At 54.0% G+C, this 41,144-nt stretch carries 33 protein-coding genes, 1 pseudogene, 1 CRISPR repeat array and 2 riboswitches; of the genes and pseudogenes, 18 read left to right on the top strand and 16 right to left on the bottom strand.

The genetic code is table 11. The annotated features are described in order from the left end of the window. Nucleotides 1–20: 20 nt before the first annotated feature. Nucleotides 21–350: direct repeats of the CRISPR family, unit length 37 nt; unit sequence CCGATGGAGGCACATCCAGAACAACAAGGATTGAAAC. 735 nt (nt 351–1,085) lie between these two features. From K1V27_RS21815 to K1V27_RS21780, 8 genes are all read left to right on the top strand, one after another. After that, nucleotides 1,086–1,466, top strand: a complete 381-nt coding sequence (locus tag K1V27_RS21815) for a hypothetical protein (RefSeq protein WP_258932390.1) — start codon at nt 1,086–1,088, stop codon at nt 1,464–1,466. Nucleotides 1,467–1,663: 197 nt separating this feature from the next. Beyond that, on the top strand, nt 1,664–3,055 hold the full coding sequence (locus tag K1V27_RS21810; RefSeq protein WP_258932388.1) for a right-handed parallel beta-helix repeat-containing protein: 1,392 nt from the start codon (nt 1,664–1,666) through the stop codon (nt 3,053–3,055). Between the two features lie 469 nt (nt 3,056–3,524). After that, a riboswitch (cobalamin riboswitch) is annotated at nt 3,525–3,773 on the top strand. Between the two features lie 116 nt (nt 3,774–3,889). Next, nucleotides 3,890–4,051, top strand: a riboswitch (cobalamin riboswitch). Nucleotides 4,052–4,085: 34 nt separating this feature from the next. After that, nucleotides 4,086–6,194: a TonB-dependent receptor plug domain-containing protein gene (locus K1V27_RS21805; protein WP_258932387.1), complete on the top strand. Its 2,109-nt coding sequence runs from the start codon at nt 4,086–4,088 to the stop codon at nt 6,192–6,194. A gap of 12 nt (nt 6,195–6,206) precedes the next feature. Beyond that, nucleotides 6,207–6,947: a DUF2162 domain-containing protein gene (locus K1V27_RS21800; RefSeq protein ID WP_258932386.1), complete on the top strand. Its 741-nt coding sequence runs from the start codon at nt 6,207–6,209 to the stop codon at nt 6,945–6,947. A gap of 4 nt (nt 6,948–6,951) precedes the next feature. Continuing rightward, on the top strand, nt 6,952–7,614 hold the full coding sequence (locus K1V27_RS21795) for a MotA/TolQ/ExbB proton channel family protein (protein ID WP_258932385.1): 663 nt from the start codon (nt 6,952–6,954) through the stop codon (nt 7,612–7,614). Next, nucleotides 7,565–7,909 (top strand): DUF2149 domain-containing protein, encoded by a 345-nt coding sequence (locus K1V27_RS21790; protein ID WP_258932384.1) that lies wholly within the window; start codon nt 7,565–7,567, stop codon nt 7,907–7,909. The genes K1V27_RS21795 and K1V27_RS21790 overlap by 50 nt, the downstream gene beginning before the upstream one ends. A 302-nt stretch (nt 7,910–8,211) precedes the next feature. Beyond that, nucleotides 8,212–10,242 carry an adenosylcobinamide amidohydrolase gene (locus tag K1V27_RS21785; protein WP_258932382.1) on the top strand — a complete coding sequence of 677 codons (2,031 nt, stop codon included), beginning with the start codon at nt 8,212–8,214 and terminating at the stop codon, nt 10,240–10,242. 38 nt (nt 10,243–10,280) lie between these two features. After that, nucleotides 10,281–10,745, top strand: a complete 465-nt coding sequence (locus tag K1V27_RS21780) for a hypothetical protein (protein WP_258932380.1) — start codon at nt 10,281–10,283, stop codon at nt 10,743–10,745. Here K1V27_RS21780 and K1V27_RS21775 read toward each other — a convergent pair. Then, nucleotides 10,734–11,936, bottom strand: coding sequence for an ISL3 family transposase (locus K1V27_RS21775; protein WP_309574017.1), 1,203 nt, complete (start codon nt 11,934–11,936; stop codon nt 10,734–10,736). The two genes, K1V27_RS21780 and K1V27_RS21775, sit on opposite strands and share 12 nt — an antisense overlap. Nucleotides 11,937–11,991: 55 nt before the next feature. Here K1V27_RS21775 and K1V27_RS21770 point away from each other — a divergent pair, with 55 nt between their 5' ends. After that, on the top strand, nt 11,992–15,537 hold the full coding sequence (locus K1V27_RS21770; protein ID WP_258932378.1) for a cobaltochelatase subunit CobN: 3,546 nt from the start codon (nt 11,992–11,994) through the stop codon (nt 15,535–15,537). Nucleotides 15,538–16,190: 653 nt separating this feature from the next. Here the strand turns inward: K1V27_RS21770 and K1V27_RS21765 are convergent. Then, on the bottom strand, nt 16,191–16,355 hold the full coding sequence (locus tag K1V27_RS21765; RefSeq protein ID WP_258932377.1) for a hypothetical protein: 165 nt from the start codon (nt 16,353–16,355) through the stop codon (nt 16,191–16,193). A 205-nt stretch (nt 16,356–16,560) separates the two neighbouring features. Between K1V27_RS21765 and K1V27_RS21760 the strand changes: the two genes are divergently transcribed. The 4 genes from K1V27_RS21760 (at nt 16,561) to K1V27_RS21745 (ending at nt 23,146) form a co-directional block, all read left to right on the top strand. Then, on the top strand, nt 16,561–17,127 hold the full coding sequence (locus K1V27_RS21760; RefSeq protein WP_258932376.1) for a LutC/YkgG family protein: 567 nt from the start codon (nt 16,561–16,563) through the stop codon (nt 17,125–17,127). 65 nt (nt 17,128–17,192) lie between these two features. Then, entirely contained in the window at nt 17,193–19,358 is a 2,166-nt protein-coding gene (gene ldhH, locus K1V27_RS21755; RefSeq protein WP_258932375.1) for an L-lactate dehydrogenase (quinone) large subunit LdhH, read from the top strand. Nucleotides 19,359–20,597: 1,239 nt separating this feature from the next. Next, a complete protein-coding gene (locus K1V27_RS21750) occupies nt 20,598–22,220 on the top strand; it encodes a LamG domain-containing protein (RefSeq protein ID WP_258932374.1) in 1,623 nt (540 codons plus the stop codon). Between the two features lie 179 nt (nt 22,221–22,399). Further along, entirely contained in the window at nt 22,400–23,146 is a 747-nt protein-coding gene (locus K1V27_RS21745) for an SAM-dependent methyltransferase (RefSeq protein WP_258932373.1), read from the top strand. 529 nt (nt 23,147–23,675) lie between these two features. Here the strand turns inward: K1V27_RS21745 and K1V27_RS23215 are convergent. Then, nucleotides 23,676–25,127 (bottom strand): CAP family protein, encoded by a 1,452-nt coding sequence (locus K1V27_RS23215; protein WP_258932371.1) that lies wholly within the window; start codon nt 25,125–25,127, stop codon nt 23,676–23,678. Nucleotides 25,128–25,755: 628 nt separating this feature from the next. Between K1V27_RS23215 and K1V27_RS23075 the strand changes: the two are divergent. Then, nucleotides 25,756–26,256 (top strand): annotated as a pseudogene (locus tag K1V27_RS23075) (ISAs1 family transposase); the annotation flags it as partial. Between the two features lie 92 nt (nt 26,257–26,348). Continuing rightward, a complete protein-coding gene (locus K1V27_RS21735; protein ID WP_258932369.1) occupies nt 26,349–27,908 on the top strand; it encodes a glycerol-3-phosphate dehydrogenase/oxidase in 1,560 nt (519 codons plus the stop codon). Between the two features lie 265 nt (nt 27,909–28,173). Here the strand turns inward: K1V27_RS21735 and K1V27_RS21730 are convergent, their stop codons facing one another. From K1V27_RS21730 to K1V27_RS21715, 4 genes are all read right to left on the bottom strand, one after another. Continuing rightward, entirely contained in the window at nt 28,174–29,097 is a 924-nt protein-coding gene (locus K1V27_RS21730; RefSeq protein ID WP_258932368.1) for an ABC transporter substrate-binding protein, read from the bottom strand. 71 nt (nt 29,098–29,168) lie between these two features. Continuing rightward, on the bottom strand, nt 29,169–29,912 hold the full coding sequence (locus K1V27_RS21725) for an ABC transporter permease (RefSeq protein ID WP_258932367.1): 744 nt from the start codon (nt 29,910–29,912) through the stop codon (nt 29,169–29,171). Beyond that, nucleotides 29,909–30,577, bottom strand: a complete 669-nt coding sequence (locus tag K1V27_RS21720; RefSeq protein ID WP_258932366.1) for an ABC transporter permease — start codon at nt 30,575–30,577, stop codon at nt 29,909–29,911. Before K1V27_RS21720 ends, K1V27_RS21725 begins: the two co-directional genes overlap by 4 nt. Nucleotides 30,578–30,599: 22 nt before the next feature. After that, nucleotides 30,600–31,727 (bottom strand): ATP-binding cassette domain-containing protein, encoded by a 1,128-nt coding sequence (locus K1V27_RS21715; protein ID WP_258932365.1) that lies wholly within the window; start codon nt 31,725–31,727, stop codon nt 30,600–30,602. 276 nt (nt 31,728–32,003) lie between these two features. On the opposite strand from K1V27_RS21715, the gene K1V27_RS21710 reads away from it, so the two are divergent. Next, nucleotides 32,004–32,447, top strand: coding sequence for an NfeD family protein (locus K1V27_RS21710; protein WP_258932364.1), 444 nt, complete (start codon nt 32,004–32,006; stop codon nt 32,445–32,447). Nucleotides 32,448–32,504: 57 nt separating this feature from the next. Here K1V27_RS21710 and K1V27_RS21705 read toward each other — a convergent pair whose 3' ends face one another. Beyond that, the gene (locus K1V27_RS21705) at nt 32,505–33,050 is read right to left on the bottom strand and encodes a hypothetical protein (protein WP_258932363.1); all 546 of its coding nucleotides are present in this window, start codon (nt 33,048–33,050) and stop codon (nt 32,505–32,507) included. Between the two features lie 202 nt (nt 33,051–33,252). Here K1V27_RS21705 and K1V27_RS21700 point away from each other — a divergent pair, with 202 nt between their 5' ends. Beyond that, nucleotides 33,253–33,681, top strand: coding sequence for an iron-sulfur cluster assembly scaffold protein (locus K1V27_RS21700; protein WP_258932362.1), 429 nt, complete (start codon nt 33,253–33,255; stop codon nt 33,679–33,681). Here K1V27_RS21700 and K1V27_RS21695 read toward each other — a convergent pair. From K1V27_RS21695 to K1V27_RS21660, 8 genes are all read right to left on the bottom strand, one after another. After that, complete coding sequence (locus tag K1V27_RS21695; RefSeq protein ID WP_337833355.1) at nt 33,672–34,196, bottom strand: cobalamin-dependent protein; 525 nt, start codon at nt 34,194–34,196, stop codon at nt 33,672–33,674. The genes K1V27_RS21700 and K1V27_RS21695 overlap by 10 nt on opposite strands. Before the next feature lie 53 nt (nt 34,197–34,249). Further along, a complete protein-coding gene (locus tag K1V27_RS21690) occupies nt 34,250–34,903 on the bottom strand; it encodes an XTP/dITP diphosphatase (protein WP_258932360.1) in 654 nt (217 codons plus the stop codon). Between the two features lie 53 nt (nt 34,904–34,956). Beyond that, nucleotides 34,957–35,727, bottom strand: a complete 771-nt coding sequence (tatC, locus tag K1V27_RS21685) for a twin-arginine translocase subunit TatC (RefSeq protein ID WP_258932358.1) — start codon at nt 35,725–35,727, stop codon at nt 34,957–34,959. A 142-nt stretch (nt 35,728–35,869) separates the two neighbouring features. Beyond that, nucleotides 35,870–36,247, bottom strand: a complete 378-nt coding sequence (gene tatB / locus K1V27_RS21680; RefSeq protein ID WP_258932357.1) for a Sec-independent protein translocase protein TatB — start codon at nt 36,245–36,247, stop codon at nt 35,870–35,872. A 225-nt stretch (nt 36,248–36,472) separates the two neighbouring features. Beyond that, nucleotides 36,473–36,667 (bottom strand): Sec-independent protein translocase subunit TatA/TatB, encoded by a 195-nt coding sequence (locus K1V27_RS21675; protein ID WP_258932355.1) that lies wholly within the window; start codon nt 36,665–36,667, stop codon nt 36,473–36,475. Nucleotides 36,668–36,684: 17 nt separating this feature from the next. After that, nucleotides 36,685–37,533, bottom strand: a complete 849-nt coding sequence (gene ccsB, locus K1V27_RS21670; RefSeq protein WP_258932353.1) for a c-type cytochrome biogenesis protein CcsB — start codon at nt 37,531–37,533, stop codon at nt 36,685–36,687. Nucleotides 37,534–37,575: 42 nt separating this feature from the next. Further along, the gene (gene resB, locus K1V27_RS21665; RefSeq protein ID WP_258932352.1) at nt 37,576–38,946 is read right to left on the bottom strand and encodes a cytochrome c biogenesis protein ResB; all 1,371 of its coding nucleotides are present in this window, start codon (nt 38,944–38,946) and stop codon (nt 37,576–37,578) included. Between the two features lie 140 nt (nt 38,947–39,086). Next, complete coding sequence (locus K1V27_RS21660; RefSeq protein WP_258932350.1) at nt 39,087–39,584, bottom strand: (deoxy)nucleoside triphosphate pyrophosphohydrolase; 498 nt, start codon at nt 39,582–39,584, stop codon at nt 39,087–39,089. 286 nt (nt 39,585–39,870) lie between these two features. On the opposite strand from K1V27_RS21660, the gene K1V27_RS21655 reads away from it, so the two are divergent. Beyond that, complete coding sequence (locus K1V27_RS21655) at nt 39,871–40,782, top strand: NAD(P)/FAD-dependent oxidoreductase (protein ID WP_258932349.1); 912 nt, start codon at nt 39,871–39,873, stop codon at nt 40,780–40,782. Nucleotides 40,783–41,144 lie beyond the last annotated feature (362 nt).

Below are 41,144 nucleotides of genomic sequence, written 5' to 3'. Positions count from 1 at the left end.
TCCCTGATGGGAATGATCCGCCGATGGAGGCACATCCAGAACAACAAGGATTGAAACTCATAGAGGGACACATCAAGGGAACTCTCAGAAAGACCGATGGAGGCACATCCAGAACAACAAGGATTGAAACAGTCCATTCAACTGCTCCTTCAATTCTTGTATCGCCCGATGGAGGCACATCCAGAACAACAAGGATTGAAACTGCTTCGGTAAATACGCCTTCGCCTTTTTCCAAAATACCGATGGAGGCACATCCAGAACAACAAGGATTGAAACACCATTCGTGATACTCAACATTGATTCCATATTCCTTCCGATGGAGGCACATCCAGAACAACAAGGATTGAAACGGGAGAGTGATCGATTACCAACACCAGACCCAAGACGGAGCCTACTCCAGCCCGCACGGCACTGGCGGTTGGAATGGTCAGTCCCCTGGATGTCCCACACCCCGCTTCGGTAGTCACGCCAGACCACCAGATGCATAGAGTTTCCGAAAGCAACCGCCGGATGATATTGATGATGCGCTTGGACGCAAATGACCAAATGGGTGCCAAGCGGATTGCCGTTCTTATCTACCGGTTGCCCGCAAATGTCGTAATTGCCGTTGTGGCAGTTTTCCCACAGCAGCAGGGAATTGGTCGAAAAAGAGCTCACGGCAAGGGCATACTGGTGGGCCCTCCGACTGCAAACGGCGGAACTGCTGCTAAAAGTGTTCGATCGACCGCCTCTCTCACCAAGCGATAAGATGCGTCATCCTCTTAACATCACAAGCAACTCGTTCAAATTAAAAACCTTTCTTGACATTGCAGCAGAAATGTTCCATTGATCATGCAGCTCCTTGCTCCATTTCACGTGACCCATGCGACGCTGAAATCCTATTTTTTAAACTCAATTGGTGAAAATTTCAGGGGAGCTCTTATTTCCCAACACACCGAATACTGCTTTCCCTGCCTGGTCTTTTCCTGGCTGTTCGCTTTAAAGTCAGTTGTCTTGGTTGGGTGGCCATCAATTGGTGAACACCCCCAATGGGGATAGTGATCAAGGTGAGTCCAGCGGAAAAACAAAACCATAGGAGGCAGCAAATGAAGGGGAAGAAACACACGATTGTCTTGAACCTGGCATGGACCATCGGGTTGACTTTCGTCATGCTGTGCGCACCTGTGCAAGCAGACATGACGGTGACCTTTGAAGACGGCTCGGCGATCTATCCCGCAGGTACTAATCAAAGCGGTTTCATCTCACAAAGCAACAACCCCTTAGCCCCTTTTTCGGGACAGTCCGTGCATTTTTACGGCACAGATTACGCTCCCGCAGGCAGCACCCTCGCTTATCGTTACAAAATTCATTTTGATACCTCCACTACCATCAGGGCGATTCAATCGAACTTATTCGAACGCGGTGCCCCTCAGCCAGTTGAAGAAACCGGGCGGAGCCGTGGTCATTCCTCTCAATTGATGGCGTAGCTTCGCATTCACACGATCTCGCCGCAACTGCAGATCAGGGGGTGCAAAGCACTCCCTGGCAGTACTGTTATGCTGGCGAACCGCCTGCGGTTGCATTTTGACCCGAGGTTGACCGACGGCACGAAAAATGCCCTTTGAACCTGTACCAGATAGCTCCGTGCCTCGATAATTTGCCGTCATCAGCAGGAGGCCAAGTAATGAGGATCATCTATCACAAGTGGGCTTCGGGTGTTTTGTTGCTGCTGGCGGTGTTGCCGGCCAGCGGACAGTACGCCTCATTTTGCTTGTGTGCAGCCAGCCAAACTTCGGCCCCTTTGGCCCATGCCGCGAGTCTCCCCGCAGCCCGCGCCTGCCCTCCGCTTGCGCCTGCCGCCGGCGACACGGTGCAGGTGGCAACCGTGCAGCAGCTGTTGAATGCGGTGAACGATGCTGCGCCGGGTGCCACAATCCTTATTGCAGACGGAATTTACAATCTCAATGGCGCCTGCCTCAGTATCATCACGCCCGGCGTTACCCTCCGCTCCAGCAGCGGCGATCGCGAGGCGGTGGTGCTCGACGGCAACTACATCACCACGGAAATTGTGCAGATTCTCGCCTCCAATGTCACCCTTGGGGACTTGACGCTGCGGGAAGCAGCGGCCCACCCCATCCACGTGATGTCATCGGACGGCGCCCACACCCTGAACACCGCCATTTACAACGTCCACATCGTCGATCCGGGAGAACAGGCCATCAAGATCAATCCTGCCGCTGCCGGCTCCTATACCGACGACGGTCTGATCGCCTGCTCCCACATCGAGCTCACCGCCGCCGGGCGGCTGCATGTGAACGACTGTTACACGGGCGGTGTGGATGCTCATCAGGCGCGCAACTGGATCGTACGGGACAATCTGATCGAAGGCTTTTGGTGTGCAAGCGGTCTGTCGGAACATGCCATCCATTTCTGGCGAAGCAGCCGGGACACCGTGGTGGAGCGCAACGTGCTGCGCAATAATGCCCGGGGCATTGGCTTTGGTTTGGTGACGAGCGGCGACGGCAGCATCCGAACCTACCCGGACAATCCATGCCCGGCTGCAGGTGGTGCGTATGTGGATCACTACGGAGGCATTATTCGCAATAACTTCGTGTTTGCCGGTGACAGCGCCCTGTTTGCATCGGAAGACGGCTTCGATTCGGGCATCAGCCTGTGGCAGGCCTGCGGTGTGCGGGTGATGCACAATACCGTGGCATCCACCCGGGCTCCTTCGGCATCCTCCATCGAATGGCGCTTTCCCTTGACCGACGTGGACCTCATCAACAATCTCGTCACTCACGATCTTTGGGAGCGAGACAACGCCACGGCCTCCCTGGCGGGAAATCTCCAACACCAGCCCCTGGCGCTGTTTGTAAACGGCGCCGGCGGCGACCTGCACCTGGCGGCTTCGGCGGCCGCCGCCATCGACCAGGTTGCGGCGCCTGCAGATGCATCCGGCGACATCGACTGCCACCTTCGCCCCCTGGGAGAAGCCTCTGACATTGGCGCCGACGAATACCGTGCCGACGCCGACAAAGTTTGGTCGCCATCCCTGTTGATACTGCTGATCGACTGACGGATGATTATACGCCATTTCCCTTAAGCGCTCCATTTGATGGGTTAGGCGCAAATTGACGCGCCTAACCCATCGTGTTGTTATACTTCACCTATTTCACCTTAGCCTTTTTCGGTTCAACGGACTCAACAGGAAAATCCGACGGCATTGGTCGGTTTTCACCGCATACCAGCTTTTTTCCCTATCCAGCTCCTCCGGTGTGGGTCTATAGCTTCCAAGCTGATGTTTGTGGTGTGGGTTGGGTTGAATCATGCGGTACGCGTGACGAAACCCAACGCCTATTTTGCTTGGTTTCGTACCTCAACCCAGCAGCCTACTGGAAGCTAAAGCCATTTTCTTTAACGTTATAGTAAAGGTAGATCCGATGATTGTCCGGGTTCTTCCCAAAATAGCCTCTCGTTGATCCGGTGTGTGATTGATCCTGTGTTGACAAGTCTGCTGGCAGCGAGTATGGTAGTTGCACTTTGAATTTGCTTTTACAAGATCAGGTACTGTGAGTTTAAAAGGGAATCCCGTGTGATTCGGGAACGGTCCCGCCGCTGTGAACGGGGACGAAATCCGGCAAAGCCACTGTGTTGACGGCAGGCGGATTTCGGAAATCAGATGTCGGTAACTCTGCGCTTATTCTGATTTCTGACATCCGACGACCGTATTCGGGAAGGCTCGGAGAGTAGAAAGATCCGTGAGTCAGAAGACCTGCCTGATGCTTGCTGGGGAATCGCTGCGAGGAGCCAGCCGATGAACCGCTGAAGGACCAAGTGACCCGGGATGCAATCCTTAGAGCTTAAAGCTCTAAGGATTTTTTTTTGGCCTTTTGCCAAGTATGCACCCGGTTTTTGAACAAGCTGCATCGATCAAGGGAAGGAAGTGCAAAGCTTCCGCCGCCCCGCGACTGTAATCGGGACGAAAGCCGCAAGGATGCCACTGTTTAAACGGGAAGGCGCGGCGAGTAGGATGAACGTGAGCCAGGAGACCTATCGATGCATCAAACCGATTCTCATTCCTCGAGGGAGGAAAGGAGGTCTTTAATTTGAAGCCCGTACAACTACTCCTACTGGTAATCTTGTTTGTGTTCGCAAATGTGGCGCACGTTTTCCGCGTCACTGCCGAAGGCGGCGGCGAGGCAGCGCTAAGCGGTTTCAGCGAAGCGAGGCGGGGCACGGATGAAAAGGACAAGGAGCAACAGAGCAAAGCCGATCTGCAAATGGACGAAGTCGTTGTCACCGCGACTCTGCTTCCAACTCCTGTCCAAAAGCTGCCGGTTCGGGTTCAGGTCATTGCGAGAGAGGAAATCGAAAAATCTCGGTCCAATAATCTCTCCGAGCTTCTCATTGAAAAATTGCCGTCGCAGTTCCAGAAGTATCCGGGAGCCCTTTCGGCGGTGGAAATTCGAGGTTTTCGCACGGATACCATGGGCAGCGATATTAAAGGCAGGGTGTTGATCCTGATTGACGGGCACCGGGCCGGTACGGGAAATATCGCCGTCATTCCCACGGACAACGTCGAGCGGGTGGAGGTTGTGCGGGGGCCCGGCTCTGTCATTTACGGGTCGGCAGCCATGGGCGGGGTGATCAACATCATCACTCGCAAAGGCAGAGGCAAGCCCACGGTTCAGGGGACGGCGGAATATGGCAGCTTCAATCAGTACAGGGTAGCCGGCGAGGTCCTTGGGGGACTGTTTGATGAGCGGCTCGGCTTTTCCGGAACGGCCAGCCACCTTGAAAACCAGGACTATACCGACGGCAGCGGACAACGGGTCAAGAACACCAAATACCGGGATGAGGCCTATGCTTTAAGCCTTCATGCGGCCCCTGTGAAAAACCATACGCTGTTTGCGACCGGAAGTTATTTTCATATCCCCGTTGCCGGGACTCCGGGCCCCATCTATGCTCCCGATTTTGACGACCATAAAGAAGTCTTGCGCCGCTATGGCTCCATCGCTTACGACGGCAGCCTGCGAGATTCCGACGTAAATTGGCATGTCAGCGGCTACGGCGTATTCGATCGCAGTACCGCCAACGATCCGGCTGTCGAATGGGGCTACTCGTCTTCCACCACGGAAACGACCACGAACGGGGTAAGGAGCCATCTGAGTATTCCCACCTTTTCTCTGGGACGGCTGCTGCTGGGGTTCGACTGGGACGAGATCGGCGTGACGTCTGAAACCAACCCGCGCGGCTTCAATTACAGCCCCGACACGACTTACGACAACTTCGCCGGCTTTGCAGAACAGCAAATCGATTGGGACCGGTTATCCCTTCTTTTGGGCGTTCGCTATGACTACTTCGATGAGGCCATAAAGGAGACCGAGGGATTGGATGTCGTGCCGCGCGGTGAAAGCTTTGACCACGTTAGTTGGCGCGCCGGGGCAAAGTATTTTCCGCTCGACTGGCTGGGTGCGAGGGCGGCGGTTGGAACGGGCTTTCGTGTTCCGGCCGCCGACGAGCTGGCGGGACGATACGACTATCAATCCTACATGAAGATCATAGGTAACCCCAATCTCAATGCGGAAAAAAGCACCACCTGGGAAGTGGGATTGGACGCCGAATATCTACGCTTGAGCGGCGGGCTGGGTTTCTTCTACACCGATTACACCGACAAAATCACCGGCGGTTTCAACACATGCGTGGATGGCGACTGTACCTGGACCACCTATGAAAATGTGAAGGGAGCGATTTTTTCCGGCCTGGAAGGCTACATAGACTACCAGATTCCGTTTCCCTATGCCGACTGGATACGGCTGAGCAGCTATGCGGATTTCATCTATTACACGCAGCGCGAGATTGAAGACGACAGCTATGCCCAGACGCTCGGTTCAAGCACCGTACCCTATGTTCCTGAAGCAAGTATGACAGGCGGGATACGATGCGATTTCAACGGCAAGTCGGTGCTGCAGTTCAACGTTTCCTATTTTGGCCCGCAGGTTGTCCAGGATTGGGACTATACCTCTTCGACCTATGGCAAGGGTGTAGACAAAAGCGGGTTTCCCTTGTTCTCCCTGCGCTTCGATTTCCACCCCGTGAAAGCATTCAACACTTACCTGGCCATCGATAACCTGCTCGATCGGGAATATTCCTTTGTCAACGGCTATCCTATGCCGGGAAGGACCATTCGAGCCGGGCTTCAAGCGCGATTCTAAGGAGCGGAAGAGATGGAGGTGAAAAGTCTTTTACTCGGATTCCTGTTTACCGTCGGCATTTTTGCCGTGAAAAACGGCGTTGGACTTTTTTATTCCTGCACCGCCAATCGGACGGTGCCATCAAAGCTCGCCGTTCTTAGCGTTTATTCCTTTCTCTATTTCGCCGTCTTCGTCGGTGCCGCCTATGCACTGCGGCACATGGGCCTTATCGAAGATGTTGCCGTGCTGGAGAAGCTCCTGCGCTCCGGTATGCTCATCCACGTATTGGTCTCTTCAGGGTTGGTAGGCTGGGGTATCTGGCTTCTAAAAAAGAAACAAGCAAGTGAGGGTGAAAGTCGGGGTTGGCTGGCCCTGGTTGTTCCATGCCCGATCTGTTTGACAGCGGTTTTCCTGAGCGTCGCATTTGCTTCCTCCTTGTTCCCGGATGCTTCATTTGGAGTCGCGGTGGGTGCTTATCTGATTTTTATCGGCATCAGCTTTGCCAGCATGCTCAGCCTGTCATTCTGGAACCGCTGCGCCCGGGTGCGCCCCGATCCTCTGCTGGGCACCGCCATGGTGATGATCGGGGCCTATTTTTTCCTTTCTGCCGCTTTTATGCCCCTCTTTAATGAATTGGAAACGGTCTATCGGATTGCCGCCTACAAGCAAGATAAGCAGCAAATCGACTGGCGCCGGTGGCTTATGATCGGCACGGTGGCGGTAGTCTGCTTTGCGGACGGCTTCCGCCGGAAATGGAAAACGATAAGGAGGTGAACCCTTGCAGGTTAGCGCTTTTCTCAGTTCGCTCATTTACCTGATATCCAGTGCTTTGCTCTATCCAGTGCTCATCCTGCTCTCGCTTCTGACATTCTGGGTGCTGTTGCGGGCGGGAGCCTTTTTTGCGGAATGGCTGGAGCGCTCGCGCCTGCAGGAGGCACCCATCGAAAGGGCTGTATCATTGATTACCGGGGGCGCCATTGACGCCCTCTATCCCCACCCTGTCCGGGATTTCTACAAGGCTCTCCGTTCACTTGTTTCTGCCGGACGAATCATGGTCGGCCTGGAAGTGGAGCATTTGCTGCAGAATAGAACACTGGCTTTATGGAAGTCGCTGGACGGTCTGCAAATGGTCGTTCGAGTCGGCCCGGGGCTTGGCTTGATCGGAACCCTGATCCCCATGGGCACGGGTCTGGCTGCTCTCGGGCAGGGCGATATCGGCAGGCTTTCATCCGATCTGGTAATCGCCTTCACCACGACGGTTGTCGGTATGGCTCAAGGAATGCTGGCGTATTTCTTTTATACGGTCAAGAAGAGATGGGTGGAGCAAGATATTCGCAACCTCGAGTTTGTGACCGAAGTCTTGATGAATTCCAAAAAGGAGCCTGAGGCCGATGACATACATGAAACGGAGAAGAGTCACCGATACTGGTTTGGAAGATAACGATCCGCTGAGCGGGGTCGCCAATCTTTTCGATTTGGGACTGGTCTTCATCGTTGGACTGCTGATCACCCTTTTCAGCGCCTACCAGCTCACCGATCTTTTCAGCCGGCAATCGGAAATGACGCTTATGAAAAAGGGCGCGCAGGGGCAGTGGGAGATTCTCATTAAGAAGGGGAAGAAAATCAAGGCCATGAAAGTCAGCCAGTCCACTTCGGAAGGCAGGGGTGAAAAGCTGGGCACCGCCTATCGGTTGGAAAATGGCACGGTGGTTTACGTGCCTGAGATGGAGGAATGATTCGTTTCAAGGGGCAAGGACCCACGATTTGACTGAAGCTCGTTTTGTTCAACTTAATCCCTGGAATCGTGTCCGAGAACTGCCATCTAGAGCAGGCGCTCTCTCAAAGTCATTCCGGCAATCTTTAAGCCGGAATCCGGACCCGCGCCAAGATGAGGCTATCATGTGGCCGGATTCCGGCCAAAAACCTGCCGGAATGACGCAACAAGGTGACCGCCATATTCTCGGACAAGCTCCTTGACACGCAAAGACCATTGTTTCTCTTGCCGATCACACGTCACCAAGTCAGGAGGAGGGTTCAAATGAGGAGCACGAAGTGCCCGGTGCAAATTTTGCTTTTGTTGATAGCTCTGTTGCTGATCGTTTTTGGCAGTATCAAGCTGCTTTGCGCCTATCCCATTCATTTTATCGATGCCGGCGGCTCACAAATCAGCGTTGCAACTCCGCCGCAAAGAGTGGTCTCGCTGGTACCGGCAGTGACCGAAATCCTCTTCCGGCTGGGGGCAGGGGACGCCGTGACGGGAGTCACCTACCATGACAGCTGTTTGCTCCATACGACCGGCATAAATATCGTCGGCGGGGTTCTGACTCCGTCGACAGCGTCGATAGAGGCGCTTGCGCCTGATACCATTTTTGTTTCTTCCTTGCAGCGGAAAACACCAGATTACGCCAAGGGGCGATCATGCCGAATCATTCACCTGGCATCCAATTCACTGGATGATCTTTACAAGAACATCCGACTGTTGGGGCAAATTTTTGCAAGAGAAGAGAAGGCGGAAGAAATCGTTGACCGAATTCGGAACGAGATCCGGCTGATCGAGGCAAAAGTCGACAGGATTCCTCTGGATCAAAGAAAGCGGGTCATGAGGTTCATGGGTAGAGACCGGGTCATGGCCCCGGGGGACGATTCGTTCCAGAATGAATTCATCCGTGCCGCTGGCGGCATTCCGCCGCAGTTCGGCAAGGATGGAGCGGTCGTTGATGTCACCCTTGAGGAATGGCGCCGGTTCGATCCTCAAATGATTTACGGCTGTGGAGGCGATCGAGAATCCGCCGAAAAACTTTTCTCGCAGCCCGGCTGGAAAGATGTGGAGGCGGTCCGCAACGGAAGAATCTATTATTTTCCGTGCGAGCTAACCTGCCGCAATTCGGTTAATTCGGGTCAGTTCATAGCCTGGCTGGCATCGGTGGTCTATGAAGAGCAGTTCAGCAACCGGCAGAATCTGGTTCTTAAGGAAAAAATCAATCGTACCGTTCCCATAGATATTCGGCTCGATTATGTATGCTCGGCCGGTGTGTCTGAGAGCAGCATTTTCGACTTTACCAATAAAACGCTGGTCATTGAATTCAATCGGCCCATGCAGGTAACGTCCACACTGGAAGGGGAAAGAAGCGGCATCCTTGCGGTGGGTAACCATTACCTGCCTCCCCCCTGCTGGAACATAGGGCACCGTTTGGGGCTCGAAAAAAGCCGGCAGCACATCTATGAAGTGATTGGCAAAGCACAGCAGGAGAGCTCTTTTCTTTTTACCGGAGCGGACATGGGAAATTTGTCCGTGCAAAAAAGAACCCATGAGGACATGACGATCTACGCCCTGGTGACCGCCGGCGTGGAAACCAATGCGGTGCGCATGTCGATGGACCCTGGAGGCTTCTATGAACCGGGAACGATAAATTTGCTCATTATGGCCAATATGATGCTTACGCCCAGAGCGAGGACGCGTGCGATCATCAGCGCCACGGAAGCCAAAACGGCAGCCATGGAGGATCTCGACATACGCAGCTGCTCGTCTCCGCAGCTTTGGCAGGCGACGGGAACGGGCACCGACGAGGTGCTGGTGGTGGAGGGCAGTGGAACCGTGCTCGACAATGCCGGCGGGCACTGCAAGCTGGGTGAACTGATTGGCTCGGCCGTTTACGCCGGCGTGAAAGAGGCCGTTTATCGACAAAACGGTATCACTTCTGAACGCAACCTGCTTCGTCGATTGCAGGAACGACGCATCAATTTGTACGACCTGCTGCTCCAATGCGCCTGTCTCGAGAGTCAGGCGAACTTGAATGAATTCCTGGCAGAGCTGGAAGCTGTGCTTTTGCAGCCGCGCTATGGCTCCTTCATGGAAGGGGCCTTTGCGATCAGTGATGCTTATGAAAGGGGCCTGCTCATCAGCCTGGATAGCTACGAGAAATGGTGCCGCGGTATGGCGGAAGAAATTGCAGGAACCGACATCGCAAGCTGGAAGGAGTTGTTCCCGAGAAATGACGTCCCTCTTGTAGTGCGCATGGCGTTCGATGCGGTGTTGAACGGGGTGAACGCCCGGATCGCACAGCAATAGTCTTGGTTAAGCTGCTGTTCTCAAAAAGGAGCCGGGCGATGAAACAAACGTTTATCTCTTTGCTGATTCTCGTGGGGACGGCTTTTATTGCAGTGCCTGCGTGTGCCGACCAAATAGCTTTCCTCATCTGTGAATCGGATACGTATCTGGTCAATCATGCTGTCAAGGGCCTTAAAATGCCTGAAGATATACGAGTTGAGGTGTATTCCAAGGCCGATCTCGCGCCCGGCAGCGGCGCCGCTGCATTCATTGCAAGTTCCAAGGTCATCATTGTGGATGTGATGATCACGGAGCTGACCGAATACCTGCTGCAACAGGTGCCGTTCGCCGGAAAGCGCGTCTATGCCCTGAGGGGCTCAAGGGACGATGACGAGCTGAAAAAACAAGGATTTCTGTTCGATCCGGAGATACAGCTTTACTTCAACCATCTCAGTGCGGCAAATGTGCAAAACCTCGTCTACCGGGTGGCAAACCGGGAGCTCAATTCTGGTTCATCCGGTTAATGAGTACCTCTGGGTGTGGAGATGATAGAGTCGCAATTTAAAGTAGACCATATCTCGGAACCCATACGCCTGCCTTTTAAGGGTTTTGATTTTGTTGTTGGTTCCTTCGACAACGGCACTGGTGATAGAATATTTAAAATAGTTGAGAAGCCCTGTTTTGTAGCCAGCCAGAGTTTTGGCCACCTTGGCAAGGGGGCCGATTCCAGATTGCATGGCATCCTTAATCCACACTTCAAGGAAGCTCTTTGCACTGTCAAAGTCCTCGTCCCAAAAGAGTCGCAACTGTTCTTTCATGGAATGAGCAATGAAAAGGGGGTGATTGGCCTTAAGGAGGGCATCAAGTCGGGCCTTGCGATCAGGCTCAAGGGAATCATAGTTTCTCAAGAGTAGGAAGCGATTCCCTTTGAGAGCTTTTTGTCCGAGGTTGTCCAATTCTCTTTGCTGGCCTCTTCGGATTTCATCAATGGCCTGGTTCATGAGAGCCGATACGTGGTAACGGTCAAAGACAATATCAACATGAGGCAGCCACCCACGTACAGCAGAATAATAACTTCCGCTCATGTCCATGGCGATCGCAGTGAGTTTCTTTGCCTTTTTGGAGAGCTTTTCGATGAAGGGTTGGATCTTTTCTTTACTTCTGCCTTCAACGGCATGCAGAATTCTTCCATCCTCGATATTGACGAAAATGGTCATGTATTCATGGCCCTTTCTTATGCTGAACTCATCAATTCCAAGGTATTTGACTTTATGCAAGGGAACCGACCTGTAGAGCAAAGAGAGGCGCTCCTTGTGGATCTGTTTGACAAGATCCCAGCCCACTGCCAGGTACTCCGCGACCGAACGGATGGTGCCGAACTTCAAAAGATCCAAAGCTGTCAGTGCGAAGGACCTGACATAACGGTGTTTGCCATCCATAAAGGGCAGAGTGGGCCACCAAAGATGTCCGCACCTGAGGCATTTGAGTCGGTGGAGCAAAAGGTCCAAGAAGCACCTCTTCCTTCCAATGGGACTCATACGCAGAAGTCTTCTTTTCTGGCCTTTGAAGCTGGCTTTTCGATTTCTGCATTCTGGACATCTCACATATTGATCTGTCATTCGGGCATTGATGTAAATACAATCTCCCAAAAAGTGAGTGGATTCATAGTGAATACCCTTCAGACCGAAAGCATGGTAAAGTATGGATGTGGACATGGCTTGATTTCCCCTCCCGTTGTTCGATCACAGTCAAACAACTGGGGTTATTGCCATGTCCATTTTCTTTTTTCAACTCCGGGTACTCATTAACCGGATGAACCTCAATTCTTCCATCGCCTATGCGGAGATGGTCAAATTGCCCGCGCCCGGAATCTATCACCCCGACTCGAAAGTCCCTTTTGAAACCTACCAGGATTATCTGAACTGGTATCGGCAGCGCGACTGCTACCAAGAAAACAAATCATGGATTGGACTCATGTCTTTTCCTTCGTCTCTCATTGAAGGTCAGTCGGAACCGGTCGATCTGATCATTCGAAAGCTGGAGGTGGATGGCTGGAATGTGCTGGCCGGTTACGGGAAAGATATTGATATCCTGCAGCGGTTCTTCGTTGACGGAAATCATCGATCGCGCGTGGAATTGGTGCTTGCTTTCAGCCTCAAGTTCCATTCGGCGCTGAACGAAGCGCTGCAGGCAGCTCTGGTTGAGCTCGATGTACCGTTCATAAGCGCGATTCACCTGTACGCCGAAACCATTGAGGAATGGCGAGAATCCCCAACAGGTCTTGCACCTGTGGAAGTAACCTGGGCCATGACCAATCCGGAAGTCTCAGGTCTTGTCGAGCCGTCGGTTCTGACCGGAAAGGTTCGGAAGCAGGATCCTGAAACCGGGAAGACTCTTTTTATTCACGAACCCATCTCGGAGAACATCGACTTTCTGCTGCCGCGCCTCAAGAAATGGCTGCAGCTGAAAAGAAAGCCGAATAAAGACAAGAAAATTGCAATTCTCTATTACAATCACAGCCAGGGCAAACAAAACATCGGAGCGAGCTATCTCAATGTATTTGCCAGCCTGCAAGTCATACTCGACAAGATGAGGAGCGAAGGCTATCAGACTGCCCCCCGCGGGGACCTTGACCGAACGGCCATCCAGGATCTCGTGCTGAAGTACGGTCGAAATATCGGCAATTGGGCGCCGGGGGAACTGGAAGAGCTGACTGGCACGGGAAAGATTGTACGAATCCCGATCAACACCTACCGGCAGTGGTTCGAGAAGCTTCCCGCAGAGTTTCAGAGAGGCGTCACGGGCCAGTGGGGGAGAGTTGAAGATTCCGACATCATGATTCACACAGGTGAATTGATCATTCCGGCGGTCATGCTGGGCAATGTGGTCATCATGCCGGAGCCGGCCCGCGGCTGGGGAGACGACCCCATGAAGCTTTATCATTCTCCGGTGCTCTATCCCCATCATCAATACGTAGCCGCCTATCTGTGGCTGCAGCGCGAGTTTGCAGCCGACGCCGTCATCCATCTGGGAACTCACGCCACACACGAATGGCTCCCCGGCAAACAGGCAGGGCTTTCCATCAGCTGTCCGCCGGAGGTGCTGATCACCGATCTTCCCAATATTTACCCGTATATCGTCGACGACGTCGGGGAAGGAATTCAGGCCAAACGCCGCGGACGAGCCGTTGTCATCGACCATCTGACTCCGGGATTGCGGGAAGGGGGCCTCTATCAGGAATACAGTCGCCTGTACGAATTGATCAACTCCTACAGCCTGGCCCAATCGCAAGGGAGCCGGACCGGTTCCTTGCAACTAAATGAAATCAAAAAGATGGTTCAACAACTCGGACTCGACAAAGACCTTGGCCTGAACCTCAAGGATGCCGATACCGATGATCTTCTAACTCGTGTGGAGCACTATCTGGTCGAGCTCAAGGCCAATTTCATGCCCTACGGAATGCACACTTTCGGGAGATCTCCGGAAGCCGATGCACTCGAAGACACAATCAAGTGCATTATCAAAAGAAATCGAAATGTGGACCAAAGCAGAGTTAAAAAAGCTCTTACTGATTCGGGTCCTCTGGAAATCGGGCGTTTGCTGCGAGCACTGGAAGGCGGTTACATAGCCCCGGGGGAAGGGAACGATCCGGTGCGAAACACCGAAGCCATTCCTACCGGCAAGAATTTCCATGGGTTCGATCCCGCCAGGATTCCGTCTCCTGCCGCTTTTGAATCAGGTCGCAAGGCCGCACAGGGTATCATCGACAATAGTCTAAAAGAAAAGAGCCGCTATCCCGAAAAGGTGGCGGTGGTGCTTTGGGCTACCGAAACAATCCGTAACGAGGGCGTCAATGAGAGCACCATCCTCTACCTGATGGGAGTCAAACCAACCTGGGACGGCAACGGCCGAGTTTCCGGGCTCGAGGTGATTCCCGGCCGTATTTTGCAGAGACCAAGAATCGATGTGCTCATCAACCCGTCGGGACTCTATCGCGATCTTTTTCCACAATTCATGCTCTTTCTCGACCAGGCAGTCCATCAGGCGGCACAGCAGGAGGATATTGAGAACCTGATCGCCAGGCACAACAATGCCTTGAAGACAAAGCTCATCCAGCAGGGAGTGCCGGAAGACAGGGCGCAGCGGCTCTCCATGGTGAGGATCTTTTCTGAGCCAACCGGAGCGTATGGTACCGGAGTCTCTGAAATGGCCGGTGCTTCGGGGACCTGGCAAGCCCCTGAAGAGATTGTCAAAGTCTATGAAAACCGGGTGGGCTACGCGTTCAGCCAGGGACAGTGGGGAGAGGAGGCCAAAGATCTCCTGCGCCACAACCTCGGCGGCGTGGACGTCACCGTCCACTCCATATCGTCCAATGTCTACGGAACCATGGACAATGACGACACGTTCCAATACCTCGGAGGACTTTCGCTGGCCGTTGAAAAAGAAAGTGGCAAAGCTGCGGACACGCTGGTTTCCATGCAGCGCATGCCCGGTCAGGTCGATGTGGAAAATATCGCTAAAACCATCGGCCGCGAGCTTCGCACCCGTTACCTCAATCCCAGGTGGATCGAAGGAATGAAAAAGGAGGAATATGCCGGAGCCCGGGAAATGGATCAGTTCCTTCAGAACATGTGGGGCTGGCAGGTGACGGTAACCTCGGCGATTGACGAGAGCAAATGGCACCAGGCCTATCAGGTTTATGTGGAAGACAAGTACCGAATGGGCTTGAAAGACTTCTTCAACCAGGTTAACCCGTGGGCCTATCAGTCCATGACCGCTCGCATGCTGGAGGCGGTTCGCAAGGACTACTGGAAAGCCGATGAAAAAACCAGGCAAAAACTCGCCGTCGAGTACGTTACAAGCGTTGTGGAAAAGGGCGTCGCCTGCTGCGATCACACCTGCAATAATCCGCTGCTGAGCCAGATGGTGGTGAACATTGTTTCCATACCGGGGATTATGGCCCCACACATGGTGGAACGATTCAAAATCGCCATGGAAAAGGCGACGGGCAAAAAATTGTCTGATCAGCTTGCGGCTCGCCGGGAATTGCACAAAACGCTCAATGCTGAGTTTGCCCCGGCATTATTATCTCCACACAAGACCGAGCAACCGCCCGTTCATGAGAATGAAGCAGAACAGGCAGTCACGCCGGCAAATCAATCCGAAACGGTGAAGGGCTACAAACTGGAGGAAGTCAACCAGGAGGATGCCGAGTCCAGCGTCTCTTCCTCAGGGGTGCAGTGGTTTGCCTCCCTGTTTGTCGTTGCCGTGATCGGGCTGTTTTTTATTGGGGTGAGGAGGCATGCAAAAAAATGAAAAAAGAAGTCGAATGCAGGCAGTGTGGGAAAATGTTTGTCCAGTATGCATATGAGAAGTTCGCCCGTTGCGAGGAGTGCAGGAAGCTTAATCGAATGAATCAGAGGAGGACGTTATGAAATTATGCGTTTCCCTCGACTGCAAGGGAAATTCCCAGTTCCTTTAAGATCCCTTCCCCTCTCCGAACGGACCTACTGACTGCCGGCTGTGACAATCCCAATTGCCTTCCCACCTCGGTGCCGGCCATGCACAATTCCCTCCTTGCCCAGTAAGCCGCAACACTTCGAGCCTTAACACATTTCGGTTCTTTACCAGAAGTTCTGATTCTCTCCTCCGGTACGTCGCATATAGCACTCCACCCTCCGGCACTTCGAACCAGATCGCCGCCGGTCACTCGGGCCTCTTGCCCATCGATAACCCGCTTCTCACGAAGTCCCTATACCTGGTTTTGGCACTGCTTTTGTTCTCAGCGAAAAGAACCAACAATGCCTCGCTATCCCGCCAACCATCATCTATTCTTCCCATCAGCCGACTATGCCCGCAATAAGGAAAGTGATCGAGCTCGTTGAAGTCGGAAACGGTTTTTGCTCGAACAAGCAGATGAAAATGGTTGGGAATGAGCACCCATGCAAAACAGGTTGTGGAAGTCTCCATTAACCGCCTTCGCAGGCGTGCTCGTCTGGAAAATGCCCCCCGGTTTGGCCCTCGCCGCCGCCCTGAACGACTTCGGCCAGGGTCGGCCCGGCGGGCGTCGAGGGGATGAGCATCCGCAGCAACTCGGCTCCCCTGCTTCTCTGTGCAAGGGTGGTTGGAATCATGGGCCTGTTTTATAATGATATTGTGTTTTCAGGTATTTTTGGGATGACCTTGTCAGTGATACGGAGAGCACGCGGATTTCATTTGAAAGTCTTTCTCTGTGCCGTGTGTGTCTGGTTCAGAGGTAGTCTGACAATGTCCGGTGATTGTGCTGCGGCGAAGTCGCCACCCTGTTTGGAATGTTTGGAGAGGGAGAGGAAACAATCCATGCCAAAGCAAGATTTGAAAGAAATGATGAAGGAGAAGGCGCAAGCGGTCCAGAGCGTTGTCTCCGAAGTCGGGTCTATCGAGGAAGCCTTCCGGTATGCCATCGACATCACGCGCAAACAGGGAGGAACGGTTCTGGCTGCGCCGGGGTTGGGCAGGCAGGATGCTTCCGCTTTTGCGGCGTTTCGGGCTTTATGTGAACAAAACGGGGTGGCGCTGGTCAAAGAGAGCCTCCGGGCGGAAATCGGTAAACTGCACACGGGCTTCACCGTTGCCGATTACGGCATTGCCGAGACGGCGACCATCGTCCAGGAATCGAGCTGCGAGGACCTGCGCATCGCCACCATGTTGAGCGAAATCCACGTGGCGGTCCTGCCCGCTGCGCGCATCAAACCGAATGCCATGGCCCTTGAAAATGAACTGAAAGGCGAGATGAAATCAGCCCCCAGCTATTTGGCATTCATCAGTGGAGCCAGCCGCACGGCGGATATTGAACGTGAGCTCACCATCGGAGTCCACGGTCCCCAGGAATTACACATCCTCATTCTCGATGGGGATCAAGCCTGATTCCGCCGGTTTGTAGGTGCGCTGCCGCGGCCGTCGGAACCTTCTGACTGCAAGGAGAATACAATATGATCACCACGCCCCACAGTGTGAAGGAATACCGAGGTCAACTCAAGAAGGCCTTAGAAAATGAATTCCTGGGAACCACGCTGGACAACTTTGCGACAGCTTACAAAACCTCCAGGGCCAAGGCGTTTGAAGGGATAGACCTGGAAGGTCTCATTCAGGAAATTGCCGCGGGTAAGGATGCCTCCATTCCCTGCCTCGAAGAGCTCTTTGCCCTGTTCAAAGTCCGGGCGGAGGCCGCGGGCGTCACCGTCCATGCGGCTCACACGGCCACCGAAGCCAATGAAATCATCTCCTCCATCGCCAGGGCCAACGGGGTCCGAAAGATCGTCAAGGGTAAGTCCATGACGGCGGAGGAGACCTTCCTCAATACTCACCTGGAAAAAGCGGGGTACCAAATCACAGAAACCGACCTGGGGGAATGGATCATTCAGCTGCGCCATGAAGGCCCTTCGCACATGGTGATGCCCGCCATTCACCTTTCTCGGAAGCAGGTGGCGGAGCTCTTCACCAGGGTGACGGGCGAACACCAGGACCCCGACGACATCGACGGCATGGTGAAAGTGGCCCGCCGTGAACTGCGCCAGGCTTATTTGGAAGCGGACATGGGCATCACAGGTGCCAACTTCGCCATCGCTGAAACAGGCACCCTCGGCCTGGTGACCAACGAAGGAAACGGGCGGCTGGTGACAACCCTGCCGCGCGTGCACGTGGCCCTGGTGGGCTTTGACAAACTCATTTGCGACCTCAAATCGGCCCTGCGCATCTTGAGGGCTCTTCCCCGCAATGCCACCGGGCAGGCCATTTCCACCTATGTGACGTGGATCACGGGCGCCAACGAATGCGCTCCCGGTCCCGACGGACGCAAGGAAATGCACGTCGTCTTCCTCGACAACGGGCGGCTGGCCCTGGCCAAAGACCCTGTCTTTTCCCAGACCCTGCGCTGCATCCGCTGCGGTGCCTGCGCCAACGTCTGCCCCATCTACAAGCTGGTGGGGGGGCACAATTACGGCCACGTCTACATTGGAGCCATCGGGCTCATATTGACCTACTTCTACCATGGGCGCGAAAATGCCCGGGCCATCATTAAAAACTGCCTCAACTGCCAGGCGTGCAAATCGGTCTGCCCCACCGGGATTGACCTTCCCCATCTCATCAAGGAGGTCTATCGTGCTGTGCTCGAGGTGGAAGGTAAGAAGCCGGTCAAGAATGTGCTTCTCAGCAGGGTTCTCAAGGACCGGCGTCTGTTTCATTTCCTTTTGCGTCGGGCTCGTCTGGCTCAGAAGCCTTTGGCCGGCGGGGGAGATCTCATTCGGCATCTGCCCCTCTTTTTCTCCAAAGAGCACCGGTTTCGCAGTCTCCCCGTCGTTGCCAAGAACCCCTTGAGAGACATCTGGGAACACATTAACCCCCGCCTGCCAAAGCCGCGCTACCGCGTGGCGCTTTTTGGCGGGTGTCTCGTGGATTTCGTGTATCCGGAACAGGCCGAGGCGCTCCTGAAGCTTACCCGGGAACATGACGTGCAGCTTGAATATCCCATGCAACAGACCTGCTGCGGGCTCCCCGCAAAGATGATGGGAGAGAATGAAACGGCAAGGGAGGTGGCCGTTCAGAACTTGAAGGCGATAGATCCGGCGAATTACGATTGGGTTCTCACCCTGTGTGCTTCCTGTGGGTCGCATATGAAGGAAAACTACGCCAAGCTGCTGGCCGATGAGGCCGATTTGCCGGTGAAGGTGCAGCAGTTGAGGGATAAAATCATCGATTTCAGTTCCTTTATGCAGAACGTTCTCAAAGTCGCCCCGGAAAAGTTTGTTGAAAGCCATAAAAAGGTGGCGTACCACTCACCGTGCCACCTGTGCAGGGGACTGCACGTGACGAAGGAACCCCGTGACCTCATGAAGACGGCGGGCCTGGATTATGTTCCGGCCAAGGACGAAGAGGTTTGCTGCGGCTTTGGAGGGTCCTTTTCCATAGACTTCCCCGAGCTCTCGGCAGAACTTCTCAAACGCAAGCTGGATAATGTCGAAGCGACCGGAGCCGGAGTCCTGGTGACGGACTGTCCGGGCTGTGTCCTGCAGCTTCGCGGAGGGATGGACAAAAGAGCAGCCGGGAAAGTCAAGGTAAAGCACATTGCCGACGTGGTTGCCGAAAATCTGAAAAGGTAGCTTCTCGCTTCCTGGGAAAGCCCGGCCGGTAAGCTTTTGCCGGGAAATTCATCTACACACAGCACGGGGTGGGGCATATCCGGCTTATCGATCCCGTGGCCGAGACGGTCGAGGTCTTTAAGCTGGAATCGGGCAGGTGGTTTCTTTTTGCGACTTTCTCGGAAAATGAAAATGGCTCCAGGTGCATCGATACGCGCTCGCCGTGTCATAAAAATACCCTACCAAATTCAACAAACCAAAGAAACGCATAATTTCATGGGAACGTCCCCCTAATCCCCTAATCCCTCTCGAATTCAATAGGGTTATTCCCTTTGGGGCTGAGAACGAAGCTTGACATGGCACCAAATATGCTTATGTTGATGTTAAAAATTGACAGATCAGATGCAATGAAGATACATCGCAGGCCATCAACGCTGCGCTGGGATTGGTCAAGGAACGCAATTCCATGGCAAAGGCAGTTGCGGCACGGGCGGAGCCAATTGCCATTTCCAGAAGTCAAGCGTATCGGTATGTGCGCAAAGCAGAGACAACGGGCATAGAGGTTCCAGTTTCAGAAGATTCCCTTTACCATCGAGCGGAGAAGCCCTTGGCGCATGTTCTTTCAAGGACATGTGCTTTACCAGTATACTCTCTTCCGCCAACCGGGGGAGAGAGACATGGACAAGGAGCGGTATCATTGCGGGTCCCATACTGTCACTGACTCGAAGTACTACTTCGTGGGGAAGACGAAGTACAGTTACGGAGACCTGCGCCATGACGTGCGCTGAGAGTGCGCGACACCATCCGAAAGATCCGCGCGGAGAGGGGGGTGCAGGTATTGAAAGGCCACATCAGATCGAATAATATCCAAATCCTGATCAGTGCTCCAACATACTACTCTCATGCGAGAATTGCTGAGTATCTATAAGGTAAGAGCTCCTGCCGTCTGCAAAGGGACCTCCACAGCCTGCGGCAAGGTTACCGGGGGGAGACGGCTGTGTAGCTACGGACGTTTCTGTTCGACCGTTGATCCTGTCACGGAGGAACAGATCCAACTATGTTATCCCACAGCATAATCCATGTTGGAGGATATCCATGAAACAAGCACTTTTGGTCATGCTTCTTCTCCTGCTTTTTCCCGCGTCGGCGCCGGCAGCCTGGACTGACACTTTCTACCACGACTATGTAAATTACGGCGTCTTAGACGCCGTTCAAGGCGCGCTGGACAATGACGTCAGGCCCCAAGATATCCTCGGGCTCGTGACCTCCAATCCATCTACCTACAGCGTACACAACACGCTCAAGGCGCTCTTTTGTGCCGGCGTAGACCGCGAGGTGGTAGAGGAGGCCGCTATTGCGAACGGGATCTCCGAGGCAGAGATCAGTCTCGCCCTTGAGGAGAGCATTAAGAGCTGCGACTTCAGTGAGGACCCTGATCCGCCTCCAGGAGAGTCTTATCTGGTGAGCACGAGCGCCGGACCCGGCGGCAGCATCAGCCCATCATTCCAGACGGTTGATGAAGGAGCAACCGCGAGTTTTACCATTACCCCGGACGCCGGTTACACCATCGACGGCGCGTCAGGCTGCGGCGGGTCGCTCAGCGGCACTACCTATACCACCGGCCCGGTCACGGCTGACTGCGAGGTGACGGTCAGTTTTTCGCCGGGTCCTCCCCCTCCTCCGGGAGGATCTTATCGGGTGAGCACAAGCGCCGGGCCCGGCGGCAGCATCAGCCCATCATTCCAGACGGTTAATGAAGGAGCAACCGCGAGTTTTACCGTCACCCCGAACGCCGGTTACACCATTGCCGACGCGTCAGGCTGCGGCGGGTCGCTTAGCGGCACCACCTATACCACCGGCCCGGTCACGGCTGACTGCGAGGTGAAGGTCAGTTTCTCGCCGGGTCCTCCTTCTCCTCCGGGAGGATCTTATCAGGTGAGCACAAGCGCCGGGCCCGGCGGCAACATCAGCCCTTCAAGCCAGACGGTTGATGAAGGAGCAACTGCGAGTTTTACCGTCACGCCGGACGTCGGTTTCACCATCGCGGGTGTATCAGGCTGCGGCGGTTCGCTCAGCGGCATCACCTATACCACGGGTCCGGTCATGGCAGACTGCACAGTCTCGGTCCAGTTCGGAGTGCCGGGAAACATGACCATGCCCGGCAATGCCCTCGATTTCGACGGAACGGATGATTCCGTACACGTTCAGGACGCAAATTCCCTCGACTTCGCGACCAGTTATACCATCGAAGCGTGGATTAAACCCGAGGCTTTCACCTGGCTCGGTGGAATCGTCTCTAAGTACCATTCCGTGGAAGCCAACGGGTACACGCTCCGACTGGGCATGAACGGGAGCTTCGACGGCATCAACTTTGACGGCATGGAGACCACGGGGGGAGTGCTTCAGGTCGGTGTCTGGCATCACGTGGCCGCGGTCAATGACAACGGGACCCGGCGTGTGTACATAAACGGCGTGGAACAGGGGCTGACGGGCAGTGCAATAACCGTGGTCGCGAACAGCGATCCGATGAAGATCGGCTCGGATTATGGCAGGCCGTTCAACGGGGCTATCGATGAGGTGCGTATCTGGAGCGTCGCGCGCACCCGGGAGCAGATCATTGCAAACAGGGGGTCAACGGTGGATGAAACTTCGACCGGACTGGCCGCCTATTACCGGTTCGATCAGGGCGTGGCAGGAGGCGACAATACGGGCGTGACTACGCTGTACGACCGGACGGCGAACATGCTGCACGGGACCTTGGGCAACTTCAGCCTGAACGGAACCTCTTCGAACTGGATTACCTCGGGTGCTGGGATGAAGCCTACCAGCCTTCCGACCGACATTTCACCCTTGCTTCTTCTCCTCCTTACCGAGCAGAAATAGGGCCCAATACTGTTGAATGAATGGTGCGAAAAGGGACGTTCTTGAATTAGTTAAATTCCGGTACCAGACGGGCTCGTCCAACGACGGGATAAGATTGTGGATCGCTTCGATCTCACGATCTATCCTTGGTGGTTGGGCAGTGACAGAATCTATTCACACCCCTGAGGAGATTTTCTGCATTGGATATTCCACGGATTTTCAACATCACCGAAAGTGCTCACCGCATCCACAACCCGTTCACACCCGAAAAGCTCGCCACTCTGGGCGCGGCGCTGCGTCTGGAAACGGGAGCCCGAGTGCTTGACCTCGGCAGCGGTTCGGGGGAGATGCTGTGCACCTGGGCACGCGATTACCGAGTGATCGGCACCGGCATAGACATGAGCCGGTTGTTCACCGAGCAAGCGAAACTCCGCGCTGAAGAACTCGGTGTCGCCGATCAAGTCAAGTTTATCCATGGCGATGCTGCCGGTTTCGTCTCTGACGAGAAGGCCGATGTCGCAGCCTGTCTCGGTGCCACTTGGATCGGCGGGGACGTCGCAGGCACTATCGAGCTTCTGGCCCGGAGCCTCCGCCCCGGAGGGATCATCCTCATCGGCGAACCCTACTGGCGGCAGTTACCGCCGGCGGAAGATGTTGCCAGAGGGTGTCTTGCCGGCTCAATCTCCGACTTTGTCCTGCTTCCAGAACTTCTCGCGTCTTTCGGCCACCTCGGCTACGATGTCGTGGAAATGGTTTTGGCAGATCAAGACAGCTGGGACAGATACGAGGCGGCCAAGTGGCTCACCATGCGCCGATGGCTTGAAGCCAATCCCGACGACGAGTTCGCCAAAGATGTTCGAGCCAAACTAACCTCGGAACCCGAGCGCTACGCCGCTTACACGCGTGAATATCTGGGCTGGGGCGTGTTCGCGCTGATGACGCGGTGATGAGGGGTTTACCGGGCGACTCAGAAAGTGAGGGAACTAATGGGACACCCTTAACTTATTAACTGGCGGATTTGGATCAACTGGATCAATATCCCTTTTGCTGCCATGGAGTAATCATTGGTAAACACCAGCAGTCGTGCCAGAACAGCGAAAGAGTGTTGCTGCAATTTGTAGGTTAATGAGTTAAGGACGTCCCGGATCACCAATCACACAGTCACGCCGATGGCGTGGTCGCGGCGGGATGCCGCTCCTACGGCAAGGTGGAGCTTCATCCGAAGGCACATTTATAAGAAAGATTAACGGGTATAGCGTTATCAAGGGGGCTTCACATCCGTTCGCCCTGAGTTATCCAGGGGCGAATCGTGGCACCTGTGTAAAATTTCCTTTGGACTTGAGCCCGTGTGCCTCCCTGGAGAGATCGAGTGATCTTGCCGGCCCCTCGATGCACCTCCGTCAAAGGGTTTGTCGGGGACAGCGGCATATGGTCGTTCGACCCGACTGGATGAAGTCCCTAAAGCCTCCCTTTGCCTCAATGTCCTATCATGGCAGGATAAAACAGAATCCATGGGAAGTCATCGGGCGCTGTCAGAGTTCTGTAATAGGACCAGGGGCCCCAACCCGCGTTGTTACCCGCAGTAACCATCCAATAGTAGGTCTTGCCATCCTCGGGGAGCTTGAGCGTATAGGCCGTTACGTTGCCAACGTTACCATAATACAACCTGGTGTCTTCGGCAAAGGTGGAGCTAGTACTGACAGCCAACCAGTACTTGGTGGCGTAGGCGCAGGCATTCCACGTGAAGGTCACGGAAGGGTCGGACAACACGGCGTGATTGGCTGGTGAGACCAGGGTGGGCGCGGCAGGCACGGTTCCATTGACGAAGCTGCTGGTGCCGGACCAGGGTCCCCAACCGGAGCTGTTATAGGCCCTCACCCGCCAGTAGTAGGTGGTTCCGGTGTTGGGAAAGCCGCTCAAGGTCCACGAGGTGACAGTTATGGTAGAGCTGTCATAAAGCGTGGAAGAGAATGAGGAACTGGTGCTGACCTGGAGCTGATACTGGGTGGGGCTGCCGGTTGGCGTAGTCCAGGAGAAGGTGATGGAGGTTGTGGAAACCGTGGCTCCGTTGGCCGGCGATGAGAGCGACGGCGCTCCGGGCACCGAAGTGGAGCTGCCGTTGATGAAGCTGCGTGTGCCGGACCAAGGTCCCCAACCGGAGCTGTTATAGGCCCTCACCCGCCAGTAGTAGGTGGTTCCGGTGTTGGGAAAGCCGCTCAAGGTCCATGAGGTGTCGGTTATGGCAGAGCTGTCATAAACGGTGGAAGAGAATGAGGAACTGGTGCTGACCTGGAGCTGATACTGGGTGGGGCTGCCGGTTGGCGTAGTCCAGGAGAAGGTGATGGAGGTTGTGGAAACCGTGGCTCCGTTGGCCGGCGATGAGAGCGACGGCGCTCCGGGCACGGGTGTAGTGGACGGGGGGAGTACGTTTTCTGCAAATTGGCCAAAAACATTACCAGGCGGATTATATTGGCAAACGCAGGCACAATAAGGTGATGGGCTGGTGCATCCAGTCTTGCACCCGCATCCTATTTGCGTGGTACTCTTCCAGACAACCTGGGTAAAATGACCTGTCGCCATACTAAATCCGGGATTGTTGTAATCGTATAGGGGCTCTTCCGCGTACCATAAATCCACCGCACCTTGAGGGGTAAGAGCGTAAGAGGCCCAAGCGAGGTTCTCCCCGTAGCCTGATGAAGAATGGACGGACGGGCATGTGTCAGCCCATGCCTGAGCGCTCGCCGCTACGGTGTCGGACCATGTCACGGCCGGTGATCCATGCAGGGCTCGGTAATAGTTGTGTGCCTGTAGCCACTGCTCGATCTCCGCTTGAGTGGCACATGATGCTTTTTCACCTAAGATACCAAACACGCTCATGAAAACCAGCATAACCATTGCCATCAAAATATATTTTTGATGCTTTTCCATTTTCTGCTGCCTCCTTCTTCGTTAAAAGCGTTGTTTGATTTCAACGCATATGAAAGCATTGCGCAGAAGCCACAGGAACTGAAAGACGAGCCGATCTGGAGAAGAAGCTGCAATAATAATTGCTTTTGTGAAATGTAATATTGATAGTTTTTGTTAGGAAAGTCGCGGGCGGCACACCGGCGAAGGCTGAATTCCAAAAACCCGCCTCCACGTTGGATAGATACCCACTTCAGCCAAGCCGATGGTATACTAAGACTTTTCTTCCGGTCAACTGAAAAATTAGTGCTCAAAAATCCTGCGGGATGCCGCATTGGACTGCGATTGATCCCGGACGGCAACCCTGCAGCCTGGAAAACGCTCCGACACAGGCCGCCATTGCACGGGTGATTGACTTGGAAAAATCTCCGTCGTTAATTCTTTCCGACTATACTCATTGAGGATAAAAAGCTTCTTCTTGTGGGAGCGGCATTCACTCACGCCGATGGCATGATCGCGGCAGCATACTGTTCCTGCAGTTAAGCGGAGGTTCTTCAAATTAAAGGATTTCAACCTTGACGAATATAACTCAACGCGCATTCGCCGATTACCTGGCGCAGATGCGTGAGGCTCACATCACCTTACCGTAAAGGGAAACCAACCCACACTGTTTGCTGACATACAGCTCTTCTTTGACAACCGCCGGCAGCCACTTTACACCGATGATGTATCTGCTGCCGATCACGGGCGAATCGAAACCCGCAAAATCTGGGTTACCATCGAGCTCAGCGACTATCTAGATCTTCCCCACGTTGCACAAGCTTTCGTTATTGAGCGTCAATGCATAGATAAGAGGATCGGTAAGTTGTCTTGTGAAACAGTTTACGGCATCACCAGCCAATCTCCACAACAAGCTGACGCACGAAGGATTCTTGCAGCCAACCGCGGCCATTGGAGTATCGAGAATAGTCGCCACTACATTCTCGATTGGAGCTACGATGAAGATCGGAGCCGAATATGCAAAGGTTTCCGTGAGGAGAACAAATTTTTTGTGGGGGGTGAACGCATACATATGCTGTCATTTTGGTACTCTTTAAGCCATAATCCAGCGGGCAAATGGCACAGCGCCATATTTTTACCGGACTGTGGCTGAAAACCTGGCGGGATGGCGTAATGTATTGCTGGGGTTACAGCCTGTTGCGCGGCTGAAGAGTTGATTCAAGAAAACAATAGAGGAAAACGTGCATGAATCGACGGGCAATGCTGCAGAGTATCGAGCAGCACGACGGCCCCTGGGACTTCATTGTGATCGGCGGCGGAGCGACCGGTCTCGGGGTCGGTGTGGATGCCGCTTCAAGGGGATACAGGACGGTTTTGCTGGAACAGCACGATTTTTCCAAAGGGACCTCGAGCCGCAGCACCAAGCTGGTGCACGGCGGAGTGCGCTATTTGCGCCAGGGAAACATTTCGCTGGTGCTCGAAGCGCTGCATGAAAGGGGCCTGTTGATGCAGAATGCTCCGCACCTGGTGAGCCACCAGGCTTTCGTTGTACCCAACTATGTGTGGTGGGACGGCCCGTTCTATGGGGCAGGAATGAAGGTTTATGATCTGCTGGCCGGCAGATTGGGACTGGGCCCCTCGCGGCGGCTTTCCAAAGGAGAAACGCTGCAGCACATCCCGACCCTGGAATCCCGGGAGCTGCGCGGCGGAGTCATCTATTTTGACGGGCAGTTCGACGATGCACGACTGGCCATCCATCTGGCGCAAACCATGGTGGAACATGGCGGAGCTCCAATCAATTACATTCAGGTGACGGGCTTCATCAAATCGGGAGAGATGATCGACGGTGTCATCGCCAGGGATATGGAAAGCGGCAAGGAGTACCAGATCAACGGCCGGGTGGTGGTCAACGCCACCGGGGTTTTCACCGATGCTCTACTGCAGCTGGAAAACCCCCGGGCGCCACGAATCATTTCTCCCAGTCAGGGAGTGCACCTGATTCTGGATAAAGATTTTCTGCCGGGCGAGAATGCCGTTATGGTGCCACAGACCGCCGACGGCCGGGTGCTTTTTGCAGTTCCGTGGCACGATAAAGTGGTGGTGGGCACCACGGACACGCCGGTTTCTGAGATCAGTTTGGAACCGCGTGCCCTCGATGAAGAAATCAAATTCATCCTGGATCATGCGGCTCTCTATCTCACCAAAGATCCGACCCGGCAGGATGTGAAGAGCGTGTTCGCCGGCTTGAGGCCGTTGGTCAGAGCCGGTGAGGGTAAAAGCACCGCTGCCATTTCGCGGGATCACTATCTGGTTGTGTCCGAATCGGGTCTGGTGACCATCACCGGCGGCAAATGGACAACCTACCGCAAGATGGCTGAAGAGACGGTGAACCATGCGCTGCTGGTGGCCGGCCTGGATGATCGCGGGTGTCTGACCAAAAACCTGCGTATCCATGGCTGGCTTAAAAACTTCGATCGGGAAGATCCGCTGCATTACCACGGTACCGATTCCGTATACATCAAGAAGATCGTGAAGGCCGATCCTGAGCTTGGGCGCAAATTGCATGAAAGCCTGCCCTACATCAAGGCGGAAGTGGTTTGGGCGGTGCGCGAAGAGATGGCCCGAACGGTCGAAGACGTTCTGGCGCGCCGCACCCGGGCTCTTTTTCTGGATGCACGGGCAAGCATTGAGATGGCGCCGGAGGTGGCCCGATTAATGGCACAGGAATTGAGCTATGACGACGCTTGGTGCGCGTCTCAGGTGAACGCCTACGGTAATCTGGCGAAGGGATATCTGCTGGTGTGAGCAGTGGGCGTGGCAAATCGACGGTTGGCCGGCCCCGGAGAAATTGCAGGAGCCGGGGCCGGCCACCTGAACAGTCGGTCGCTTCCAACGGTTGCGGTAACCGCGCACGGACCGCCATCCGGGCAATCTCTGGGTGGCAATCCAGGCGAGGGTGAGCATGGGTTTATGCTAAAAAACATACGCAAATGGCGTTCTTTACAGGCGGCTGTGCGTTGCTCTGTCACCGTGACGGCCGGTTCCCGTTCGGCCGCCTGGTGAGTGATGCTTATTGCAGAAATCCCTGGCCTTCCAGCCATTCTTTGGCCACCGCGCTGACATCCTTGTGATCGACGTCCACCGCAGCGTTGAGCAGTTGCATCTGTTCGGTGGTAAGATTCTCTGCGATGGGTTGCAACACCGCGGCGATGTCGGGATACTTGTCGAGGATTTCCTTGCGCACGACGGGAGCCGGACTGTAATCAGGGAAATAGCTCTTATCGTCCTGCAGCGTCACGAAGTCGAAGGCAGCAATCCTGCCGTCCGTGGCAAACCCCATGGAAACATCCACGTTCTTGTCCTTCAGAGCCTTATAAACCAGACCGGAATCCATTTTCTTGATCTTGTCGTACGGGACTCTGAAATCGTAGTATTTCATGAGTGGCTTAAAGCCGTCGGGGCGTTCCCAAAATTCGGCATTGACTCCGATCACGAGCTTGTCGGGATCTTCGTTCAGGTGCTTGCTGAGGTCACTGATGGACTTGATGCCCAATTCGTCCGCCTGCTGCTTGCGCATCATCAACGTGTAGGTGTTGTTAAACTTTACGGGCTGAAGCCACACGAGCCCCTTTTTGGCATCCTCATCGCGCACCCACTGGTACACCTTTTGCGGGTCCGTCATGACGGCGCGGTCATCTTGTTTGTAGTACACCGTGTAGGCGGTGCCCGTATATTCGTAGTAAAGATCGATCTGGCCGTTCTCCAGCGACTGGCGTGCCACCACCGAACCGACTCCGGTTTTAAGGTCCACCGTGAAGCCGTTCTTTTCCAGGAGATCCTTCGCAAGTTCCGGCAGGATGTATTGTTCCGTAAAGTTCTTTCCCCCCACCACGACTTTTTTCTCCTGCGCGGCGGAGCTTCCGGGCATGGCGAGCAAAGCGAGAAGCATGACAACGGCCAGCATGCAACACCACGTTTTTGTCATCACTTTCATAATTCACCTCCGTTGTTTGAATGTTGATGGAATTTGCACAGGCGACATTCCTTCCCGTAAAAAACGTCGCGTCATTTCCCCAGTTCTTCCTGTATCCGCAGCCCGCGTGGAATAACCACGAGTCCCAGCAGTTCGACCAGATAATCTGCAAAAAGCGCCAGGAGGGTAACGGGGATAGCTCCAGCCAGGAGCTGATCGGGTCTCATCAAATCAATCCCTACAAAGATGAGCTCGCCCAGTCCTCCGGCACCAATGAGGAACGCCAGGGCCGCCGTGCCGATGTTGATGACCAGTGATATGCGAAAGCCCGTGATGATTACCTTCATGGCATTGGGCAGCTCGATTTGAAAGAGGATACGTCCATTGGGCATTCCCATGCCCTTGGCCGCATCGATTATCCAGCCCGGCACCGCTGTGATGCCGGCCAGGGTGTTGCGCGCCACGGGCAGAACCGAATAGACAAACAGGGCAAAGATGGCGGGTTTGAAGCCGATTCCAAGGAAGCTCATGGCCAGGGCTATGACGGCCAGAGATGGAATGGTCTGCCCTAACCCTACAATGTACATCACAATGCCCGCATACTTTTTGTAGCGGGGACGGGTAAAAATGATGCCCACGGCCAAGCCAAGGATTGTGGCCAGCGACATGCTCACGAACACCATCCAGACGTGCTGAGTGAGCAAGGTCAACAGATAGTTGAGTTCGTACGGGTCGGACAGGTAGGTGATGACGCCGAACCGTTCCAGCGCGATACCGGCCGCTATCAACAGCACCACTATGGAGAACCGATAGGCTTTCCCAAAAGCATTACTCATCGCCCGAGTTCCCTTCCAATTTTGATTCCCTTTGGTGTCAAAAGGCGCTCCAACAGTGCCATGCCGGCATCAACAAAGATGGCCAGGAGCGAAACGAGAATCGCACCCGCCACGATCATTTCGCCGTACACCCTGGCGATGCCCTGCTGAATCAGCACACCCAGGCCGCCGGCCCCGATGTATGCGGCAATGGCGGCAATACCGATGTTCATGACCGCTGCGGTTCTGAGACCTGCAATGATGACCGGAACAGCCAGCGGAATTTCGATTTCTTTCAGCCTCTTCCAGCCGCTCATGCCGAGTCCGCGCCCGGCGTCGACTATCTCGGGAGGAACATTTTTGATGGCCGTGTAGGTGTTTCTAATGATGGGCAACTGACTGTAGAGAACCAGTGCCATGACGGCGGGAACTTTTCCCAGACCCTGATTGATCAGTGAGAGGAGCGGCAGCAGGATACCGAACAGGGCAATGGAGGGTACCGTCATGAGCACATTCGCTGCATTGATGACCCTTCTGGCGGCCTGTTCGCTGCGCGTGACGGCAATACCAATGGGCACTCCAAGGAGAATGGCCAAAAATAGTGCCAGGGACACAATCCAGATATGCTCAAACGTCAACAGCCAGCACTCTCCAGCATTCTTGTAGATAAAGTCGAAGACATTCATGTTCGTCCTTTACGGCTCGTTTCTAACTATCTTCTTCGTCGGTGTAGGCATCCAGGATGGAGCTCTGAATATTTTTCAGCGAAATGGTGCCGATAAAATCTCCATTATCGTCGACCACACAAAGGGTTTGCATATCTTGCATGAGCATGGTGGACATGACGTCCCGCAGGGTGTCGTAGCGCTGAATGAACCGGGGATAAGTGTCCACCGCGTTGCGCACCGGCCCGTTTTCATGCTTGACCAGCTTCGGTGTCACATAGCCGAGAGGCTTGTTGTTCTCGACGACAATGGCGTGCTTGAGCCCCTTCTCCTCGAGGAATTTCAAAACCTCCTGCGCGTCGCAGGATCCCTTCACGATGTTTCTCGGGTTGGTGTTCATGGCATCCTTGGTGCGCAGCAGCCCCAACACTTTCAGGGCACGATCGGCACCGACGAAATCGGCGATGTATTTGTTCTTGGGACGTGTGAGTATGGCTTCGGGAGTGTCGTACTGGATCAATTTGCCGCCCTGAAAAATGGCTATCTCGTCACCCACTTTAATGGCTTCGTGAATATCGTGGGTCACAAACGCTATGGTTTTTTTCAGCTCGTTTTGGATCCTGAGAAACTCATTTTGGATTTCTTCCCTGTTGATCGGGTCGATTGCTCCGAAGGGCTCGTCCATGAGAACGATTTCTGGATCTGCAGCCAGGCTGCGGGCTACCCCGACGCGCTGTTGCTGCCCGCCGGAAAGTTCTGCCGGATAGCGATCGCGAAAGATTCCCGGCTCCAATCTCAGCATAGTGAGGAGTTCATCCGCCCGCTCACGAATCTTGTCTTCCTTCCAGCCGAGCAAACGCGGCACCGTGGCAATATTCTCATAAATCGTTTTATTGGGGAACAGCCCGATGGCCTGGATCGCATAGCCCATGGACTGGCGCAGCTTGACCGCATCTTCAGACAAGATGTCGCGGCCGTTGACGGTGATTTTGCCGCGGGTCAGAGGAATGAGTCTGTTGGTGAGACGCAGCAGGGTCGTCTTGCCGCAGCCCGAGGGTCCCAAAAAAGCAACTACATGTCCTTTTTCAATTTTGAAGGTCACGTCGTTTACGGCCGTAACCACATTCGGTCCGGAACCGAAAACCTTGGTGACGTTTGCATACTCGATCATGGTTTGTCCTCGATGTGTGACGCTACTCTTTGATGTTACCCATCGTCCGAAGATCCGGCATGTTGATCGTATGTCGCGGTGATCTCGGAGAATAATAGGCAGTCCTCAGTTGACTGGGACCATCTGTTTGTGGACACTAGTTCGAACACCAATTATTAGTCTAAGAAAAATTTCATGCGTTGTAAAGAACGCATATTCCAATAGGGCAACGCAAAGGGATCAGGGTATGGTTGTTGCACCAAATCAGGCATTCAGAGGATTGGAGAAAAGGGCACAGTGAAACCGACGAACAGTCGCACTCTAGCGAAATATATCCTCCTTCAGATTCCGGACCTGGCGCTTCTGGTGATAATCCTTGTCCTGCTGAGAAAATGGTTTGGAATTTCGCGCATGCTCACCGGAATTCTCATCGTTTTCTGGATACTTAAGGATATCCTGTTGTATCCGTTGCTGCGGCGGGCGTACGAAGGTCGTCCCTCTAAAAGTCATCCGATGATAGGAGAAAAGGGAATTGCTCGGGATCGTCTGGATCCGGAGGGATATGCCTGGGTGCGAGGAGAACTCTGGCGTGCTCGGGTGGCACAAGGCTCAGCTCCAGTTGAGCCCGGCCGGCCTTTGATCGTTCAAGATGCTCGAGGTTTGACTTTAGAGGTGATCGCTGATCCGCCGGCACGGGCGGACCGTTCCCCTGGAACGACACGGTCGGGATTCAAGAGGTGAGCCTGAAGAAAAGCACCTATGCGCATCACAGGGGATCAAATTCCAGGCCCGACCGGCTTATTTTACGATCGGGTATTCCCAGAACTGGGTATTGCCACCCCCGTTCTCGCCCCCGTCGCTGCCCCCTTCGGACGCCTGACCGGTATAGGTGAAGGCCATTAGAGCCGCGCCGGGAGAGATATTGAAGCTTCTGCTGAACCGGACCTGCCTGTTCGATGTCGTCAAGTTGACCCAACTGGCGCTCACCAGCGGATGGTTGGACAAGATTTTTCCATCAGCGTCGGCTATCAGCAGGGCCAGATTGAAGTAGTCGACGTAGTTGAAATTCATCATGGTTCCGCTGGAGAAGCTGACCGTGCCGGCGATCGTCAGGCTGTCGCCGCTCTTTGTGTACTGATAGTGGATGGCAAGGTCATCCGACTGATAAAAGGCCGAGTGGGTTCCTTCGGAAGCCATTGGGATTTGGAAGCCAGGCTTGATATTGAGCCCACTGTAATTGGGCGTGAGCAGTGTGGTGGCACAGCCCCACGTGGCGAAGGTTGTTGCCAGCAAGACCATAAGCATCATGCTGCGAAATCCTGAAATGGTGCGATATTTTTTCATTTTGCTGCAATCCTTCCCATCCAACAGGTTAGAATTGGTCTGATGTCATCGATATGCGTAGCTGCTCTTGTGCTTTTGAATATTAATCATAACTTGCGTAAAATCAACTGGATGGATATGAAGGAAGCGGGGCTCCGAGCCGCTGTTGGAGCGAGCAGGGGCGTGGCGGTATTGCAATGGCCCAGTTTGAACGAGGGAGCAGATGGATCAAGAAAGTTTGGATTTCTGGCGGCGGCATTCCATAAGGTTCCTGGAAATGGCGCTGCGGAGCGACCGCCGCCAAGTGTTGAAAACCCCTGATGGTTACGGGAAGCGTACGCGAGAATGCGGAGACACCATTGAATTTTTTCTAACAGTGCGGCATGGCAAGATTGTTCATGCCTCTTTTGAAACCAATGGGTGCATCTATTCGGTGGCTTGCGCCAATGCTGTGATTTCTCTGGTCGAGGGAGCAAGCATTGAAGAAGCCTGGCAGGTCACTCCTGAGACGATCGCCGACTATCTCGAGACGCTCCCGCCAAAGGAATTCCATTGTGCTCAACTGGCCGCCGAAACCCTCTTTCTGGCATTGGCCGACTGTCAACAAAAGCATAGAAATCCGTGGAAAAAATTTTACCAAACCTATGAATAAGAAAAATTCAGATGGAGGATGATACTCAAGAAATCGGCGACATTCTTTGCCACGTGGTGGACACCCGTGCGTGCCGCAAGCTCCCGGTCAATCTGGAATATGGGTCCACCCGCCAGGACGCGCGTGCCTGCGCCGAGGGCCTCGGTGATCTGTCGCAAGGGCGGCTCCGAATCAAATTGCAAAACGGTGAGACCAAGCAACTGAGGTCGCAGGTCGAGGCAGCGCAAAATGATATCTTCGGCGCTTTGCATCAACCCCACACGTTCGACCCGCAAACCGGCAGTGCGCCCACAGGCTTCAATGACCTCCAAGCCGTGCCCCCAGCCGTCGTCCAAGGTGGCCGTCAGCAGCAAAGGCGGTGGATTCCAGAGTCCCGCAAGTTTCCTCTTCTTCTTCCACACCAGCAGAGACTGTAGAGTATACATCAGTTCCCACCGGGGTGGAACTCCCGAGGTTTGCCAGGTTCGCAGCAGATCCTGCAATCGCTGTCGCAGCGCATCACCGGAAGGTTCCATCACGGACGGTGTGCCCCTTTTACATCGCGTGCCTGAGAGCGATTATTCCGCTTTCAATCGCACATGTAGTCGCCCCGCAGCAGGCGCTCTTCTTCCTGCCTTTTTCCCAGCCAAATAAGCACCTTTTCAAATTCATCGCGAAATTCTCGAAGGGCCTTGCCGCGATGGCTCACCTGCGCTTTTTCGTCGCGACTCATTTCTGCAAAGGTCTTGTTCCTGGGTGGATACAGAAAAATCGGATCGTAGCCGAAGCCGTTGTTGCCCCGCGGACCCTCCAGAATGACCCCGTCACAGGTGGCCTCATAGGTCAGAGCCGGACCGGTTGGCACGGCCAGGGAGAGGACACAGCAAAAGCGCGCTTTGCGATTGGTTTGTCCGGACAATTCCTGCAACAACTTGGCGTTGTTTTCGCTGTCACTGGCTTTGGGGCCTGCGTAACGGGCGGAATGGATGCCGGGCCTGCCGCCAAGGCATTCAACTTCGAGCCCCGAATCGTCGGCCAGTGCCGGCAGCCCCAATATTTTGGCGATAAAGCTCGCTTTTTTGTAGGCATTTTCCTCGAATGTTGCGCCGTCTTCTGCAACCTCAGGCAGAGGGCCAAAGTCATTGAGGTCCTTTATCTCTATTGAAAAGTCGGCAAGAAATTCACGTATCTCAGCTGATTTACCACGATTTCGAGTTGCTACCACAAGTATCGGAGGTCCCATTGACTGCCGTTCCTTTCTTCAGAGTTTCGAGCGATCGATCACTCGCCCGGATTCTAACCAACCGAGTTCGGTTGTCCCTCTTTCAACGCTTCTTCAGCCTTTCCCTTTTTGCCGAAGATTGCCACGATCCACACGCTGATTTCGTAGAGCACCAAAAGCGGCAAGGCCATCAGCAATTGGGAAACAACATCCGGTGGTGTGAGCACCGCAGCAGAAATAAAAATGAGCAATATGGCATACTTGCGTTGCTTCCTCATGAACTGGGCATGCAATAGTCCTATTTTGGCAAGAAAAAAAGCGAAAACGGGCATTTCGAAGACCAGTCCAAAGGCGAGCAGCAGTCGCGTGGCAAATGAGGTGAACTCTCGGGTGCTGATCATGGGCGTGATGAAGTCGTTAGCAAAGGAAACGAAAAACTGAAACCCAAAGGGAAATACGATGAAATACCCAAACATTGCACCACCCACAAAAAACAGGGTGGAAAAAAACACAACGGGGACCAGATAGCGTCTTTCATTGTCATAAAGCCCGGGTGCGATGAAGCGCCACATTTGCAGGATGATCACGGGAGAGGCCAATCCGACGCCGGCGATAAAGGATACCTTGAGGTAAGTTACAAAAGCCTCATGGGGTGCGGTGTAGATGAGCTTCTGGCTTTCGCCTTCCGGGAGAACCTGCAGCAAGGGCCGCATCAGCCATTCGAAGATTCTCTCTTTGAAGAAGTAGCTGACGACAAAACCGACTGCGACTGCTATGGCTGATATGATGAGTCTCTTGCGCAATTCTTCCAGGTGCTGTGTGAAGGGCATCTTCTCTTCGGGCATGCGTCTCTTTCCTACTCTCTGTTTCTTCCCGCGGCTGTCGAGGTGGTCACTTCAAAGTCCTTCAGGTTCTACGCAATAGGTCACAACCCACGCGCCTGCTGGTGATGGACAAGCCGTGGGAATTCCTCGTGATCGCGCAGGATCATGGTACATCTGCAGACTTCTTGTTCCCGGAATCGTTCTGCTCGCTGCCAGCCTGGCTCGATGCAATCTGTTCAGAGCCTTCGGTTTGTACTTCACCTCCCGATGGTTCGGGCTGCGATGGGGTGTTCGCTTCCTTCAAATGCTGCCATGAATCGACTTGAGACTTGAGTTCGTGCTGCGCAGAACGGAATTCCTGTTTGATTTCTCGGACGGTATCGTCCTGATCAAAGGTTTCTTTGAGCTCGTGGGTCGCTTTACGAAATTCTGCATAACCGCGTCCCAAAGCGCGCGCCAAGTCGGGAAGTTTGCTTGGACCAACGACGATCAGCGCAATAGCCATGATCAAAAGCAGCTCCGGAAAACCGATACCAAACATGGAATGTTATACTCCTGATTGTGAGCCAATCCTGCATCTTAGAACCCTGCGATGCCCCTTGACTCTGGTCGTCGAATTGCCGTCTCTCCTAAAACTCTAACACAACATAGTTTGCCAGGAAAAGAGCATTAACAAAATCAACCCGCGGTGGATGACCCCGGTCATAAAATTGCCGAATTCAGGTTTCGATAAGTTCCTGCATGCCTGACCCGATTGATCTTTCCGTCAAGGCCGCTTCTCGTGTTGTGGTGCATTCTTTCCTCTGGTCGGTAGAGTTTCCGGGTCGTCCTTGGAAGACTTCCTGAATTCGCTGATCATCCTGCCAAGCCCTTCCCCAATTTGCGGCAACTTTTTGCCGCCATAGAAGAAGATGAACAGGACCAGAATAATGAGCAATTCCCATATGCCCAGCCCAAACATAACGCCCCCCTGCGGTCTCATTGAGTTGCATAGCTGTGCAAACCGCTCAATAAGAAATTCACTCCAAAATAGGTGAACAACACGCAAACGAAACCCACCAAGGATAGCCACGCCACCTTCCTGCCCCGCCAGCCCTGAACGCTGCGCGAATGCAGCAAGGCAGCATAAATCAGCCAGGTAATGAGCGACCATGTCTCCTTGGGGTCCCAGCTCCAGTAGCTTCCCCAGGCGGAGTTGGCCCAAACCGAACCGGTGATGATCCCCAGCGACAACCAGAGAAACCCAAACAGAATGAGCTGGTAGTTGAACTCATCCAATTGCCGTGACTCGGGGATGAGAGCCAGCATCCCTTTAGGATGGGGATTCGCGGGAGAGGCCTTGCGCGCGAGGTATAATACACTGACTCCGGCGGCGACTGCAAAGGCTGCATAACCAAGAAAACAGGCGACTACGTGCGCGATCAGCCAGTTGCTTTTGAGCGCCGGCACGAGGGGCTGGATCTTGGAGTCGATTTGCGTTGAAAAAGAAGCATAGGCCATCGCGAGAAATGAAAAGATGGACGGAAACACGCCCATGGCGTGCTGTTTGGTCTTGTATTCAAAGATCAGGTAGATGAGCATGATGGCCCAGGCGGCAAAAACCAACGATTCATATAGGTTAGACAGGGGTGCGTGGCCGTATCCCAGATCATAGGATTCTTTCCAGCGCAGCAGGATGCCGGCGGTCTGGATCAGCAGGGTGCCCAAGCCGGCGAATCCACCCGCTATCAACAGGGGTCTGTGGCGAAAAATGACCCCCGACAGATAAAAGATAGCGCACACCAGATAGGCAAAGGTTGTGATACTGAGCAGAAGGGAGCTGTTCATAGTCTTGACTGTCCTTAAATATCCTTTAAGTATCCTTGTTTCTTATGTCACTCTAGACTTGAGGTCGTTTTCCAGCCGTTCACGCAATTCATTGAACTCTCTTTCAAATGCAACGGGATTCTTGCTGGTCTTGCCCGCCATGAGAATCCGGGTGGAATTTTTTCCCGGATTGGCGGTGTCTGCCCAGACCCACAGCTTGCGGTGACTGGTGTAGAAGGTCATACCGATGCCCACCAGCATTGCCATAAATCCGGTGTATACCACCCATACCCCGGGATCTTTTTTGACCTGCAATCCAGTGTAGTAGCCATCCTCGGTTTTTAACACCTGGATCTGGTAATTTTGAATCTTGTTGCCGTGGAATTGCGGCAGGTTCACCAGGATCCAGGACCCTTTGGGCTGCTCACCCTCTCTGACCAGGGCGATGCCCACAGCAGGCCCGAATTGTCCCATATTTTTCTGGTAGTCCACCATCTGCACTCGATCCGTGGTGTCGGGAATTACCGCGGCTTCCCCAAACTGCAGCGTCAGGGTGGACGATTTGCCCGTGTCGGTGTTTCGGAACTCCACTTGGGCCCGTTTCAAAACAGCCCCATAGGAAGACTGGTAGAGAGTCACTCCAGCGTAGCTGAGTGGATCGTTCACTATGATTGACCGTGTGAGGGCATCCTTGCCGTCATCAACAATGGTCAAATCCGAGCGATATTCTTTGGGCGCCCCGGTATCGTAAAAAGAGACTTGAAAACTGTTGCAGCGCACCTCGAAAGGCAATGTGACCGTGTTGTTTCCCCGGTACAAGCGCACATCCCGGGATGCACCGCCTTCGACGATATTCATATACCCGCGGAATCCAAGGAGTGAGCCGATCAATGCTCCCACCAGGACCAGAAGCACGCTCAGATGCACCACATAGACCATCCAGCGGCTCCAGCGGCCCACCTCCACAATGCCGGCAAAGGCTTCCGAATGGTCTGATCTTCTGAGGGTGCCAAAATTATGAGAGATGATGGAGGTGACTTTTGCTTCCACCTGGTCACGCGGCAAAGGCGATCGAATCTCGCAGTGATAGGCGAATTTGGTGAGCTTATCAGGCGTGATACTTTCGTCGCGTTGGCTGAGTTGCCTGAGCGTTTTGGGCAGGCGCCGCAAGGTGCAGACGACCAGGTTTACAGTCAGCAAGACCAACAGAAGACGAAACCAGGTGGTGTGATAGAGATCGTTTAACCCAAGGGTATCGATGATCCGGGCAACGCCCGGGCTGTATCGCGTATGCAACTCGTGCTGAGTGGTTCCCTGAGGGAGCAGCGTTCCGACAAGGGAACAGGCTGCCAGAGTCAAAAAAATAAAAACGCTCAATTTCATGGATGCAAAAGACTGGTAGAGGTATTGACCAAGTCCGGATTTTTGCTGCATTGGTATCATGCCTTTCACTGGGTTGCCGAAAAAATTTCATGCTTTTATTAACCCTTTGCAGGGACTGCCGGCAAGGGAGAGAAAAGGGCTGCAAGAAATTGAAGCATTGATCTGTTATTTTGGATGGGGTGTGGATCATGTCATGGAAGCTTCTCGATCCTTTGCAGGTGTTCTATGAGTTGCCGGTCGGCTGTCGTGAAGTCGAACTTGTGGAGATCTTCGAGGGAGGCCCAACGGTAAGCTACGTGCTCCCTCAAGCAAAGCTTTCCTCTCGTGACGGTGCACCAGTAGGCAAAAAGATCAATGGTGAAATCCGAGTAGCTGTGGCGCAGATGTTGGAATAGGCTTCCGACAGTGACACCCCAGCAAAGTTCTTCTTTGATCTCCCTGACCAACGATTCCTTCAGCGTCTCACCTGACTCGACCTTGCCCCCGGGAAATTCCCACTGCAGGGCAAATTTTTTGCCTGGCGGACGTTGTCCCACAAAAAGACGATCGCCGGCCACTATGAGAGCGGCGGTAACCTGGAGATTGGGCAGGTGAAGACGCGCTGCCTGCATTGCCTTAGATCCTTTGGGATTGGTACTGTGCAATACTCTTTTCTTTTCCATAATACCCTTTTCATAGCTTGTTTCCATCTGGAAACTCCATTTTTCGGTGTTTCGTGCTGCCCCGAAATTCCACACCATGGGGGCGAATCATCCGAGGTTCTTTCTCGCAAACGCAGGACCAAGGTTCCATTGGATCAAAGCCGGCTTTCGACATGAGCACCACCTGATTCAGCAAAAACGTCGAAGCACGCAATTCCTGTTCATATCTGACTTAGCACCGCACACTGCTTATCTTTTGAGTCGCGGGGTTGTGAATGGGCAAGGGGGAGTTGCCTTGCCGTGGAATAAAGATCGAAAAGAAAGGATAGACAAAATGGTTAAGGAGTACGGTGTGATAGTCTTGGGAAGTGGCCCTGCCGGCTTGCAGGCGGCGGTTCACGCCGCTCGCACCAAGGTCGACGTGGCGGTGCTGGGGCGCGCCCAAAGGAGTTCATTGTATCAAGCCCACATAGAAAATTATTGTTGCTTGGACAACACTCTGAAGGGCGCTGAGATATTGGATCAGGGCAGACAGCAGGCAGCGAGATTCGGAGCCGAGTTCTATGAATCCGATGTGCTGCGCCTCGAACAGGGAGCGGACAACCGTTTTATTGTCACCATGGAATCGGGTGACACGCTTACGTCATGGTCTCTCGTTTTGGCCATGGGGGTGGCGCGCAATCGCCTCAATGTCCCGGGAGAAAAGGAACTGCTGGGGAAAGGGGTGAGCTATTGTGTGGATTGCGACGGCAATTTTTTCAGAGATCAGGAGGTCGTGGTGGTCGGCAATGAAAGCGCTGCATGTTCGGGTGCGTTGAGTATGCTTATGATTGCCGGCAGTGTACACCTGGTCTATGGGGATTTGGCGGTAGCGGATCATTTGCGCAATCAGGTTGAAGCAAGCGCTATCATCAAGCATCCAGGCCGCTCGGTAAAGTCCATAGTGGGGAGCCGGGAAGTGGAAGCGGTGGTGCTCGATAACGATCAGAGGATAGAGAGCTCCGGTGTCTTTATCGAGCTGGGGGCCAAGGGGGCTCTGGAGTTGGCAACTGCGCTGGGGGTCGGGTTGGATACGGAATCCATGCGCTATGTTGCCGCCAACAAAAAGCAGGAGACCAACGTCCCCGGCGTGTATGCGGCGGGTGATATCACAGGACCTCCATGGCAGATGGCCAAAGCGGTGGGTGAGGGTTGCGTGGCCGGGTTGGAGGCAGCCGCCTATGCCAGACGACAGAGTTCCAGCTGAACGCAGGAAAAGCCGAAAGACATCAAGTGGGATACATACGTTGAAATAGGGCTTGACATGCCGGCAAAAATGCATATGATCGCCTTTCCTCTGAGCGGATCCAGGGTTGTGCGCCAGTGGCTTTGTTGAAAATGCAAAGGCTGGTGAAAAAATGGTTGACAGCCCAAAAGTAAATCGCTATAAGGAAAAGCTCGCTGAGCGGAGAGGCAAAATCAAAGCCCGACCGGGTGCTCAGCGAGGAGTGCTGGAACGTACGGCCCGCTCGAAAAAAAAGTGAAGGCGGGTAAAAAAGTGGTTGACAAAGATTGGGCAGGTAGGATAAACAACCTTTCTTTGTCGATTGAGGCCGAAAGCAAACAGCC

The sequence above is a fragment of the Desulfoferrobacter suflitae genome (assembly GCF_022603395.1).
GTDB lineage: Bacteria > Desulfobacterota > Syntrophobacteria > Syntrophobacterales > Syntrophobacteraceae > Desulfoferrobacter > Desulfoferrobacter suflitae.
This window is presented reverse-complemented; position numbering and strand designations above follow the sequence as displayed.

Coding starts and splice junctions, on each gene's coding strand:
- K1V27_RS21815 (WP_258932390.1), top strand. CDS start 1,086: ATGAAGGGGAAGAAACACACGATTGTCTTGAACCTGGCATGGACCATC.
- K1V27_RS21810 (WP_258932388.1), top strand. CDS start 1,664: ATGAGGATCATCTATCACAAGTGGGCTTCGGGTGTTTTGTTGCTGCTG.
- K1V27_RS21800 (WP_258932386.1), top strand. CDS start 6,207: ATGGAGGTGAAAAGTCTTTTACTCGGATTCCTGTTTACCGTCGGCATT.
- K1V27_RS21790 (WP_258932384.1), top strand. CDS start 7,565: ATGACATACATGAAACGGAGAAGAGTCACCGATACTGGTTTGGAAGAT.
- K1V27_RS21785 (WP_258932382.1), top strand. CDS start 8,212: ATGAGGAGCACGAAGTGCCCGGTGCAAATTTTGCTTTTGTTGATAGCT.
- K1V27_RS21780 (WP_258932380.1), top strand. CDS start 10,281: ATGAAACAAACGTTTATCTCTTTGCTGATTCTCGTGGGGACGGCTTTT.
- K1V27_RS21775 (WP_309574017.1), bottom strand. CDS start 11,936: ATGTCCACATCCATACTTTACCATGCTTTCGGTCTGAAGGGTATTCAC.
- K1V27_RS21770 (WP_258932378.1), top strand. CDS start 11,992: ATGTCCATTTTCTTTTTTCAACTCCGGGTACTCATTAACCGGATGAAC.
- K1V27_RS21765 (WP_258932377.1), bottom strand. CDS start 16,355: ATGATTCCAACCACCCTTGCACAGAGAAGCAGGGGAGCCGAGTTGCTG.
- K1V27_RS21760 (WP_258932376.1), top strand. CDS start 16,561: ATGCCAAAGCAAGATTTGAAAGAAATGATGAAGGAGAAGGCGCAAGCG.
- ldhH (WP_258932375.1), top strand. CDS start 17,193: ATGATCACCACGCCCCACAGTGTGAAGGAATACCGAGGTCAACTCAAG.
- K1V27_RS23215 (WP_258932371.1), bottom strand. CDS start 25,127: ATGGAAAAGCATCAAAAATATATTTTGATGGCAATGGTTATGCTGGTT.
- K1V27_RS21735 (WP_258932369.1), top strand. CDS start 26,349: ATGAATCGACGGGCAATGCTGCAGAGTATCGAGCAGCACGACGGCCCC.
- K1V27_RS21730 (WP_258932368.1), bottom strand. CDS start 29,097: ATGAAAGTGATGACAAAAACGTGGTGTTGCATGCTGGCCGTTGTCATG.
- K1V27_RS21725 (WP_258932367.1), bottom strand. CDS start 29,912: ATGAGTAATGCTTTTGGGAAAGCCTATCGGTTCTCCATAGTGGTGCTG.
- K1V27_RS21720 (WP_258932366.1), bottom strand. CDS start 30,577: ATGAATGTCTTCGACTTTATCTACAAGAATGCTGGAGAGTGCTGGCTG.
- K1V27_RS21715 (WP_258932365.1), bottom strand. CDS start 31,727: ATGATCGAGTATGCAAACGTCACCAAGGTTTTCGGTTCCGGACCGAAT.
- K1V27_RS21705 (WP_258932363.1), bottom strand. CDS start 33,050: ATGAAAAAATATCGCACCATTTCAGGATTTCGCAGCATGATGCTTATG.
- K1V27_RS21700 (WP_258932362.1), top strand. CDS start 33,253: ATGGATCAAGAAAGTTTGGATTTCTGGCGGCGGCATTCCATAAGGTTC.
- K1V27_RS21695 (WP_337833355.1), bottom strand. CDS start 34,196: ATGGAACCTTCCGGTGATGCGCTGCGACAGCGATTGCAGGATCTGCTG.
- K1V27_RS21690 (WP_258932360.1), bottom strand. CDS start 34,903: ATGGGACCTCCGATACTTGTGGTAGCAACTCGAAATCGTGGTAAATCA.
- tatC (WP_258932358.1), bottom strand. CDS start 35,727: ATGCCCGAAGAGAAGATGCCCTTCACACAGCACCTGGAAGAATTGCGC.
- tatB (WP_258932357.1), bottom strand. CDS start 36,247: ATGTTTGGTATCGGTTTTCCGGAGCTGCTTTTGATCATGGCTATTGCG.
- K1V27_RS21675 (WP_258932355.1), bottom strand. CDS start 36,667: ATGTTTGGGCTGGGCATATGGGAATTGCTCATTATTCTGGTCCTGTTC.
- ccsB (WP_258932353.1), bottom strand. CDS start 37,533: ATGAACAGCTCCCTTCTGCTCAGTATCACAACCTTTGCCTATCTGGTG.
- resB (WP_258932352.1), bottom strand. CDS start 38,946: ATGCAGCAAAAATCCGGACTTGGTCAATACCTCTACCAGTCTTTTGCA.
- K1V27_RS21660 (WP_258932350.1), bottom strand. CDS start 39,584: ATGGAAACAAGCTATGAAAAGGGTATTATGGAAAAGAAAAGAGTATTG.
- K1V27_RS21655 (WP_258932349.1), top strand. CDS start 39,871: ATGGTTAAGGAGTACGGTGTGATAGTCTTGGGAAGTGGCCCTGCCGGC.